The following is a 57,671-nucleotide window of genomic DNA, read 5'->3' as shown; positions in this document are numbered from 1 at the left end:
CATCGCGTGTATTGATATCATGGAGAGTAACCACGTACATTTTCTAACGGAAATAGCAGCCTCTATTTTTCCTGAATCGTCACTTTTGGAATTCTAACGGAAATGAGCGACCTTATTTGGTCTTGTTCTTCGGATTTGAGCTGTTAATGTGCATATAGAGGCCTGTATTTCCGTTAAAATTTCATTGTGGTGTTTTTTCGTGGAATAAGGTCTGTGACTTCCGTTAGAAATCCACCGCCGGTGAGTAAGTGCATAAACAACATCTAAAATAGTAGAAAAGATCGAGTAGCAAGAAATAAGTGTTTAAATGGCCGTTAAAATTGGGGGAATCGTGGAAAAGTGGATTTTTCGAGTAATTAGATACCATTTGAGCAGCTAGAGTAGGGGATAGAGTAAAAGTGGTGGATTTAGAGGACAAATTTGCAACTAACTGCGTAATACCCTCTCTATAGCAAGGAAAAGTTGAGATCACGCGTGTGAGTGAACAAAGAAGCCATGATCTCCTATGCTATCAATGGAGATTATGGCTTCTTTGTTGATAATATGAATATATTTTTTAAGCCTTGTTGGTTGAAGTACTCTCAGAGGGTGTCCAAAGTAATTCAATTTCTTCCAGCGTTTTCCCTTTTGTCTCGGGAACAACACGCCAAGTGAAGATGAATGTGACTAGGGACATCGCCCCGAATATCCAGAACGTAATCCCAGGTCCTATTGAACTTAGCATAGGCGGAAATGACTGAGACACGACATAATCGGCCGCCCAAAGTGCCATGGAAGCAATGGCAATGGCCTTACCGCGGATTCGGTTAGGGAAAATTTCAGACATAATGACCCATACGACTGGACCTAATGATATGGCAAAGGATGCTACATATAATAATATAAAGATTAGAATCCAAGGTCCTGAAGTATTCCCTGACTGAAAAGCTGCACCTATGACGATGAGACAAATCATCATCGATCCGGTACCGACTAACAGCAGTGCTTTACGCCCGACCTTATCAATGAGCCAGATGGCTAGAATCGTGAATAGGAAATTGACCAAACCGACAAATATCGTCTGAATGAGTGCCGAGTTCGTCCCAGCTCCTGTTGCTTTGAATATTTCCGGTGCATAATACATCACCGCGTTAATTCCTGTAATCTGCTGTAAGACTGCCAATGCTACACCGACAATGAGTGCGATACGTAGTCCTGGTTTGAACAATTGGCGAATCGATCCGCTTTCTTGATCGAACGACTTTTTAATATCGAGAACTTCTTTCTTGGCTAATTCTTCACCGTGAATACGAAGTAGAATAGGCAAAGCATCGGCTGCTCTTCCTTGCTTGATCAACCATCTTGGGCTTTCAGGAACAAAGAAGAGTAAGATTAGAAATAGGACGCCTGGAATAGCGCCAACTCCGAACATCCAACGCCAAGCTGTTGTGACTCCCCAAGCAGCATCTCCAGAATTAGAAATCCACAAGTTGACGAAATACGTGATGAAAATTCCGGTTACGACCGCAAGCTGATTCAATGCGACTAGACGGCCACGGAATTTAGCTGGGGCAATCTCAGCATTATAGAGTGGACACAGGGTTGACGTAATCCCTATTCCGAACCCACCAATCATACGAGCGATAATATAAAAGGAGAATGTATCTGCTATTCCAGAACCGATTGAACCGATAATAAATACAATAGCTGCGGTAATCAGTAATCTTTTTCTACCAAATTTATCGCTCAACACGCCAGAGAGTGCTGCTCCTACAATACAGCCAATAATGAGACTGGAAACGGCCCAACCTACTTGTAACTGACTTAATTCAAAATGTTCTTGCATAAAACCGATAGCACCTGACACGACTGCCGTGTCAAATCCGAATAATAATCCACCAAGAGCGGATACAATGGACACTAGGGTCACAAACTTCATACTTACTTTTTCGGGTTCTTTACTTATTATAGTATCCAACTTCATATCTCCTCTCGACACATCCACTTAAATTGCGTTTTTATTGTAACACGGATAATTGGGGTGTTGGACAACCATTACCTTCACTAATCTGTGTTATTCCCGCATTTAATTAATATCATGCACTTATGTTTTTGAGAGGAAGGAGAAGTAGCACTTTTATGACCTAAATAACAGAAAAAAGTCCATGACATAGGCATGGACTTCTCATGATTTATTCTGATCGCGATATTCACTAGCTGTAATCCCGGCAACTCTTTTGAACACACGACTGAAATAATTAGGGTCATTATAACCGACTTTGTAGCAGACTTCCTTCAGGCTAAGTTGCCCGGAATTCATTAGAGTCTTGGCTTTATCGATCCGCAAATGAGTCACATAATCAATAAATGTACTACCGGTTTGTTGTTTGAATATTTTACTGAAATAATGGGCGTTGAGGTGGACAACATCCGCGACATCTTCAAGAGATAGATCTTCTGCAAATCTTTCCTGAATGTAGCCAAGTGCCCTGTCGAGGACGCCCAGCGTTTGTTGCTCACGTTCTTCACGAATATGATGCAGCGCGGAGAGAACATAGGATCTGTGACTTGGTTCCGTGATGAAGGAATGGCGTACTGATTCGGAGAGCGGCTGTAGTTCTCCTTCCTTCAAATCTTCGAAATGGCATACATTTCCGTTATGATCGTCATAGGTGGATGCAAATACAGCTTCGAAGTAGGACTTTCGTAATCCGTCTTCTCCGCTCCCAATCGAGCCGATGCCAATGGATACTTCATATTTAAGCTGTTGTTCAATGAGTAGACCTAGCTTGGTTCCGTATTGTTTCATTGTCTCATTCCATAGAGTATCTTGAATATTCGGGTCTTTCCATAGGAAAATAGCCATATGACGATTAATGAGAGAACTTACAATACTACTGGCTCTAGCCGTCTTTGTGTAACTTCGGATGACATCGTATATTTTTTGCTTGTTCTGTGAATGAATATGTTCTGGAAAAGCCATGACTAGGGCACAGCCCTGTTCAAGGGGGAAGCGAAGCCATTCGGATAATTGTTCGGCATCTGTGTCCAAAGTCTGATCGATCATGAACATCAAGGCAAGTTCGTTCTCGACTAACGGTAAAAGATGGGATACTTGATGTCTGAGTTCTAACTCATCATTGCGTCTTTTTTTCTCCTGCTTCAATTCTGCAAGAAGTTCCTCCAACAAACTAACGACCTGTTCGCGTTTGGCTGGTTTAAGAAGATATTCCTTTACGCCAAGCGTAACCGCCTCCTTAGCATATGCAAAGTAATCGTAGGCGGTCACCAAGACGAACTTCGTATCGGGAAGTCGCTCTTTAATTTCGCGTATAGCGGTTAAACCTTGAATTCCGGGCATATTGATATCCATCATCACGATATGTGGACGATGCTCCTCCGCTCGTTCAATAGCTTCTCGTCCATTGTTGGCATGAATGACCTCAAATGTATCCGGCATCATGTGCTGAATAATCCATTCCAAGCCTTCGCGCTCCAGCGCCTCGTCATCCGCGATCAATAGTCGGTACATGTTGGTGTTCATTCTCCTTTCTTCTTTGGAATAAGGATGGTTATCGTCGTTCCTTCTCCAGGTGCGCTTTCAATATTCATAAGATTAGGTTGTCCATAAAATAATTGCATACGCTTGAACACATTACTTGTGCCAAGACCGGTGGAGTGTTCTTTCTCCGTTCCTGCTTCCATTCGTAGTATGGCTTGTCTTGTGTTCTCATCCATTCCACTTCCGTTATCTATTAATTTGATGAGTATGCCCTTTGGAATTCTCATAATTTCTAACCGGATGAGCCCGCCTTGTTCCATCCCTTGAACACCGTGTAAGAAGGCATTCTCAACCATAGGTTGAAGTGTCAGAGCAGGGATAGGCTCTTGTAGTGTGGACTCGTCAATTTCTAATTCGAATTGGATTCGATCCCTGAATCGTGCCTGTTGAATCGTGCAATATTCTTGAACGATGTTCAGTTCATCTTCCAGCGTTACAGGTTGATCGAGATTACGTAAATTATAACGTAGAAGATTAGACATAGAAATGATGAGATCGCTCGTCTTCTCAGCACCTTCTAGTAATGCTAACTTAGAGAGCACATTTAAGGTGTTGAAAAGAAAGTGCGGATTCATCTGGTTCTGTAACGCTTGCAACTCCAATTCTTTGAGCAGCTTCTCCTGTTCTATGTTTGCTTTATCCTTCTCCATTAATACGACTAGATCGTTAGTCATTTGTTGGAATGCTTCCGACAATATGCCAAGTTCATCGTTGGAACGTGAGGGTAGTGAATCAACTACCTTGAGATCACCAAGCGACACCTGCCTAGCTAGATTGACCAGCTTGCTGACAGGTCTAGTGATACTCTGGGAAATCCAGATCGCAAGTACAATGCTCATCAGTGTATTCACAACAAATATAGCTGAACTTAATTGATTCATTCGTGTATTCTCTTGTTGGACTTCCCGGTAAATGGGTTGATAGAAGGCGAGTTCTATATCAACAAGACGTTGTGCTTCCTCTCGAATAAATGCAGTTGTTTGCTCTGCATCGACGTAATGAGCGAATGCGATACTTGGCGTTTGAGCGTCAACTGCTGCAAGTACAGCTGCCGTCTGTTCAATGAGTGTTTCCAGCATATGCGAATATCCCATGAGAGTCGAAGGTGGAAGAGAGGGACTCGTGATCTCGGAGAGTTGGCTACGGATCTCTTCTAACTTGTTCTGCTCTTGATCTAAATTTGTTGCGCTGTTACTTTCAGTATGAATTAAATCTTGATAAAGTAATCTAAGCGTAAGATCCGCGGTTTGAGCGGATTGATTATACATCAGGATGCGATCCATCATAATACCGTAGCTTTGCTGAACGGTTTGACTACTTTGAAATAGAAAGAAGGTAACTGAATTGACGAGCAATACGAGTAGCGGAATAAACAACAGTAGTTTTTTGCGAATCGTCATGGGCACACCACCTCTTCGGAAACGGCAGATGTCCTTCGATCAAGTACAGTAATCGCTGTGAAATGCTGCTGTTGTAATGCTTTACCTTGGAAAAAATCATGGATGATCGATATGGCATCATAACCCATTCTGTTGGGTTGTTGTACAATCGTCGAGACGATCTGACACTGAGTAATAGCTTCCTTCGTTTCAGCTAAGTCGTCAAATGCGAATATGTTAATCCCCTTCCCCTGCACATTTCCTTGTACGGAGACACGTTGCACAGCTTCGAGGATACCGATTCCATCCAAAGAGCTGAGACCAACCATATATGTGACATCTGGATGATGTAAGAGGATATATTCTGCTTGTTCAGCTGCCTGCAGACGAGAAATGCTGGAAGACATCACTTCAGCAATCGAAAGGTTATCATATTGATCAATAACGGAGCGGAACCCTTGCAGACGTAATTGCTGATTATCAGCCGATTCGTCTCCAATTAATACACCAATGCTTATTTGTTCATCTAATGGTTGTTCATGAATGGATTGCATGATAAGCTCACCCATTCTTTTTCCAGCCTCTAAGTTATCCGTACCTACATAAGATAATCTTTGGCTACCAGGTTCATCCGTATCTATAGTAATTACAGGAACACCTTGATCTATAGCTTTATCAATTAATGTACGATATTGAGGGTTATTGATTCCTTGAATTACGACGGCATCTGCTTTAGCAGCAATGGCTTTCTCCAGTCGTTTAATTTGTTCATCTGGATTGATACGAAAGGGGCCCATATATTCGAGATTCATGCCGTATTGCTGTGTGGCTCTTCGTGCGCCATCTTCAATAGAGCGCCAATAGGGATTGTCCAACTCTTGTGCGATCAATACGACGTGACGAGAGATAGAATCACTCTCATCCGTAGATTGTAGAGGTTGGATCAATTCACGAATACGTAGCGTAGAGAACAGGAAACTTAGCATTAAACAAGCAAATATAACAAACAGGATTACAATGCTCAGATTCCATTTCCGGTTAGACATACTGCAACTCCTTAGATATGTACTTAGTATGCACATTATACTAGAAACATGAAGTAAACCCCAAACGAACCCAAAATGACTCCGAAATGAACCCGAAATGAATGAATATCATATTACGACACCCACCCGATTCCATCTTCTTGAGATCTTGATGTCATGTTGTAATTCAGTGGAATATGCATAGAGAGGCGATGTTAGAGTGACGATGATAGAGTGACGAATAATGCTACGAGCATGAAGGTGGGGAAGAAGGTGAATAGAAGGTAGTGAAGGTGAATATGAAAGTAGTGAAGGCGAGACAAGAATAGATGCATAAACTGCATTTAATTAGAAGGAAAAGTAGGGAATAAGGGAATTAGTTATCAAAAATACACTTAAAAGTGGCGAAAACGCTGAAAAGTGAGGATTGCAGTAATCTAGATGTACTCTATGCAACTAAAGTTAGTGTTAACGGGGATTGCAGTAATCTAGATGTACTCTATGCAACTAAAGTTAGTGTTAACGGGGATTGACCAAATCTAAGTGTACTTTTTGCAGCTAATAGTGAATGGTGGAAGTGGAAGGTGAAGGTGATTATTGGTGTTGGTGGTGGAGCTCATACCTGCTAGCGATACAATGCATTACTGGCATTGTAAACGTAAACTTCTTTATTATAAGGAAACTTTCACAAAGGACGGCATAGCCGTTTCAGCTTGTTTTTAAAGTTGCTAAGGGTGTGAGTGTGGGATGGAGAGCGGAGTATCCACCTTTAAAAACGTGTTCTGTCCGCCTAATAACATTCATGTGAACACGCTTTTAACAGCAGTGGAAGATCACACTCACGACCTCCCACGGTTTTAACAGCAGTGGAAGGTCCCACTCACGTCCTCCCACTCACGTCCTCCCACTCACGCCCTTCCATGTGCTTTACGATAATCTCGTGGAGAAAGATGCGAGATCTTTTTAAACGTTTTGCCGAAATGGGAGAAGTTATCGAAGCCACATTGCCAAGCAATTTCAGATATGGGAAGTTGGGTCTCTCGTAAAAGTCTCTGAGCTTCCTTAACTCGGGTTAAGCTTAAATAATTACTGTATGTAAACCCAGTCGTTTCTTTGAAAAGACGGCTTAAATAAAAAGGGCTAATATAGAAGCGGCTTGCAACTTCTGGCAGTGGAAGCGACTCAGCGATATGATCATTGAGATAGCGGGCAATGTCAGCTATCTTGCGTCGGATCGGTGTTTCGTCATCCAGTATAAGATGTTTATTATTCATCCGTTGCTGATGGGCATGAAGTAACAGCTCGACAATGCGATGTCGAAAGAGAAGAGAACTATTGGGTTGTATTGATGCTAACTCATGCTTAATCTGACCCATTGATTCCGTTAGATAGCTACTCTCGTGTAGCGGGAGCCGTAGTATGGGGGTGACCCACATAAATGGTTCTTCCAATATGGGTAGCCATTCTAGATAAAGTTGCTCTAGGACGTTGCGATTCAAGTATATGACAATACGTTCATGATCAGGAATGCCTACATCGGATGTTTTATGAACGGCATTGCGGTCTATAAACACAAGATCTCCAGCTATAATGTGATAGCTCCGATCTTTAATGAAATAGCTACGTTCGCCTGATAACAAGTAATATAACTCGTAATGATCATGAATATGGTCATTCTGCATCGTGAAATGACCTATTCTCCGATCATATTCAATGTCGATCTGATGATAAGGATCATGGAACATAATATGAAAAGGCTGGTTCACAGCGATCACCTCTATTTGAATTATAGCAAATAAAGCGGGGTATTAGAAGAAATGGACATATTTTGCGGAGAATATGGTTCTTATTTGCGGTATTGTTATTGTAATAAGAAGAGGAGGCGTTTGAATTGAGTCAGAAGAAACGTTATGTTCTAGTAGGTACAGGGGGAAGAGCAGAGTTTTTCTATGCAGCCTTAGCAAGGGATTATCGAGACACTTCTGAACTGATAGCCTTTTGTGATACGAATCAGACTCGTATGAACTATGCGAACCAATTGTTGCGAGAGAAGTATGATTATCCCGAGATTCCGACATATACAGCAGAACAGTTCGATCTGATGATTGATAGAGAGAAGCCAGACGTTGTTATTGTAACAAGTGTAGACCGTACACACCATACGTATATCATTCGCGCTATGGAGCTTGGTTGTGATGTCGTGACTGAGAAGCCGATGACCGTGGATGAAGAGAAGTGCCAAGAAATTCTAGACACGGTGAAACGGACGGGACGAGATATACGTGTGACGTTCAATTATCGCTATGCACCACATCATACGAAGCTAAAGGAATTAATAATGGACGGCGTAATCGGTCAAGTTCATTCCGTGCATTTCGAATGGCTACTAAATACGGAACATGGTGCAGACTATTTCCGTCGTTGGCATCGTGATAAAAGAAATAGTGGTGGGTTGCTCGTTCACAAGTCAACGCATCACTTCGATCTCGTGAACTTTTGGATCGGATCTCAACCCGAAACCGTGTTTGCTTTCGGAGATTTGATGTTCTATGGCAAGGAAAATGCGGAGAAGCGGGGAGAAACGCAGTTCTATGAGCGGGCTACCGGGAACCGGATTGCTAAGGAAGATCCATTTGCTCTGCACTTAGATGACAATGAACATTTAAAGGCCATGTATCTGGATGCCGAACATGAAGATGGATATCGCCGTGACCAAAGTGTATTCGGAGACGGAATTAGCATTGAGGATACGATGGGCGTGTTAGTTCAATATAAGAATAAAGCCATTCTAACGTATTCACTTGTTGCTTATCAGCCGTGGGAAGGATATCGAATTGTCTTTAATGGAAGCAAAGGACGTATTGAGGTGAATGTAGTTGAACAGTCATACGTGAATTCTGGAGGAGATAAAGCGTTAGAAGGTGCGTTAAAAGGCAAGTCGATCCACGTATTCCCTATGTTCAAGGAGCCTTATGAAGTTGAGGTCGAAGAGGCGGAGGGTGGTCACGGAGGTGGCGATCCTGTGTTACTGAATGATATATTTGGAAATCCAGAACCTGATAAGTTCAATCGTGCTGCGAATCATATCGATGGAGCGAGATCCATCTTAACTGGTATCGCGGCGAATAAGGCGATACGGACGGGGCTTCCTGTTCGTGTCGATAGTCTAGTTCAATTCTAAACAGCTGAAAATATATGGACAAGTAGGTAGCAGGTCAAGAGAGTCACTCACTCTTGGCCTGCTATTTGCGGTTCAGTTGTACTTGTTAATGTGTTCCATTTGGCGCGTAATCATCATACGAAGATTTATTTGCATCATAGAAAATGACATCGCCATCTTGCAAGATGAATTGAACACCATAAGGATCGGTAATGATTCGATCTCGCACTCCATCTGTACCATCAAAGCCTTCCATATCCCACCACTGGTTATTTAACGGTCCATGGATATATTGTAAATGGGATTTCTTTAAATCTGCATTTCGAATCGTTTCAATATTGAAATTGACAGAGATATAACCTTTACGTAAAAAGATCGGTGAAGCTTCATCTAGTCGATTCGATCTGCCATAAGCGGCCAAATCGGTTCCTTTGGCAACGACATAGACTGCAGCCGGTAAACTGTATTCTCCGTACCACTGTTGAATGGAAGCATTCGTTCTAGCTGGACTTGCACTTGCATTGTCGGGCCTGTTAAATGTGTTAATGAATGTACGTAATGGGGATGGAAGTATTTCAAATCCATATCCACCTACATACGTCTCTTCTTTTGCTCTTTTTTGGAATGCTGCTAAATACTGTGGCCTTGTGATCGACCAACCCGTATTCATATCATATATCGATCCGGCTGTGTTCACGATGTCAGCAACAGGAACATTGCGTAAGCGTTTATCAAGGATGATATTTCGACGATCTAAATCCGCAGCCGATCCGATCTTCACGAACTTTGCAGTGTCCGAATGGTAGTACAGATCAACTTCAATTCGTTTCGCAGGTGTTGAAGCATCGTTATCCTGGAAGTAAAAAGTCGGCGTGATCTGAATTGCATCCTTATCTTCAAACATGTTGCCCTTAGTCTTCAGATCGAATTTGAAATGATAGCCTGTCTTAACCGACATGGTCTTGAAAGCAGATACAGGATGACTTCCTCTGAGTATTGGAAGGACATACGGAGCATAGGAACCATTAGCACTTCCATCGATTCCTTTCGTTCCTACCCAGTAGGAAGTCCCTCTTGGTGTAGGGCTACCAACAGCTGTTCGAAACACCGTTTCCCAATTCGGATCAGCGATATCCGTTATACGAAAGTCATATAATCTGCCAATCACTTCTACAGGTACGGTATCCGTTGCTACATGGTTGATTAAGTTCAAATTCGCTTCCGATTCAGTCGTGAATCCGGATAAAGGTGAATTTTCAGCAAAGTATCTGAAGTAAACGGTATAGTCTCCCTCATCGACCCACACAGGTAGGAAGAACGTCGTTTCTAATTCTGAAACAGGTACAGTGATCCAAGTATCCTTCGGATGGAATATGGATTTGTCAGCTGTATAGACATCAAATTCAAAGCGGACCTGTTTGGTCTTAATATACTTTGCATAATCACGGTTTCCGTACCCGGGAATATTACGATGTTGCCCACTCGTAGGCATGTACACTTTCATATTGCGATCAAGTATAAAAGCCCTCCGGCTATAATTAGGCGTTGTCTTCTGGTTATGTGCTGCATCATCCGAAGCATTCGCATAAATGACGGTCGGCGTATGTACAGTCACCGTATTGATACCATTGATGGGGTAATTCAACTTCGCGGATCCATTAACCTGGCTATAATAAATCGTTCCTGAACTAGGTTGGTCCGCCTTGTTCGTCTTACTACTCGGTATCATATTCCCAGGACTATACAACACATTGTCACCGGTGATGGGTGCTGTTGGAATCGCCGTTGGGGTTGATCCATGTCCTCCCGTCCCTGACCCATTCATCAATGTCTGCGTATAGAAAGTAAATGTATCATTCTTCACCCGAACCTCACCAACGGCCATTTCTGCTGCGTCTTGAGGATTTTGATTTGGCATAGCTTCAACGGTTTCAGGAACCGATGCCGGTTCATATCCACTACTCTGTGCTGTAGCATAGTATGGCGCATTATATCCACTCGGTGATATTCGGATGCCATTCCCATTAAAGGCATAATTCATGAGTGTCGCTTCATCAATCTTATGAACTTCCACGTTGAGGATCGTCCAGAATGAATAGTCACGTACTACCGTAACTTGTTCTGAAGAAGGCGCTGGTGGTTCCTCCGGTGGTGCATCCGGATCTGGTGCTGGTAGGTCTGGTAATGGTGGCGCATCAGGATCCGGTTCTTCTGCAGGCATTGTAACGTTCACCGTATACGTACAGGTTCCAGTCATTTGTTGATACCCAAATTTATATAGATAATCTTTAGACCACACATTTCCATAGAGACTTTCTGATGTTGGTATGCCTAAGAGTACATTGAATTGTTCATTCCCACGTGAATCCGCTTTGATGACTGCACTCACATTGGGATTAAGATCAACGCCATTCATATTGGCTCCAGGCGATGGAGCTGTACAATCCACTGTATTGGGTTCAGGATCATCAGGTATGTCAGGTTCAACACCTTCATAGTAATAGTTGATATAGTATACTGAGAAAGTTCCATCATAAGGATTAAGTGCCGGAGGATCTCCGATGTCGATACTTCCACCCGAAGGAGTAGCGACTGTACTTTTCTTATACCCCTTATATACGTAATTTACAGTTCCTGATGTATGCGTGAAAGAGTAGTTTGTACCTACCAATAAAGCTCTTGTTTCATCCGTGAACCCAGCTATACCATTTAAAGATACGCCACTTGTTGTAAAATGCTTGATTACCGCTTTCCTTGCTTTGGGTTCAAGCTTGATTGTGATCAGTGTTGGGTAATAGTGTCTTTCTGCTCTAACACCGTTTGCGAATCCTCCACCTATTGAGGGATCTTCAGCTTTTTTGGCATTAAGTTCCCCCGTGACCTTTATGACTAAATTTACACTGCTAGTATTAATTCCTGTTACGCCACCAACTATCGTACTGGTATACCCAGTAGCTGATGTATCCTCAAAATCTCGCCAATATACACTCTTATAACGTGAAAAGTGAAAGACATCTTGCTGACTGACTTGCTGCCCATCAATGACAACCGATTGTGTAGCATCAAACTCGTCTATTGAGACGTCTAGTACTTTTCTCCCTGCAAAATCAAAGTTATAGGGATAATCCTGCGACATTGAATCACCAGGTCGAACTCCCCCACGCCAATCATCATCCCCACCTGTACCTTTCCAAACTTCATAGTACATGTTAGCTACAAAATAGTACGTATCCGTGTTATCACTGTAGTCTGGATAGGTCGGAATATTGGCCGCCCAAACCTTTGGAATGAGCGTGGAGAATACAGAAAAGACAATAACGAAAACTAATACTAATCGTATCCAGCGTTTCATATGCAAGAACTCCTTAGATTGGGTTTTTAATTAAAAACAGTCGATTATCATCAATTCTAAAACCAATATAAACAGCATTTTGAATTTTAAACTGCATATAATTTTTATCTCCAAAATCATTATAATCTCGTTGACTTGTTGTTTTATAGAATACAGCGCTATTCCCTTTTGCATCTTTTGTATCCATATATCGGATATGGTCTCGAAACCGCGTTACCTTTTGATCAATATAGAAGATGTTAAATGGAGTTCCCATATATGTGATCTTAAGCCCATAATCATTTCCATTTCTCATGAGAACTAAATCTTTAATCGTCGTTTCTCCGTACCCCTTGCCAATTTTCAAAGGTAACTGTGACTTGTCAGCAATTAGTACCTCTGAATAAGTATTTTTCCTTGTATCCATAAGAAACTCCGGTGCATTAGCAAATAGTTTTGCCACCGTATCTATACTCTGCACCTTCACACCTGCTTCTTCCGGAGTCGGAGCATCTTTAGAACCAATCCATACCCAATTTTCATCCCAATCCACGGTTTGTCCCAATGTTTCACTAACGAATCGTAGTGGTACATACGTGCGTTGTTTGTTAATTTTCATGCTTGTATCGAAAGTAACATTTTTACCGTCAACAATAGCGACACTAGAACCAATCGTTAATGTAACAGCTGTTTTATCATTTACAATCGAAACCTCTTTCCCACCATCCCATTTCACCTCTGCGCCCAAGGCTTCGCTGACAAAGCGGATCGGTACCATGACACGATTATTCTCTGAATATGGCTTCGCATCTGGAAAGGTAATCTTCCTTGCGTTGAGTAATACCTCAATATCCGGTTTAGTCACTTCTACACTTTCTGCTGCTATAGCAGGTAATGCATACGTACCCAAACTTCCTACGCTAACTAATAAACTAGTAACCATAATTATGAGTCCTTTTTTCATCATGTATTCCTCCTAAATAGTAGTAGTGTCTTAATAAAATAACTATAACCATTCTGAATATACTTAAAAAAGCACCACCTCACCAAGGATTCTCAAGGTAGGCGGTGCTTCCGCTGTGTCGTATTTGATTATGAAATAATGATAAACGATTTGGTATAATTAAACAATGATATATTCATAGCGGCAAGCTTCCTTTGTCCAATTGGATTTGGTAGAATATAGTTATCATTAGACTTGAGGAGGCACAGCATGACACAAGCGAATACGCGAAAGATTAAGTGGGGTATATTAGGTACAGGCTGGATTGCAGGTAAGTTTACCCAGGATTTAGTCCATGCGAGGAATGGTGAGTGTTTAGCCGTTGGATCCCGCACGCTAGATAGTGCCAAGAAATTTGCCGATCAACACGATATTCCCCGAGCCTATGGAAGTTATGAGGAATTAGCGAATGATCCCGATGTGGATGCAATATACGTGGCAACGCCACATCCTTTTCACAAAGACAGTGTGATGACTTGCTTACGCGCGGGAAAAGCCGTGTTATGTGAGAAGCCTTTCACAGTGAATAGTAGCGAGTTAGAAGAACTGGTAAGTTATGCGAAGGAACATAGACTGTTCCTAATGGAAGGCATGTGGACTCGCTTCCTACCTCCTATTATGAAGGTCAAAGAGTGGTTGAAGGATGGACGAATCGGTGATGTACAGCTGGTGAAAGGTGAGTTTGGATTCCGTATTGGCTGGGAACCGGAAGGAAGACTTCTTAACCCAGAGTTAGGTGGAGGAGCACTGTTGGATGTTGGGATTTATCCCGTTTCTTTCGCTTCTATGATATTCGGAGCAGAGCCGCAGTCGATACTAAGTACCGCACATATTGGCGAGACAGGTGTAGATGAGCAATTCTCTATTCTTTTATCCTATGGATCCGGTCGAACAGCATCGTTGAATGGAGGAATCCGGCTTGAACTCAACAATGAGGCATACATTCACGGAACGGAAGGAATGATCCATGTCCCATCTTTCTTTAATGCTCAGACGGTTTCACTTCATGTGGGTGGAGAAGAGGTCGAGCGGTTCACGGATGATCGTGAATGTGAAGGATTTACATTTGAGGCAGAAGAAGTAGGCAGATGTCTGATTGAAGGGCTTACAGAGAGTCCAGTTATGACACTGGATGAATCGCTAGGTATTATGAGAATACTTGATCAGGTACGTGGGCAATGGGGATTACGGTATCCATTTGAATTATAGAAAGAACCAAAGACTTGAAGTGATATAAATGGAGGATACAATACGATGAGCACTAACAAAGAAATTATTCAAACCAATGATGCACCGCAAGCCATTGGACCTTATTCACAAGCCGTTAAAGTTGGAGGTTTGCTCTTCACATCGGGACAGCTGGGGATCGATCCTAGCACGGGATTATTTCCAGAAACGGTTGAGGGACAGACAAAGCAATCTTTAAATAATGTCAAGGCGATTGTCGAAGCAGCAGGCGGAAGTATGAACCAAGTCGTGAAATCTACGGTTTTTCTAAAAGATATGAACGATTTCCAAGTTGTGAACGAAATATATAGCGGATTTTTTGCAGAGCCTTATCCTGCCCGCAGTGCCGTAGAGGTAGCGCGTTTACCGAAAGATGCTCTAGTAGAAATAGAAGTCATCGTTCAGCTGTAATAAGACAGTTTGAGGAAATACACTAGTAAAAAGGGATCATGGACGCTTCGCGTCTATGGTCTTATTTTTGCATCACCCTTAGAATACCAGTTGTGACTTTTTATACCGAATGAAAGGCTACTAATCTGTTATACTTACTCCCAATAATAGTTAGAAGGAGAATATATGAAGAAGACTAGCTCTAAATATAAGATTATTATATTCGCTGTCGTGTTGATTGCTCTGTTGGTATTGATAGCTGTACTTAATAAGTCGCAGAATTCTACAGCATTAGAGGACCTACCGAACTATACTGAAATTCGTGGAGAGATGAATCTAGACGGGATTGATTACAGCAAGCAACCACATTTGGGAAGTGGAACGACAGGGGTACAAGTCATAGAATTTTCTGATTTCAAATGTCCGGCTTGTATGATGTGGAATGCAACTCATTCAGAGAAATTTAAAGCAGAATTTGTGGACACGGATAAGATTGATTTATACTTCATGAATTTTGCCTTTCTTGATCGAGATTCCATATTGGCTGGAGCTGCTGGGGAAAGTATTTATCGACAAAATAATGACGCATTCTGGCGGTATAAAAGATTACTATTTGAGAGTCAGGGTGTAGAGAAGGACATCTGGGCTACGGAGAAATTCTTACTTCAATTTGTAAAAGATAACATCACGGATATAGACTATGATCAATTTAAAAGTGATCTAAAAAATCATACACATGCATTAGATGTGAAAGAAGATTACAAGATAGCTGCTTCATTAGGTGTCAATGGCACTCCTAAATTTATGGTGAACGGAAAGCTCCTTCCTAGTTCTTCTTATGAAGAATTAGTCGTAGCGATTGAAGCGGAGATAGCTAGCGTAAAGTAAGAGGCATGTCCATCAAATAGCATATGTGTGATATCGAAATGATGTCCAGAGGAACGGCACTTGCCTTAAGAAGTAGGTGTCTTTTTCCTTTCTAATTTAATGGTCATATGATCTTAACTTCAAATCGTAGTCGTACTTTTGCAACGATATTGTTATAGTTATCTAGGGATAAGTCCAGTGGATTAGATTCACGGGAGTGTAAGCGCGGTCATTTATATACGAAGGATCAGTCAATATACACTATGGGGATGAAAAGTAAGATGGGGAGATTCAGGGAATTCAATACGCTACGCAATCAAATATTTTTAGGTTTCTGTGTAGTTATGCTCGTTATTATTAGTGTTGCGGGGGTGTTTATCTTCGATAGAGTATCAACACTCCTTAAAGACAACACAGAGAAGCATATTCAGCAAACAGCCGTACAAGCCACCGGACGATTGGATGCATTAATTGCACAGATTGATAGCATGACTATGCAAGTAGCGACGAATTCATACGTTCAACAGCTGTTGATGAAAGAATTAGACGGGCAACCCGGCACGTTTAACGAACGTCAGTCCTTGCTACAAATCGTTGGAGGTTATCAAGCGTATACGACGAATGTAGAATCGTTGGAGCTATATACTTCGGATAATAAGTTATTGTTTCCAATGGGAGACAGTACGCTGACCAGTCGGGTGGACAAAGGTTATATTGAAGAGGCCAATCGTCAGAAGGGACGACTAGTTTGGATGGGAATTGATCCGAAAGATACGGAATACATTCTGGCTATCAGGCAGGTCAGTTTAATGGATCGTTGGTTCTCTAGAGGTGGTTATATACTTGTACGTATTCAACGTAGTTATTTTCAACTAGATGAACTGCAAATAGTTAATGAGGCAGGGGAGTCTATCCTGTTAGTGGACGATACTGGTCGGTTGCTTAATACAAATGGGATAACAGATGCTGATTTAGAACTTCTCTTGGATAGTGGGGATCAGACAGTGACAGTTGAGGGGAAAGACTATGTGATGGTCCAGCAACATTCAGACAAGACGAATTGGACGCTCATTATTTTAACACCTGTCCGATATATCACCGAAGGTATATCGATGCTACGGACTGTTCTGTTTGCATCAGGTGGTATAGGGGCATTGTTATTCTTAATTATGTCCTTTATATTATCTACGATGATTACACGTCCTATTATCCAGCTGATCAAAGCGATGCGTAAATCTCGATTTGGTGTACTTACACCCAATAATGAGTCCGTATACACGATGGAGCTAAGTGAATTGAATTATACGTATAATCAGATGGTCAATCATATGAATGAGCTAATACGTGTTGTGTATGAGAAAGAAATGCTCCAGAGTCGTACCGAGTTAAAAGCACTACAGGCGCAAATTAATCCACATTTTCTCTTCAATACACTAGAAGCATTTAATTGGTCGCTTCAGGAGAAGGGGGAGGAGGATTTAGCTGATCTAGTCGTGGCGATGTCCAAATTATTTCGCTATACCATTAGTAATCCGAATCATGACGAATGGGTCACGATCGGTGAAGAATTGGAGCAGGTCAGACGTTATTTGCTAATCATGCAGATGAGGCTTGGAGATCGTTTAAGTTGGCAGGTAGATGTATCATCAGAGTCTATGTCTGTCCCCATTCCGAAATTATTAATTCAGCCCATTGTAGAGAATGCCATTCTCTACGGAGTGGAGAGCAAGATTAATCCGGGCATGGTTACAGTCAGTGTAATGCCATCCGAAAGAGAAGGTTGGACAACGGTAACCGTTACAGATGACGGTACGGGCATGAATGAGGAAATACTTAATGGATTAAAGGATGCGTTGGCGGGTGGACCATCTATTTCTTCGAAGGGAACAGGTGTAGGACTCGTCAATGTGCAGCGGCGCCTGAATCTTTATTATGAAGGAGATCATGGGGCAGTGGAAGGATTACGCATAAGTAGTCGTGTATCAGTGGGAACCACCGTTGTTTTTGAAATACCCAATGAACAAGGAGGACGATGAATTTGATAAAGACAATTCTGATTGTGGATGATGAGCCTCGAACTCGAGAGGGAATTCGAATTACGCTTGAAGCTTACCTGACTGGACAACCTTATCGAGTAGAGACGGCATCGAACGGAGTAGAGGCTATGGAATGGCTGCGGCATAACGACGCGCATCTATTGATTACGGATGTTCGGATGCCAGAGATTAGTGGTCTAGATTTAATACATTCACTTCAAGATAAGCGCCATAAGCCATCGGTGATCGTTATTTCAGGTTATGCAGAATTCGAATATGCGCAGAAAGCGATTCAATTCGGTGCAATCAATTACCTACTTAAGCCATTAGATAAACAAGAGCTTCTGAGCGTCGTACAGCAGGCATTGCAAGTCGGCGTCGAGAAGAGGCGCAGAGAGAATATAGAGAAGCTAGTCGACAAGAAACTAATGGGGGTAGATAAATCGAACGAAGGCGAGAGTACGCCGGTTCGTGAGGCCATGGCGTATGTGGAAGAGCATCTGGAAGAGCCGATTACTCTGAGTGGACTTGCTATGTTGCTTCATTTGAATGCTAGCTACTTTAGCGTATTATTCAAAGAACAGACGGGAATGACATTCAGTGAATACCTATCGCGTAGTAGGATTCAACATGCAAAGATGCTACTTACACAGACCCGAATGCCCATTGGTGAGATTGCTTTAAAGGTAGGTTATCAGACCGATAAATATTTCATCAAAGTGTTTAAGTCACTGGAATTGATTAGCCCAAGCAGATATAGACAACGTATTGGGCAGCAAGATGAGATAGAATAAGGGGTTGAAGTGATGTCTAGAAAGAAGATAACTTCTAGTCTGCTACTTGTACTTGCCATGATGGTTGTATTGTCTGGGTGTAATGGGACAAGCGGCAATAAGGAAAAAGAGACGAACGGTGCATCGAAGGGTGGAACTGAACAGAAAGTCACTTTAAATATGATGCATTTGTGGCCAGCAGGAAGCTCAGCACAGCAGAATAAGCTTGTAAGTGACATTATCAATCAGTATCAGATTGACCATCCTAATATGATCATAAAGCAAGAGATTCTAGAAAATGAGCAATATAAGAACAAATTAAAAGTGTTATCCGCGTCTAATGAGCTACCAGATGTAGGAATAACATGGGCGGCAGGGTTTATGGAGCCTTATGTCAAGGCTGGCCTGTTCGCAGAACTGGATGATATTCTTGGCGGGGAACAACTAAAGGATAAATTTGTGAGCGGTATCACTGAAGCGTATACCGCGGATGGCAAGACATATGCACTTCCCATTGAACTGAATATCTCACCCATTTATTATAACAAAGCCATTTTTGCTAAATATAATCTTCAGGTTCCAACAACATACGATGAATTCAAGCAAGTTGTGAGAACGCTAACAGATCATGCTGTAGCTCCAATTGCCCTTGGGAACAAGGACCGCTGGACAGGATCATTATGGTATATGTATTTAGCAGATCGGATCGCAGGGAACGAAACTCTTAAGAAGGCGATTGACGGTTCAGGTTCATTCGATGATCCAGGTCTAATTCAAGCAGCTGTTGAAATTCAGACTCTAGTAGATATGAATGCTTTCAACAAAGGCTTTAATGGACTTTCCCATGATGAAGGTAAATCTGTATTCATGAATAGTAAGGCGGCTATGTATCTCATGGCAACATGGGAGCTACCGAACTACACGACCAATCCAGATATTCCGCAAGAATTCAAAGATAATATTGGATTCTTCAAGTTCCCAACCGTTAAAGGTGGAAAGGGGAATATTAACAGTTGGGTTGGTGGTCCTGGTGTAGGTCTATTCGTAGCTGAACAATCCAAGGTTAAAGATGAAGCCAAAGCTTTTGTTGAATACTTTGTTTCCAAGTGGGGGGAACAGTCTGTAACGGTTGCGGGAGCTATCCCAGCAACGAAGGTAGATACAACGCAGGGATCTTTACCGCAGTTGTATATTGATCTATTTAATGAATTGAACAGCGCTAGTAGTATTACATTATTTGTTGATGTGCAAATGAAATCGAATGCCGCTCAAGAACATTTGAATATGATCCAGGCATTATTCGGTAAGGTAGTTACTCCAGCAGAATTTGCGAAGCAACATATGGAGGCTATAGAGAAGGGAAATTAAATGGATGGTTATGACAAGAGATAACGGAATGTAACAGATTGTGAATTGACAACGAGCTATTCATTCTCTATAATGACGTTAATCTAATACACGGTATACGTTGAAGGAATTAGTAGCAAGCTGTCACTGTTATTCAGAAAGCTAGGGGTTGATGCAACCTAGCACAAACAGTCTTGCGAATTACACTCTGGAGTATCTTAGGTAATACTAAGCGGACTAGCAAACGATACTCTTGCTAAGAGTGGTATGAATAGAGGAGTCACACTATTTATGCAATTTGGGTGGTAACACGGTTATTCAATCGTCCCTATGTCTATTGTAGACATAGGGGCGATTTTTGCGTTATGGCGTTATTTAGAGGAAGTTCAAAAAGCTGACTTTTTGAACACGCACTATTAGGGGATAAATCAATATTGATATGAAAAGGGGCTGAATGAAAATGAGTAACATGAATATTATTGATGAGTTAGAATGGCGCGACGCGATTAATCAGCAGACAGATGCAGAAGGGTTACGCGAATTAGTCAGTGAGAAGAAGATTGCTTTGTACTGCGGTGTCGATCCGACGGGGGATAGCATGCATATTGGACATTTAATTCCATTCATGGTGTTGAAACGATTCCAAGCATACGGACATCTACCTGTTATCTTAATTGGTGGTGCGACTGGGACCATTGGTGATCCAAGTGGACGTTCATCCGAACGACAATTACAGACATTAGAGCAAGTACAAGACAATGTGAACGCCCTAACAGCGCAGATGAAGAAGTTATTCGTTACAGATAACGATGCACAACTGAAAATGGTAAACAACTATGACTGGACTCATAACATAAATGTGATCGACTTCTTACGTGATTATGGGAAGAATTTCAGTATCAATGCGATGTTGGCTAAAGATGTTGTATCCAGTCGCCTAGATAGTGGAATTTCATTTACCGAATTCGCATACCAAATTCTTCAGTCTATGGATTACCATCACCTATATGCAGAAGAAGGAGTTCAATTACAGATTGGTGGATCTGATCAGTGGGGGAATATCACAAGTGGCCTAGACTTAATTCGTAAAAAAGAAGGCTCAGAAGCGAAGGCATTCGGATTAACGATCCCATTAATGTTGAAAGCAGATGGTACGAAATTTGGTAAATCAGCAGGTGGCGCGATCTGGTTAGATCCTGATCAAACATCACCGTATGAATTCTACCAATTCTGGTTGAATACAGATGATCGTGATGTCGTTAAATACTTGAAATACTTCACATTCCTAACGCAAGACGTCATTCATGAATTAGAGAATAAAGTGAATACAGAACCAGGTAAACGTGAAGCACAACGAGTACTAGCTGAAGAGATGACCAAATTCGTTCATAGTGAAGAAGCTTTAGCACAAGCCATTAAAATCTCGGAAGCCTTATTTAGTGGAGACATTAAATCATTAACAGCGGATGAAATTGAGCAAGGATTTAAAGAAATGCCTACTTTCGAAGCGACTAAAGAAACAAAGAATATTGTGGATTGGTTAGTAGATCTAGGTATCGAACCATCCAAGCGTCAGGCAAGAGAAGATATTACGAATGGAGCGATCTCTATGAATGGTGAAAAAGTAGCAGATCTAAACACGGAAGTATCTGCAGAGAAATCATTCGACGGCCGGTTCATCATTATTCGTAAAGGTAAGAAGAAATACAGCCTAGTTAGATTAGTGGATTAATAAAGTCATTGATATTCATGAATGAGAATAGTGGAGTTGTTAATCAACAAGTGCTAAAGTTGGCGGCTACATTAGTCAAAAGAGGGTTCCTATTGGAAGTCGAAGGAGATTGTATCATTCTGAGTGCCGGTAATAGGCCTCAAATGGAATATATCCATGATCCAACATGATGGACTGTTTCTGAAGGTCATGAACATGACTTTTTGGAACAGTCCTATTTGTATTTGCTGAAGGGCCGGTTATCGAGTTAGTGAGTTGACGTATATATCATTGGAGGGTTGCGGGAACCATCAATAAAAATAGTTATTGACTACAGTAAAATAATGAGTTATTTTTAAACGAACGTTTGATTAAAACAATTGTTTTAAAAATGAAGATTATGAAAAGAGGTAAGAAAAATGAAAAAAGCAATATTGGCATATGTTAAAAGGCCCCAAACAATTCTAGCCATCGTCGTAGCTTTGATGGCGCAAATTATTTTTTGTGCATTTTGGATGACGGCATATGATGGAGTACTAGAACGAACCAATCATTTGAAAATTGCGATCGTCAATGAAGATGGTGAGTTCGGTCAAACGATTGTACAGCAATTACAAGGAAAACTACCATTTGAAACGATAACGACGACCCAAGAAGCTGCAATTCATGATCTGAAGCAACGAAATGTTCATTTAATCGTAACGATCCCCGATAATTTCGGAAAAAATCTACAAACGCCAGACACGAAAGCGAAAATCTCCTACACACTCAATGAATCTAACTCACAAGTAACAAAAGGTGCCATGCAAAGCGTTGTAACGACACTTACCAATGAATTAAATCACAATGCTGGACTCCAAGGAACGCAAATGGTACTGGAACAATTTCATTTGCCATCCGAGCAAGCATCACTAACGGCACAAGGCCTATTGAATAAGGTTGAATCTGATCAACAATCGATCTATCCTGTAAATGGCATGCACAATCAAATGGTTCCCATGATGCTCGTGTTGGCTTCCTATGTTGGCGCGATGTTGATGGTCATGAACATATATCAAGTATCATTGATGATCGGGTCTGAAATCTCGAAATGGCAGCATTTTATAGCTTGTGCACTACTTAACATTATTGGAGCTATCGTCGTATCGTTAGCAGGATCTTCTTTGATCTTGGCTCTGGGCGGGCAGATGGAAAGTGGATTTTCTTCCTTCTGGTTATTCCATTTCTTAACGATCTTAACGTTCATGTTCTTCGCCCAAATGTTCCTTCTCGTTCTTGGTATGGCAGGTATGTTGGCAAATATGGCAATGCTCTCCCTACAGCTCGTGACCTCCGGAACGATCGTACCAAGAGAGATGTTAAGTGACTTCTATCAATGGTCTGGCCAATTATTACCGGCGACATATGCGGTTGAAGGATTAATGAATTTAGGATTCGGCGGCATTAATACGCACAAGGATGTTTTGGCCCTTCTGATTACATTGTTATGTAGTTTCGGTGTTGGATTGATGGTAACGGTGCTTAGGAAACAAAAAGGTTCATCTGAGCTTGTCGAACACAATCTACTTGATTAAAATCAGTTTTAATCATATGTTTAAACAAAGGTTCCAGTTGAAGTAAAATTTTTCACCTAGGGTATGAACAGGAGTTGTTGAAACGAATGGAGCGAGATGTAAAAGTACGTATTTTACTTGCGGCTAAACAATTGTTCGCTGAGCAGGGATTCGAAGGAACGACGGTCAGACAGATATGTGAGAAAGCGAACGCCAATATATCTTTGGTCTCGTACCACTTTGGTGGGAAGGAAAAAGTATTGCAAAACATATTCGAAATGTTTTTCCCTGGAACAGAAGTAAACATAATGAAAGAAATGGATGAAGACCTTGATGATCCGTTAATAGCCATTCAATTTTTGGTGGATCAAATTATATCTTTCAGCTATGAAGATAAAGAATTAAGCTCCATTATCAATCAAGAGCTAGCGATGGAGTCACCACGTTCTAAGGCTATCCTCTCATATATACAACCTACGTGGTCCAAATTGGATGAAATTCTAATCAAAGGTAAGAAGGAGGGAGTATTTCATTTTGACTCATTAGAGCATACATCGCTTATTATTAAAGGGATATGTTTATCGTATAAAAAATATCACAAGCTAATCAGTGAGACGGATGCTGAGAATATAAAGGATTATAAATTGATGAAACAAACGGCAATACAGTTTGTTTTAAAGGGTTTACAAGTAAATGATAAGGAAGTCTAATGATATTTCCCACTATAGTTAAAATTAGCGGTACGTATCATCCGGTAACGAGACGTAGACTAGTTAAGGCAGCTCATTTCTCTAACGAGGAAGGAGCTGTTTTTTAGTTTGAAGAGGAGAAGGGAATGCTTATGCAATCGATTTTGAATGCAACAGAAGTTCGAGCTAATTTCGGAAATTTTATCGATGATGTTGTTCGAGAGAAGCCTCAGTTCGTGAAACGTAATCGGGATATTATAACTAGTTTTTCACTACAGCAAATGAAACAGTTATTAGAAATCTATGAGTTTACTATTGAGTTTGAAGAAGAAAAGGGAGTCTTTACAGGTTCTATAGAACAGGTTGAAGATATCGTTAGTGAGGCAGCATCACTCGAAGAACTACGTAATGACTTAGCAGAGCAACTGGTAGATTACGCAAGTGACTATTATGATTCATATAGTGAGTATCTTGCCGCCCCCAACCGCAAAGCTCATGCACCTTATATTCTTAGGGTACTACTTTATAATGATGTGAGTGAAATTGCTGAGTTGATTCATTGCTTTTAGAATAAACTTATCGATATGACCGTGGGGATTTCCCCTCGGTCTATTTGTGTTACACAGGCTGTAACCTACCTCACGTTTTAATGGGTTTAGAAGTTAGATGAGGAGATGAATTGGATATGAAAAAGAACAACATTGTAAATCAGCCAGCACAACAGTTAGCAGCTTCCTTAGTGAAAAGAGGGTTTCTATTAGAGTAGAAGGAGATCGTATCATTCTGAGCGCAGGCAATGGGCCACAAGATTTACAGGATTTGAAGCATTTGCTAGGACATGCTGGCGTTCCCGTATGCTACTCAGGTCATCAAATGCAAATACTGACCCCCGTGATGCCCGCGGAAATTATAACGATGATTGAAAGATTACCTGTGCAGTATGGTAGATCTTTTATCCCGAATCACTTTCATTCATGGAGAGCTTTTACGAAACGAAATCATGGTGTGCGATGGAATAGTCTATCTCTAGATCGTGGGATTGCATTACTTGTGAAATCGATGAGCGCTAGCGGAATCCTTGTTACTGGTGGTTGTGATGGACATAGACGGAATGTGCCTCAAGTGTATTTTGCCAATGGTTGGTCTGCGGCGTGGTTTCACCTACTTCAACATCAATATTTTAAATTTACAGGTCTCCATTATGAATGGAATGTCGTTGTAGGTGACGATGCTAGCCCAAGGCTTCAAGCTGCATTAGGTGATCATCAGAAATGGACAATCCTATGATCCACCACGGTTAAACAGAAGCCATGATCAACCTATAGAAGACTGGGCAATGCTCAATACATCTCAAAAATTTAAAGGGTACTCTAAATTAGCGTTAGCTTATAAAAGACAAAGTGTGGATGTAGCGAACAAAGCACAGTCTCCCAAGAGGGTAGGAATCTACTAAGCATAGCGGAATTTCAGAGAATGAAGCAGAATAGTGCTACTTTTATACTGGATTGTACGGACTACGGTGAGAAGTATATTTTATACACAGGAGATAAGATACGTATTTCAGGTTGTAAGGAGGAAATTCTAAGCAAACTTCTCAGTTCTGAACAATCATGGAGTCAACAAGAATTGCAAGACAAGTTAGAGTGGAGTGGACAGAAGGTTCGTACCTACATCAATCGATTAAGAGAATTCCTGAAGAATGAAAGCTTCATTCAAGAAGAGCTTATTGTTACAGATGGAGGGTATAAATGGAACTATTCGGATTACTGTTTTGTTTGCGGTCGGGATGATCTGGAGTATGTGATGTAGTGTAGATTTATGTCGAACCCATCATTTATAGTTAAATAAGGAAAGGTTGAGGTGAAGATATGTTTATTCAATGTACTAAGAAGTTAGCTGATGCTATGAAAATAAAGACAAATGATATTACGCCGATCAAGCGTGAGCCATTCTGTGAGTGGCATGCCAATCTATTTATGTTCGATCGAAGAAAAGGCGTTATTCTCATGAACAATCTGACGCGATACTGCATTGTGTTATATGGATTAAAGGCTGAACATATATCGTGGCAAATTGAAGAATACATACCAAGTGATCATCTCAATTTAGTAGAACTCAATAAATGGACAGGCCGTTTATTCTGCGGAACACTTGGCTATGCACATCCTATAGATATATTGAAGAAGGAAATGAGTAAGATCGAGGGCTTTGCATCCTATGAAGAGGAATAGCGAAGTTATACGACAAGAAGCAGACGTACTGTCTGCTTCAATGGAGGTCTTAAGAAATGAAAGTGCATAAGAGTGAGAATGCAAAGACGAAAAATAAACTAGCAATGCATGTGTTTTTATCACATAATGTATATTAATTAGAATTAACCATAGTTTTTAACTGCTTGCTTAATCGACGTACTTCGGCAACAGCTGTGTTTATGGAAGCTATTAGCGCGTGTTCATTCTCAAGGGTTGATAGAATCTCTTGAGTGGAAGCTGAATTTTCTTCAGATATATTGGCTACATTTTCAAGTTGAATTTGAATATTAGTAAAGTTATCCGTAGCAGATGCGATTTCATCCATACCCTTTGAAAGTTCTTGATTCGTTTCTTCGAAGGAATCTATTATCTCTTCAAAATAGGAGGAAATTTCAATTAATAGTTTCTGTCCTTCAACCGCTGCGAATTCACCGTGAATGGACGTTTCTTGAGCTTCCTTTGATTGAAGGAATAGCGCTGTGGTTACCTCTGATATATCCATGGCCATTCGCTCACTTTGCTCAGCTAACTTCCGAACTTCAGCAGCAACGACGGCAAAGCCTCTTCCGTGCTCTCCAGCACGAGCTGATTCAATGGCAGCATTGAGAGCTAATAAATTCGTCTGCCCAGCAATTTGTTTGATTCCCTCTAGTAAAGAGTTAACGGTTGATAGACTTGTTTGTAGGTCGGAAACAGTGACAGCAGTAGTACTTATGGCTGAACTAACCGTGTTTATATGGTCTGTAACGACTTGGATCTTATTCCATCCGTCACGAACTTTTAGGTTTAGATCGTCAGATTTAATTACAATTCCTTGAGATATGGCGATGGTTTGATTGGCTTGTTGTAGGGATTTATCCATAGATTGATTGACAAGACTGATGCTATTCGCTTCATTCTGTATACCAATAGCCATTTGTTGTACTGAATCTAAGATGACATGGCTTGAATCGAAAATGTTTGAAATATTCGTGTTGAAATGACTTATATTGCTATCTAAAGAATCGGTACCTTCTTCAATAGAATTAAACGTGTTTTTTAGTTTCTCTAATAGCTTTCGTGTTTCTATTTCCTTCTGCTGAGACTCATTAATCAGAGCTCTTCCCCAATGGGTTAGTAAGTATAACAGGACCAATAATAAATCCAACAGTACTAGCATGATTATGAAATCCTGTACGCCATAATTGACATCCCCCATTAACCTCGTTGGGCTTATGAGGTAGGTTATGATGATGGCCAGGTTTATGTATATCCCGTATGCGAGAATCAGTTCTTTCTTAAAATATAAAGCGATCATAGCTATGGTTGTAATAATAATATAGTGCTTAGATAAGGCATAACCGTGTAGGTAGAAAAGAGCTATGATGACTAAGCTTGGTAGTACAGCAAAAAAAAGTCCCTTGAGATATGTATTGATAGGTAGATAGAAATTAATCGTAGATAGCATAATAAGTGCAGCGCTTGCAATAATAAAAGTAATACTTTGGGAAAATCCTATCGCGAAGATAATAGGTGTGCAAGTAAGGAGGACGCACAAGATCGTTATTAGTAAATTAACTTTATGCACCCTGATTGTATTATAGGTGTCTTGATTCTTCATCGATGATCCTCCAGTGAATAATAGATTATATTTCATTTGAATATATATATATATGAAATTGCCATGTAATCAGAAAAATATGACTATGAATATTATTTATACCAAAGAATATTTAGTAGTATAGACCTATATAATGTAGTTTAGATCCATATGAAAATGTTGTCAAACCATTTAATGTATGTATATTCTCCAATGTTCACCCAGTCCGTAATGACCCAGAGTAGTCTCCTTTTCTAGGTACAATGACCGTGTCAAGAGGAAGACCAGCATTCAGATAACGCTAGTCTTGAATCGTGATATAGATTAGACGTACAACAAGCTCAATGTCTTCTATGTATTGAGTTCATTGTATTTCTGAAGTGGTAGCTCACAGGTACCAATGAAGATAGATAAATGGAATACAGAGCATTTCAGGTCAAGAATTACTTTCCCTTTTGAATTAGGCTATATCCAAGGAGGTGAGAAAATGAAACAGGCTGAAATCGTCATGGCGGTGCAAAAAATGCAGGAATATATTGATGAGCATATGTATGAAAGGATTACACTTAAGCAGCTCTCCAATGTAGCGGGATATTCTTCGTGGCATTCATCCAGAATTTTCAAAGATATCATTGGAAGAACGCCAATTGATTATATGCGTGCGTTAAGACTGACTAAAGCTGCTCTAGTTCTACGTGACGAGGAACACAAAATCATCGATGTTGCATTAGATTATGTCTTTGACTCTCACGAAGGGTTCACTCGTGCTTTTTCAAAAGAGTTTGGTTTATCGCCGAAGAAATATAGTCAAAACACGCCGCCCATTCAACTTTTTATGCCTGAAAGAGTTTTCGATACCTACCGGGCTTTTCATAAAGGAGAGATGAATATGAGCGAGAAAAAAGAAAGCAAAACAGTATTTGTGCAAATTATTGAACGGCCTGCCAGAAAGGTTCTTCTTAAGAGAGGAATCAAAGCAACTGAGTATTTTGCATACTGTGAAGAAGTAGACTGCGATGTATGGCCTATGCTAACTAGTGTTAAAGAAGCCATGTATGAACCTATTGGAATATGGTTACCCCAGCACCTGATCATAAAGGGAACTTCCCAATACGTGCAAGGCGTGGAGTTACCGCTTGATTACAACAATGAAGTTCCTAGTGGATACGATCTTATGGAGTTGCCTCCATGCAAGATGATGATTTTCCAAGGGGAGCCGTATAACGACGATGACTTTAAGGGTGAAATTGGAGAAGTCTGGAGGCATATTGAGAAATTCGATCCGACGATTTATGGATACCATTGGGCACCTGAAGTAGCGCCGAGATTTCAACTTGCTCCAATGGGGTATAGAGGGTATATTGAGGCACGACCTGTTGTTGCAGTGAATTAACTCGGGTGATGTGAGTGTTCTACTTGTAAGTAATAACTTGTTATTATAACGGCATAGGAACATGTGTTAAAGCAGTTAGTTGTACATCATTATGAATACTCATTGTTTGAATAACCCGAGGAATCCGTGTCAGTGCATGGAGGTCTCGGGTTTTCATGTTATAAAGTTAAAATGATTGTATAAGCATACAAAATGTTTCCTTATCATACGTTACCCATTATTTTAACTATTGGTATAGTGAGTTGTAAGTGCTTACATGAATCAGAAATGCTCATTTGTATCGAAATATTAGGGTAGAAAGGTGATTAGAACATGAGAGTTAAACAAAAGATTGTTTCTGTATTTTTAGCTGTGTTGTTGACGTTAAGTTCATTTTCATTCAACATGGGGACTGCTTTGGCTGAAGAGTTGAACAGTTCGTATATTGTGAATGGTGGTTTTGAATCGGACTTTTGGACCGATCAATCATGGAGTGTGGAAACGGAAAACTGGGATCAAGTGGATCCACAGCAATATGCATATGCCAAGGACCAATGGATCATACCGGAAGAAGGAGAGCACGCATTCAAATATTGGATCAAGGATACGGCTTCTGAAAACCAGGCGTTGACGGTGAAGCAAACGATTATGTCCCTCCCTGCGGGAAGCTATGAGCTCTCGGTCAAGTCAATGGGCGGCGCTGTAATTGATAATGAAGCGGGAAATGTTGAATTGTTTGCGGGAAGCGAGAAGACATCCGTCGCTACCACCACTGGCTATAATGCTTGGGGGACGGTCAGCATGAAATTTGTCTTAGAGCAGGATACATCTGATCTTGTGATCGGGGCGAACATAAGTGGCGCTCCAACGGCATATGGATATTTGGATCGCTTTGAGTTGAAACAAGTGAGTCCTGAAATAACACCTCCCGTAACACCACCGGTGACTCCACCAGTGGCCGCGGATATTTTTGTGAAGAAAGTTGAAGGACTTCAGCCTGACTTTATTAAGGGCGTGGATATCTCTAGTATTATTTCTTTAGAAAATAGCGGAGTCCAGTTTTATAATGAGAGCGGGGATGGGCAGGATATTTTTACAACCGTACATGAAGCTGGGGTTAATTACGTTCGGGTACGTATATGGAATGATCCTTTGGATACAGCAGGAAATGGTTATGGCGGTGGTAATAACGATCTGGCAACCGCGATTGAAATCGGTAAAAGAGCGACTGCTAATGGTATGAAGCTACTAGTGGACTTCCATTATTCCGACTTTTGGGCCGATCCGGCCAAGCAACATACGCCCAAGGCATGGGCAAATTTGAGTTTCGAAGATAAGAAGATCGCACTGTATAACTATACCAAAGAAAGTTTACAAGCCTTGCTTGCTAAGGGTATTGATATTGGTATGGTTCAGGTAGGGAATGAAACCAATGGACAATTCGTCGGTGAATCTGATTGGGGTAAGATGAGCCAATTGTTTAAAGAGGGAAGCAGAGCAATTCGAGAGATCGACCCCAATATTCTGATCGCTCTACATTTTACAAATCCGGAGTCGGTGGGTAGATATGCTGGCTATGCGCAAACCTTGCAGAATAATAATGTAGACTATGATGTGTTTGCAAGTTCTTATTATCCATTCTGGCACGGTACATTAAGTAATTTGACATCTGAGTTGAAGCAGGTTGCCGATAATTATGGAAAAAAGGTAATGGTAGCCGAAACTTCTTACGCTTATACCGCTGAAGATGGGGATGGGCACGAAAATACAGCTCCTCAGAGCTCGGGTCAAACCTTGGATTACCCCATCAGTGTTCAGGGTCAGGCCAACTCAGTTAGAGACGTGATCCAAGCAGTTGCGAATGTAGGTGAAGCGGGAATTGGTGTGTTTTATTGGGAGCCCGCATGGCTTCCGGTAGGTCGGAAAGACAACTTAGAGCAGAATAAAGGTATTTGGGAACAATACGGTTCCGGTTGGGCCGCAAGCTTTGCGAAGGAATATGATCCTAAAGATGCGGGAGTATGGTATGGCGGAAGTGCCGTTGACAACCAGGCTTTGTTCGATTTCAACGGACATCCACTTGCTTCGTTGAATGTATTCAAATATGTGAACACAGGGGCTGTTGCCTCCATTGCCATAGATGAAATTAAGGATGTCTTGGTGAGCGCGATTGCTGGTGAGCCGATCAATCTGCCAAGTGTCACAAGCGTCACTTACAATGATGGAAGTTCCGGATTAATATCGGTTGTCTGGGACCAAGCCGCGATTGATCAAGCCATTAGCCAGGGTGCCGGCAGCTACGTGATCGGCGGAACAGCAGCAGGCGGTCAGGCGGTAAAGGCTTTTCTAGAAATTAAAAAAGAGAACTTCATCGTCAATGCAAGCTTTGAGAATACCGATAGAAGTATGTGGAAGATCAGTTATGGAGATGGAAGTGAACCACATACAGACTATCAGAACAAAGTTTCGGATGCCAAGACAGGGAACTATTCTCTGCACTTCTACTCTGCGAATGCGGTGGACTTTAGAGTAGAGCAGACCATATCCGGGCTGAAATCGGGATATTATTATCTCTCCATGTTTATCCAAGGGGGAGATACTGCAAATCCCGAGATGAATCTTTTTGCCGTAACAGTCGGCAAGGAAGTGAAAATCAATACAGGAGTCAATGGATGGGCGCAATGGAATAATCCTGAGATCCTGAATATTCTAGTTACCGATGGAACCCTTACGATCGGAGCTGATATCAAAGCGGATGGCGGCGCATGGGGAACGATTGATGATTTCTATGTAAGCTTTGTCAAAGATGTTGAGGGGCAGGAGCCTGATCCAGAAACTCCAGAAACTCCAGAAACTCCAGAAACTCCGGGAACCCCGGTGAGTCCTAAGGGGGTAATTTCTCAGCCTAATTCGAATATTATTATTAATCGGACGACTCAGCCGGACGGAACGAAGAAAGACAAGGTTGAGTATACATCGGCCAATGCTCTTGAAGCCATCAATAAGCTCGTTGCAGGTGGACTAAATACAGTTCGATTAGTCTTCCCAGATTTAGAAGACAATGTATCTGAGGTGGAGATTAGAATATCTAAGGCCACCATGAAGACATTGGCTTCCGGCAAGGTGAATCTGGAAGTGTATACAGACAATGTAAGATTAATCCTTCCACTGCAAACCATAGCCTCGCTGGACGGGGAATACCAATTCAAGTTCACTCCCGTTAAGAATGCGAATGCGATCAAGTCTGTTGAGGAGCGGGCGAAGCAAGCGAAGGTCGTTCAAGCGGCTGCGGGCGCAGGGAATATTAAAGTCGTAGGCCGTCCAATGACCATCGAGACAGGTATAAAAGGTCATCCGGTAGACCTGATTCTGCCGCTGCCAAGTAACGTGATTCCAACGGATGCGGCTGAGCGGGAGGCATTCTTATCTCATTTGGTGATCTTTATTGAGCATAGTGACGGCGAGAAAGTGCTGGTACAACCTCAATTAGTGCAGTATTCGACCGATAAGCTTGGACTGAAGTTCAGCGTTACTCAATTTAGTACATTTACTGTACTAAATATGGAAAATTGGAAAGCGTTCGAGCATCAACCGTATATGCAAGGGTATCCTGACGGGACATTCAGACCAGATCAATCCATTACCAGAGCCGAAATGGCAACGGTCCTGTCACGGGTTGGAGCAGCGGGGGATTCAAATGTCCAGACCGTGGATTATAAGGATAAGATAGATTTCCGTTGGGCAACAACTGATATTCTTAAAGTGACATCAGAAGGATTGATGACAGGCTATAAGGATGGCACATTTGGACCGAGTCTGTCGATGACCAGAGCCGAGATGGCCGCGGTTGTGGTACGCTGGATGAATCTGACCGGAGAATCGTCTTCATCATTCCCGGATACGAAAGACCATTGGTCGGTTCATAATATTGCCTTAGTTCAAGAGGCAGGGTACATGACAGGGATGACAGATGGAAGCTTCCGACCGGATAAGTTATTAAGCCGGGCAGAAGTAGTAACTATCATCAATCGAGTATTGAAATGAGAGTCTTTATTCGGTAGCGTGGCTGTAGCCTGATCTGATGTGACCCAGAACTATTGGATATTGTAAGTTCTAATATGCGAGCTCCAGCTCACGTGAAAGTGGTAGCACAGGGTTTAATTACCCTGGTGCCACCATTCTTTATTTAATTCGGAAATAGGGATCATTATTATTCATAGAGTGATTTCACAGTGGTGCTATAATAGGGTAAGACTATTAGAGCAAAGAGGTGCAAGATATTGCAGAAGAAGAAAATGTACTACGCAGGACTTGTGATGGTTTCGGCCATATGGGGACTCAATTTTGGGTTCTCACGGCTGGCAATGGATGTCTTTGATCCGGTGCTTTTGGCATTTCTAAGGTTTTCGTTGGCTGTTCCATTCTTTTTCATATTGCTTAAATTGAAGGAGAAGAGTGTTGGATTACCGCTTGGTGTGTTGATTAAGTTAATGGGTATCGGTCTAATCGGTATAACGCTGCTTGAGATTATGGTGCTATACTCCATTCAGTATACGACGTTGGCTAATGCCTCACTGCTCAATGTAGCACCGTGGCCAATATTCGCAGCGTTATTCGCCCCATTCATTACGAAGGAGAAGGTGACAGCTCGACTTCTGATAGGGGGCGCTATTGCTATGGTTGGGGTTTATTTCATCATCAGTGGTGGTTCAGGGTTTGAATGGTCATCTAGGCATATGGTCGGAAATCTTATGGCGCTGGGCGTCAGCTTAATTGGAGCTCTATTCAATCTGTTATGTATGCCACTGATGAGAACGTATTCAGCTTTGCGTATAAGCACCTGGTATATTTTTTTTGGCACGCTATTCTTATTCCCACTCACCTTATCATCCTGGGGTAAAGTTGCATGGGCGAATTTAGGCGCTACCGAATATTTGGTAGTCGGTTACAACGTCATCTTCTGTACTGTTATTGCCTTTGTCGTATGGAACGCCTGTATGTACCAGGTAGGAACGGCTCGCTCTAACTTTTTTCGCTATATAGTGTCAGCTGTTGCTGTTCTGATGGGATATATGTTCTTTAAGGAAAGTGTGGATATGTGGCAGATCGTTGGGGCGGTATTTATGGTTGGTGGATTGATATGGATTACATTCGAACGCACTCCAAATGCTGTACAACTCTAGCTACACTGAGAACCATATAACGATGATGATTTTATGGATGAAATACTGAGATCTTAACCTGTCTCAATGATCTATAAAGGGGGATGAACATGATAAGATATCCGTTTTTAAAAGAAGGAGCAACAATAGGTGTAACAGCACCCTCGTCGGGCGTACAAGTGGAATTACATGATTTGCTTAAACTTTCCTGTAGTCGTATGAAGATGAAGGAATTCAACGTTATTTGTGGAGAAACGGTATGGACTCAACATAAAGCAAAGTCAGCGCCAGCCAAATTACGTGCTACTGAATTCAATGACATGATGCGTGATGATAACATCGATATGATTATTCCTCCTTGGGGTGGAGAATTATTAATTGAGATTCTTGAATACATTAATTTTGAAAATTTTAAGAGTAAGTGGATATTGGGTTATTCAGATATAAGCGTATTGTTGTTAGCCATCACCTTAAAAACAGGTATAGCCACTGCTCATGGGACGAACCTCATTGATTTAAGAGGAGAATACACGGATGAGACCACAGCGATGTGGCAATCTGTCTTATCAACTAAAACCGGTGAATCCATCCTCCAGCATTCTTCATTTAACTATCAGAAGGAATGGAACGTTGACTCTTCGCCATCTGTCTTTCACTTAACGGAACAAACTAGTTGGAAAGTGATTACAAATACGAATGTGAAAATACAAGGCCGTTTACTTGGTGGATGTATTGATGTGATAAGACATTTGATTGGCACCCCGTTTGGTGATGTGCAACATTTTCAGAATAGCTATATAAATAATGAACCTATCTTGTGGTATTTAGAGAATTGTGAGATGAACACAGTAGATTTACGCAGGTCATTAGTTCAAATGAAATTAGCAGGATGGTTCGATCATTGTACTGGTCTTATGTTTGGTAGAAGTAACGCCAATCAACCTGTCGACAACTATACAGTAGAGGATATTTACACAGAACTTTCCGAGGAATTACAGATACCTATCATCTTCGATATTGATTGCGGTCATGTTCCACCACAAATGACCTTCATAAATGGAGCGTATGCTGAATTAGAAGTAGAAGATGGTAAAGGGTCAGTAAAGCAGTATTTTAATCCATAACTACCTTATTCTCTATCTGACAAAGAGTAGTAGCGTTATGATAAACAACGCTTTTCATAACTTGAGAAAGGTATACTAAAATTACAAATAAGTAATAAGGTGGTCGTTCGAGTGGGTGAAAAAGTAATTGTACTTAAAAAGGCAATTCAATCAAAAGACGTTAATAAAAAGATTCAACAGCAGATTGATAAGAAGTCAAAAATGTATGAGAGTGATTTCAGACGATTCAAACAGTATGCAGAACAGCAAGACGCTGAATTATCATTTGAAGCACTTGAATTATATTTAATACATACAGTTGAAACAGGTCTAAAGATAAGTGCGTTCAATAGACGTTCAGCAAGCGTGAAACACTTCCTAGTAAACGTCTTAGGTCAAACTGAATCAGATGAACAGAAGAAGCGTATAGGGTTTCTACGTCAGATGTATAATGACTCTCAATACGTGGAGCAGAAACAAGTGGGCGGTCAAGTAGCGCAACCAAAGCAAGAGGTCATGGCTATGATTGAAAAACTTGATACAAGAGCCAAAGCAATTACCTTGTTCAATCTGATAACAGCGTGTAGACCTTCTGAAATGGTTACTATCCAAGTGAAACATATTGACCTAAAGAATCGTTCAGTAAAGGTTTATTTGAAGAAGCAGAAGGAATGGCATACAAAACGATTAACACTAGAGGTTGTCAATGTTCTAAAAGATTACTTCAATGTTTATGGCTTAGAATCAGAAAGTTACTTAGTTGGCAAAGTGGACAAACATAACAATTATACAAGCCAACAGGTTTCAGATATTGCGTATCGAAAGTCAATTCACATATGGTTAGGGTTTGCGCCTTATACGCTACGCAAGACACAGGTTTCAGCAATGCATGAAGCAGGAGCAGACCTAGCGACAATTGCTAAACAGAGTGGTCATAAGAACCTTGAAACTATCAATAAACACTATCTTTCAGTGAATGATAGAACTATTGATAAGTATCTTTGAATCGATGCTTATCCGACTGGAATTTATATTGTAATAAGGAAATGTTATATGAAAGAAGGAATGTGAATATGGCTAAATTAGATAAAAGACGTATTAATTTTGTATTAAACTTACCGATAGAGGTTAAAGCGAGGGTGCTTTATGAGTTTTTAGTTAAAGGTACTAGTACCAGAGAATGTGAAAGGAAAATTAAGGAGTTAAATGAAGAAGACGGTTGGCAAACATGGTCAGTAATTCATTTCTATGGATTTGATAAATATGATAAAAGGAAATATAAATATACACAGAAATTTATTATTGAAAATTTAGGTGATTTAGATGAAAGTGATATTGCGGATTTTCACTTGAATAAAGATGAATTTGTACCTGAACAAGACCTTGATGTAAGCATGAATGAAAATGATGGAAATGATGTTTTTAGAACTGTTAAAACAAGAGTAGGTCAAGGGAAATTAAGGAAAATTTTGTTGAGAAACTATAATGGATGTGCTTTGTGTGAAATTAAGGATAAGAATCTCTTAAGAACTAGTCATATTGTTGGGTGGAATGATGATAATACAACCAAACAAGATAGAGTGAACCCAGAAAATGCTATACTGCTATGTGGATTACACGATTTGATGTTCGAAAAAGGTATTATAAGTCTAGAGGATGACTATACAGTTCTGTATAAAGAAGGGTATGAATTTACTGAACAAAGTATATCAATGGATTTGAACTTCAACAAACCTCCAAGAGATTTACCTGCAGTAATATTTTTAGAAGTACATCGAAAAAAGTATGGATTTTAATTTAATACACTTCGATAAAATAATATTGTTAAATCAGGATTCGTTATTACGGTAAAATCATTATTTTACGTTTGGAGCTTAGAAGCAGGATAGGAAGGGGCTGTGAGGTTTTTAGATAGCCTGTGATCGACTTATTGACACTGTCCGTATCTAAGTTGAGTGTCTAACAAGTCTTGTGTGAATGTCACTGAAAGCTTAAAAGAGGATGCGAGATAATTGATAGGTAGCCCCCTAGTTTATAGCGATTAGGTGGTATGAGTTTGGATACATGGTGTACCTCATACACGCACACAAGGGAATGTATTTGTTATAACGACTATAATAGTGATTTCAAACTGAGCTTAGTGAAAGTAATCTATACAAATTACGGTATTAGGCATTAGCTCTGTTATACTTCATTTTTGTTTTTGTCCATTGAGCTAACGGGTAGGTTAGTGGAAGAAATAACAATTAGGTGTGACTGGGAAAGTTGGCGATGATATAAAAAAAGACACCGAAGTGTCTTATGTGCTTTCAAATCAAGCTCACCGATAAATTGGAATTTTATGCTCTCTTAATCCGATATCCAACAACCATTATCTCATTAACTCAGTGCATCTTGACAAGAGCCGTTAAGTTAATCGATATCTGAAAATATGTGATTAAATAATTCTAGCAGTTTTAAGAAATTCTATTTCCTTTTCGTATGTTTTATAAATATGCGAAATTTCGAATAAAGATATATTATGTGACTTGGCATAAACACGTTTTAATTCGTCATTCTTTACTTGAGACTGATATTGTGAAACACCACCGAACTCAGCTATAGGCTTATAATGCTGTTCACCTTGACACTCAATAAGACATTTAATGCTATTATCTGAACCGAGAACAGCAAAATCATAACGCAACAATTTCTTATGCCCTACACCATATAAGTCTGGAAACTCAACTTCAACTCTATATGCTACATTATATTCTCTCAGTATTTTTATAGTTCGCCATTGAAATGATGAAATGTTATGACAGTCACAATAAGCATCACAATAATATCCATCTTTCGCTCTATATCCGTATGCATCAATTTTTATCTCAAAATCTGATGATTTAAATTGATATTCTTTACCACACAGATAGCAACGACATTTATATAACTTGAATACTTTAAATTTGCCCCCATTCTTTTTTCGTTTATCAGATATTGCAGGTTGTTCCTCATAACCATCATCAATACACTCTAATATCTCTAATGATTCATGTATGGTATTGGAATAATCAATATCATAGCTTTTATCCTTTACTCTAGGGTACGAAGCTAGTCTCTTTTTAATACGCTCTTGCTTTATCGCGCAATCATCCCCGCAATCTCTCCATTTTTTTCTTAATAAAGTAGTTTCATCAAAATAATCTATTATTCCGCATTTACACTGGCATTTGTATTTCATGTAAGACTTATTTCTTTGTATCGAGCTATCAAAAACATCTACAGATTCAAAATTACGCACAATACTTCTTTCCCCATTTATAAACTTTTGCTTTTTTTGTTCTAGGTCTGCAATTCGTTCTTTAGCAACTTCTTCTTGATATGCTTCAAAACCACCGATTATAGTAAAACATCCCTGTTTCTTTCCAATAGGCAATACGCTGTCCATGTATTTCAAGCCTCCCCCATTTATAATATAGACACTAACGATCTATCGAATACTTATGTATTATATAACTTCCATTTACCATAGTTCTCTTGTAATGCATTAATTTACTTTGCCCATTATCCATCTTAACACATTGATTACTTCATCTCCCTAAATTCTAATTTCTCTGTCTATTCACCTGTATAATAATATATGTTTGTGAGAAATAACACATAAACTAACGGGTGCTTTATTTCAATATGGGGTGAAGCCTTATTCTTATTCAACTAACGGGCAGGATAATGTAATATTCCATCATGCAACCGGCGAAATATTCGGTTGCATGTTCAGTTCTTGGGTAAATTAGCTCAATAAATTCTATAGATAAGATTATCTATGGTGTAATATGTAAATATATTTTAAAAATACTAAAGCTTTATGAAATGGTGGACTAAACGAATGGAACGTACAATTCAATTAATGGAAACCCATTTAAATATCGATCTTGGAAATCCGCCCTTTTTAAAATTAGATAACGGGTTGCAAATTCCATACTCTTCGATTAAGGGGATAACAACAGGTAGACCCATACCAAATGCTTTCAAGCTTTATGGTGCTTCTTTTGGAGGAACAAGAAATGGATTATTTAGATTCAATGGAGGTTATCATCTCTACTTTTTTTATAATGAGGTTGATACCCTTCATTTTGACTTGAATAATTTTCTTGTTGGTAAATTTAAAATATCAAAGTTAATCATTGATGTTAAAAACCCTGAAGAAATAAGTAAAACTATCTCCGAAAGATTGACGTGATAGTTCAATACCGAAAGGTCTACCGCACTGGCTTTTTTCAACTAACGGGCAGGATAGTTGAAACGTTCCTCGAAAAAATATTTATTTGTCATATGGAAACATAAAAATTGTAGACTTTATTGGAGTGAATTTATATGGAAAATGAAAATCGTTCGATAGCATACTTAAAAATGCATGAAAATCTTACGACAGATTTGGAATCAGATGAAGATTATTTAAGATGGTCAAAAAAATGTCTCAACGAAGCGAATGCGTATTTTGAAGTATCATTTAGATGTATGGATATGATTCATAATGATTGTAGGAATGCTGTTTTAACAAATGTTTCATTTGCATGTGAACTATATTTAAAATATTTGCTTTTAATTCAGAGTATTGATTGTAGACAAGAACATAATCTCTATAAATTATTTAAGAAATTACCTGAGAAAATAAAAGAAGAGTTAAAGAAAAAGCACCCTTGTGGAAATATTTCAATAGATAAGTTCGAACTAGCACTTGATGAAATTGGTCAAGCATTTATAATTTTCCGTTACATGTATGAACGAGGGATTATGGCATTTAATTTGCAGTTTTTGATGGAATTATTATTTACGCTTCATAGCTTAATTAATAATAATAAGGGTGAGTGATTTTTATTTATCCTTTTTGTAGTAAAGGAGCTATAACTAAGCTGTTGAATATTATATTGTTTTTCTAATAGAAGCTATTCAAGCTGATTAAGCTAACGGGACACGTTAGCTCAATAAAACTCTCTACGTTGGGCGTTTTTATTAAGGTTGAAAATCAACATTAAGATTTAACATAGCCTAGGCATTAGTAGATATTGTTCTTTACTAGTGCCTTATTTCTTTATTGTTGTATAATTAACCTGAAATTAGAAACAGTGATTGTTGGTGTTATTCGTATTTAGTAGGAGGTGACAGATTTGAGTAGTAGAGAATTTGATGAAAAAGACTATTGGAGAGCTGTCATTCTCTATGGACTTAATACAGCTACATATAAAATTGCTCTTGGACAAGCTCTAATCAACTTCTCAACAATTGACAAGGATTTTGTGACTATGGATATGTTAGCAGAATCCTTTTTTGATTTATATCATGAACGCTTGAAGAACAATATGCCCCAAATGAGTATTAAAGGCAGAAGAACAGCTATGGAGCGTATTGTTGACTTATATAACTTAGGTAGACTAGATAGAGATGAAGCTATCAACAAAGTTAAGCTAGAAGCTTTCAATGATGTCATCCCAAGGTTTCATACTGTTAATGGCATTAATCTGCCAATTTCATTCTATGAGGCGGGTAAAGATGGGTTGATAATTAAAGACTCTCTATTTGAGGTGTTCAAGGGCAAAGAGAGTGATTCACTAACAGAGGAATTACAATCAAGGTGGGACTTGTTAGAATCAGCTTTTGAGATGAGACATTCAGAGGCTAGTATGAGCAATGATATAAGACGTATCTACCTAGAGAGTGGCTATGATAGAAAGAGTATCACACATACGATTCCTGTACTTAATGGCTATCAGAGCGGTGTGTGTTTCTATTGTGGAGAACAAATTGAAGGTAAGATTCATGTCGATCATGTGATACCAAGGCAAGTGATCTTTCATGATGAGATTTGGAATCTAGTGGATTGTCAACACTAAACTAGACAGCTTTTTTATGGTGTTCTATCTTGTAATCAATAGGGCTCTTGTAGCCAAGAGTCCCGTGAATACGAATGTGGTTGAACCAGTGTACATAGTCATATAGTTCTCTCGTTAGATCATCCAGACTATCAAAATGACGTCGCTTCACAAACTCTGTCTTGAAGAGTTTGAACGTTGCTTCTGCAACTGCATTGTCGTAGGGACAACCTTTCATACTCAAAGATCGTTTGATCTTAAACGTATCTAAGGCATCGTCTATCAGCTTGTTTTTAAACTCATTCCCACGGTCTGTATGAAAGAGCTGAATCCGATTGAGGTTGGTTTTAATCAATGCGAAGGCACGGTAGACGAGCCTAGCATCTTTGTTTGGACCTGCACTATAACCTATGATTTCACGATTGAAGAGATCCACAAATACACATACGTAATTCCACTTTTGGTTGACTCTTACGTAGGTTAGATCACTCACGACAACAGACAATTCCTTCTCCTGAACAAACTGTCTATTTAATACATTAGCTTGTTTTGAGTCATTACAGCCCGTTGTGTGTGGTCTGTATTGAGCTACAGTATACGAAGAAACGAGACCCTGTACTTTCATGATTCGCCCAATTCTTCGTCTGGATACCGTTAACTCTAGCTTTTCTAATTCTACTTTGATCTTACGTGTTCCATAGTTTTGCCGACTTGCTTGGAATATATTGACGATAACAGAGGAAATCTCATCTTCTGAAGACGGCTCACTCGCTTCATAATAGTATGTGCTTCTTGGGAGTTGAAGGACTTTACACATGGCTGATATCGAGTATTTGTGTTGATTATTCCGAATCACATTTACTTTCGTCCTAGTATCAGCGCAGCTTGCTTTAGTATGTCATTTTCCATAAGTAGCTGTTTGTTTTCTTTTCGAAGTTTAATAAGTTCTGCATCTTCTTTCGACAAGTTGTCCTTTTCCTTGAAGGAGCCTGTTTTCTCGCTTTGCATGATCCATTTATCTAATGAAGATGGTGTCAATTCATATTCCTTAATAATCTCTTTTCTAGGCTTTCCGTTCTGGTATAACTGAACCATCTGTTCCTTAAATTCAGTTGTAAATGTTCGTCTTTCTTTTTTCATCACGGTCGATTGCTCCTCAAATGTAATGTCTGTAGTTTACTAGACCACAATTTTTCTGTCCAGATGAGTGTAACCGATCCACTAGTGTTTTCTCATGAATTTTGCAATCTCCAAAAGAGTGATTACTTGCCAAGCATGGTTTATGTGGAGAAACTGATTGCAAGAAACGAACACTTTATTTCAAGCAAACATCCCATATCAAACAAGCTAGTTGAGAAGCTTGGTAAGACACCAATAGCAAGGAGAAAGTACATATTGAAAGTATATGAGGATGTAAAGACTGTTCTTGGTGGTGCTACATGGGAAGGTATTCGTGGCTATAATCCGATGACAGATACATTCTATAAAACATTTATAAGGAGCTTGAAGCTATGATTGTTTATAACAAGTTAGTGCGTGATAAGATACCTCAGATTATTGAAGCAAGCGGGAAAATGTGTGAAGTGAAGATATTGGATGATGTAGCTTATGAACAAGCGTTAAAGGACAAGCTAGTTGAGGAAATGAATGAAGTTCATGGAGCTAAGAGTGATGATGAACTGATAGAAGAACTAGCAGATTTATACGAGGTGTTGACTTCATTAGTGACTGCTAAAGGTGTAAGTGAAGAACAGTTCCTTGAGATAGTTAAAGCTAAGAACGAAAAGCGTGGTGGTTTTAGGGACAAGGTCTTTCTAGAATCAGTAAGAGAGTAGCAGTAAATCAACTACAAACAGGAGTGAAGGGAGTGTGACGTTTATGCAAAATGTACTTTCTATACCAGCATCTTCGACTTTTCATTTAATAAGTAAATATCAAATACATGGCTATCCACATCCGCGTACTTATGATTATTCGCACTTAGTAACATTCAGAAAAAGTGGTGGAGAAATGGAAGATTTATATAAAGTCGAAGATAAAGTTATTCTAAATATGGAAGACGAATTTATATACGATAAAATCCAGCACTTTGATAATAGTGTTCAAAATAGAATTAAACAGTATATTTTTGAAAGAAAAAGTGATTTTAAATTTGAAAAACCTAACTTTATGTTTTGGATATTAAAGAAAGAAGAATCTCTATTATACAAACCCAAACCAACACAATCATATAATGGACATGTTTATTTTAGGCATGAAGAGTTAATTAGTGGTAAGAAACTTGTTAATATAGCATCTCATGAGAAAGATAGCAATTTTGTTGACTATATATCCGAATTTGACCAGCAACTTAATGATATAATTAAGGATGAAATAACAGTCACAGAGAAAGAACAAATCATTAAATCAAGAATAGGTCAATCAAAGTTTAAGAAGGCTCTTCTAGATATTGAAAAGAAGTGCAGATTATGTAGTGTCACAGATGAACGTTTCTTAGTTGCAAGTCACATTAAACCTTGGAGTCAATCTAATAATCGAGAACGGTTAGATGCTAATAATGGGTTGCTTCTATGTCCAAATCATGATGCGTTGTTTGATAAGGGGTACATTAGTTTTGATAATGATGGCACTATTTTGATTTCAAATAGTTTAGATGAAATGACAAAGGTTTTTCTTAATATCAAAGAAACTATAAATATTATAATAAGTGAGAGTCAATGTGAGTACATGAAATGGCATAGGAATAATGTTTTTGAAACATAAAAATAAAATCATTCTTTTACTGTTGAGCTAAGAAACAGGCTAGGAGCGGGCTGAAAGGTTTTGGATAGCCTGTGAGCAACTTGATGACACTGTCCGTATCTAAGTTGGCTGCCTAATAAGTCTTGTGTGAATGTCACTGAAAGCTTAAAAGAGGATGCGAGATAATTGATAGGTAGCCCCCTAGTTTATAGCAAATAAGTAGCAAGTTATTGTTTAGCAGCTAGACCTCATACATACACGAAAAGTGAAGTTTGTGACATTACGATATAAAAATCATATGTAGTAGCAATTTATGTATGAATAAAATTATTTGATAGTAATTATAGTTAGGCATCAATATCAGGGTACTTAATAAATATAGAGGTGATGTAATGGGTAACAGAAATAAGAAGAAAAGAGCAAGAACACAGGGTCAGCCTTCTGGAGTAAATGAGCATAAACGAGAGGGGAAAAAGTTAGTTGCGCCTTTCATGCAAATAGAGAAACTTAAGCCTGTGTCATGGATGAATGATAGATTACCAGAATATATTTGGATAGCGTTGATTTTCTCACAACATGATAGAGAAGAAGCGATAAGCACAATAAAACAAATTGGTAAGTTCTTTTTTGATTTGAAAGAAGAAGTTCGACCATCTGACATATCATTATCGGAACTAGCAAAGATGAATAGCAGTCTATTAGATAAATTTATAGATTTTTTATGTAATAAATTGTATTTGAAAGATATTCTTAAGCCACTTGGAGTGTTTCACGATTTTCCAGCTAAAGACAGTTGGCAAAGGCAGATTACTCCACTAGAATATTCTGCTAAAGAATGGAATATTATTCAAATTGCAGTGGCTAGTTCCTTAAGTCATAATTCTCAAGAAGCTACCGATATTCGATGGGCTAGAGTATTTTATTATATAGTTACAAAGAAACTTGTACCTCCTACACAAGAGTGGTTTAAGGAGATTTTTGAGTATCCTTATTTTGGTGATATGAGTACTGTCAGACCAACAATAAGAAGTACTGAGATGGTATTGAATATGAGTTCTGATGGAGTTGGTGAGCAATCTAGTTGGTCTAAATCTTTTTGGCAACAAGGTTTAGAATATACACCATGCTGGGAATTGAAGAAAAATGTCGATATAGAAAGAAGTCCATTAAGTGATAAATTAATTGAAGTACATGAATTATTGAAGAAACACTTTATTGAAAGTAATGTATCAACGAAGATAGATGAAAAACATGACGGGGTATTTGGTCTAGCTTTATATTGCATAGAAATTTTAGAAGAAATGGTAAGTTCCAACAATAACTCTTCTATACTGAGTAGAATTGGATTAAGAACTATCTCAGAATGTTACATTACATTGGCTTATTTATGTCATCAGAACAAGGAAGACTTATGGAAGTCTTATCGTAATTATGGTTCAGGTCAAGCTAAACTCTCTTTCTTGAAAATAGATGAACTAAATGAAAAGCCACAGTATTTAGATATTGATGAATTAAGAGATATAGTCAATGAAGACCAGTGGGAAGAATTTGTTAACATTGACTTAGGTCATTGGGATAGTACTAACTTAAGGAAGATGAGTGAAGTGGCAGATGTTAAAGATATTTACAATGCATACTATGATTGGACATCTGGTTTTGCACATGGACATTGGGCAGCAGTAAGGAATAGTGTATATGTTACTTGTGGGAATCCGATGCATCGATTACATCGAATACCTACGAAAGAAAAAAATCAGTTTAATGATGTAACAAATGATGCAATTGATATCTGTAATAAGATTCTAGATTTAGTCGATAAAGAGTTTACAGGATTTGAAGCAAGACTCTAAAGAAAATACTACTTCACATCCCGCTACCACTACTTTATAATGAAAAATATTGAACATCATTGGGAAGTAGTAGTTGTCTAATAATTGTGTAAAAAACATAGATATATCAAGGGTTTTGACAATTCACGCTGCATCCGTAGCTGCAATGTTCTTGACTACTGAAGTGGTATTTGCTTACGATAGACGCTAAAAAATTTTAGTTAGTCAATATAAGAGTAGAGTTTATTCTCTCATAGGTAAGGTTGGCATAATTATTCTTTTCCTAAAACCTGCTTCCAAATTCAAGGAAGTGGGTTTTTATATTATTATATAAATATGGTGATTATAGGGATATTACGTTTTAGGAGGAATAACATTGATAGAAAAAGAAATGCAAATATTAGTTAATAAATTTCATAAAGAAATGTTAAATATTTATGAAAATGCAAAAAAAGATAGGCTATAATGCTTCTAGATTTAGAAAAATGGTTGCTAATGAAGGTGGACTTAGGGCAGCAAAGAAATTTATTGCTAGTAATACTCCATCAGATGGATTTACAAGTCTTTTGGAATTAGGAAGACTAGATTTAACAGTAGAGGCATTAATTCTTAGAGAAGAGTACCAAATATTGTTTAGCGAGAACGAACGGAATATAGTAATTGATAGACTCAAAGTGTGTGGTTACCAAATAAATATACCTTTTATTGATACACCAGAACTACAGCAAGAAATGGTGAGTGAAGAAACTAAAGAAGAGGATGATCTTACAACAGTTGTTACACAAGAATTTGATTTTGGATTATTTGAAAATGAACTTGGTAACAAAGGTTATCATATTGGGAGGGTAACAAAATACTACATACTGACTGTCAAGGTTAAACCTCTTGGGAACAATAACGATTCTAATTATAAATATTTAATATACATAATGGAAGATGATAAGCTTGTAAAACAGAGTGAAATTACAAGTAATAAAAAAAATATTCTGACCAAAGCAAAATTAATAGGGATTGAAATGTTACATTTAATAAATCCTCAAGTGTCAATAGAAGATGTAACTTTAATCCATTATAAACAAGATAGAAAAGACATTGAAGCACCATGGGATAAGGATATCAGTGAAATATTGAAGGGATTATTTGAGGAGCATTCAAATCGAAAAGATATTCAATTATTAAATACAATGATTGAAGACATTGATTCTGAACTATTTGAAGAAGGTGCTGTTAGCTACTATTATGGTAAACGATATGAACGAAGACCTGAGAATAGAGCAAACGCTATAAGAATCCATGGACTGAACTGTATGGGATGTGGTTTTAGCTTTGAAGAAGTATATGGTGAAAGAGGAAAGGATTTTATTGAAATCCATCATATCAATCCATTAAGTCTATTAGAAAAAGCTACAGATATTAATCCTAAAGAAGATTTAGTTCCTTTATGTTCAAATTGTCATCGTATGGTACATAGGAAAAAAGATACAGTATTGAGCATTGAAGAGTTGAAAAGAACTATATTAGGGAAATTTAAATTTGGAAAATATGAAGATTAGAAGTATGACTGCTAATCTTTTGGGTCGGTCAATAATTTTGTGTATTCTTTTAATAGGCTCCTCTCCCGAGGGAGGAAAATACCAGAAATCATTGAAGCAATTAGTAAGTGATGTGAACTTAGAGTCAACTAACAGGGATTGAATATAGAATAGCTTGAAAGGGCAATTGATTAAATAATTAAAAACGTGTTGTATATAATGAAAGGATATTTTTAATAAGTGTGAATGAATAACAAAGACCAAGAGATAGTATGATCTTGGTCTTTGTTTATAAGTCCAGTACTACGTATAAATTTCGTTGGTTCGTTTTTTTGTATTGATGAACTAATAAATGGTGTGTTGAACAGTTGAAATTCTCCATTTCACCCGCTACAATTGATATACAAAGATAACGCAATAATTGAATAGTAATTTACTCTATTGAAGCGGGTAGCGGTGGTGGGATTTACGATGGGTTAAGTTAGAATAAAGACTCTTATCCCTCGTATCCCATGGGATATTCTTGAGAAAATCTCAGTACGTATCGTGAATGAAGTGGATAATGTTAACAGAATTGTGTATGACATTACATCTAAGCCACCAGCTACGATTGAGTGGGAATAGGCTGAGTATTTCTAGGGATATAAAATTCTCTTGAATCTTGTCATATCAAGGTTTTGTGGCGTTTTTAAGTAATAATACTGCTACACCACATACAACTATTGAACATTCAAAATGACTCTCTTTTTTACCCGAATTATGGGTAGGAAAGGTTTTTTTATGTCTAAAATGATTGATGATTTTAGATTCAATCAGGAAGTTTTGGGAAGGAAGCCTAAATATATCGAGAGTTGTATGTATCGCCTGAAGATGTTCAAGGACTACTTAGAGACTTTAGATGTGTATGAAGTGGAAGAAGTTACACCAATCCACATTAAAAAGTTTATTAAAGAGTGACAGAACTTAGGAAGAGAGAACAATAGGACGATAAACAACACTCTTTCAACTATGAGAGTTTTTTTAATTATTTGGTCGAAGACGAATTTATAGAGGAACTTGAAAATCCGATGAGAAGAATTAGGAACTTGAAAGAGAATAAGACAGTGATTGTTACTTTCAATGATGAAGAAGTCTCACGAATTATAAATAGTGTTAAAGAGGAAACCTATTCAAATTAAGGGGACAAGCTGATTTTGATATTCCTTTTTAATACAGGTGTAAGGGTATCAGAGCTTTGAGATATAAAGCAGAACGACATTTCACCTCGTCATATTCTGATCCATGGAAAAGGCTCAAAACAGCGCCTAGTTTATATTAGTCGCATTATGAGGAATTACATGAGACTTTACGAGAAAGCTAGACATGAACGGTTTTAAAAATAAACATCCTGATGAGATTGAGGATTATTACTTTTTAGACCAATCAGCAATGAGGCTATCACGTTCTCGAATTAATAAGATACTCAAGGAGCAATGTATTAAAGCAAAAGTGAGAGAAGAAGTTCGTTGTTCTCCTCATGACTGTAGGCATTACTTCGCTCAAAAGCAACTGAAAAATGGAATTGATGTTTACAGCCTGAGTCGTTTGCTAGGGCATTATGATACACAAATAACGTCAAAGTATCTTAGAGGGTTGGAACAAGATGACATTCTGAAAATTGGACGTGTTCACAGTCCTTTGAGAAATGTTCATGTGAGACGCCACGAGAAACAAAAATGAAAAATAAAAGTCCCCAGCTACCAACTGGAGACTCAAAACTTAATCAATTTCATAACTGAATAAAGAAATACTTATCAGCTTCTTGTCTGTTTTAACATTTTTTAAAAATAGTCTCAAGAGGTCTAGGTTCCTATTGTCTTTTTTAGGAACAGGTGAGGGAAGCTTGCCCACTAACTTCTCAAAATGGTCAGGGTTCAGCGTTCCCAATGCAAATAAAACGTTATTTCACTCTGAGTATAATCTCAGCCTTTTCCTTGTTCATGGTGAGTGATTGTAGGTGATTGCGACCATTAACAGTGTAGGCTGATTTCTAGATCTCTAAGGAGGCTGGAACACATAACGACAACAAGACATTTAGGGCGGAAATTAAATGAGTTATGTGGTGCTGAGAAGCGATAGCTGAACAAGGAGATACAAGAAACTCAAACTCTGAGCGAACGTTCAGTATATCAAGTTATTCTTTATTTTCATTGATAATTGTTTTTTATCTTTGGAAGTAGGGAATAACTATGTCCAATTGCTCTCCTCATTCACTCACATTCAGTAATTTGATAAGCCGAAAGTCAACCACTAATTATGTACCTATATCTATTAATCAGTCCAACCTTCGAATAAAATTGCCTCTAGATTTTCACTCGGGTTATTTGGATTTGGAATAAATATTTCAGTTTTTTTCAGTTTTCCACTAGCGAAATGTGTAGAAAAATCAGGTTGTTCTTCAAGTGCCATGTAATCATTAGTTAGCATAACTACAAATATTCTTGTTGCGTCAGTAGGAATATCATCTCGTGTAATATAGTCACTAAATACTTTATGTGGGTGTTCTAATTCATACATTCCTCGAACTCGAAGGTTTGATAGTTTTAGGGGGTCAATTCCCTTGGCACGAGCCAATTCCTTAGAATCAGTCAATGTAGCGTTTGTACTTGCTACTGCTTCTCTAATCTCGTCAATTAGACTTAAATAGGTAGAGCGGTCAGCTACCATTGTATTCCCGTAAGCAAACCAAAGTGAAAGTAGTTTGTTGTTTTGAGTGTTTAAATTCCCAGTAACGTAAATAACTTCTTTTCTATACCACTTTTCCTCGTTAATCTCTCTAGGTAAGTTCTGACTATCGGGATAGATGTAATCCTTTGGATAAGAACTGTTTAACGCTAGAGAAGAATAGCTCTGATTATTTAGTTTTTTTGGCTCAACACCAACTCCACCTTTAACAATAAAATCGGGGAAGTTAGAGGAGTTACCTGTCCAACTAAGATATTCATTGTACTTGATCATTTTTTCGTGTTCGTACTGGTATTGACTAGCACCCGTGCAAAACATATCCTTCACGAAATATTCAAGGCTATCTCCAGCTGCATTTGCTGAACCGTTTGACCGGAAAATTGGTGTGAGAATACTTGAATTCCTATCGAGAATGTTCTTTAAAGCCACTAAAATATTTGATGTAGGTGATTGTGTCATTTCATTTCTCCTTCTGTTTATTTTCTCTATTTTCTCATAGATATATAGACTGGCCAAACACAAACTATTATGGTAAGATACTATGTATTGAAAAGGAGTGATTTCTTATGGTAGTTGCTGAAAGAGAAAAAAGAACTTTTGTGTCTTCGCTTACTTTCATGCCTGAAGAAGTACAAAATGTTTTGTTGGAGAAAATTCTTGAAGAAAACGAACTTGTTCAAACTAATATCACTGAACAAGATAGATTAGAAGAAAAAGAAATACTAAAAAATCTTCATTTCGCCGAAGGAGAAACGAAGATTGTTTCGTTGTTCTCGGGTGCGGGCGGCTTAGATTTGGGAGTAGAACTTTCAAGTATGGTTGTTCAATTTGGAAAAGAAAAAGCATACAGAGCTTTTGAAAATAAAGAAGAATATTTGAAATTGCGTAGTAAAGTAAAATGCAATTTTGTTTATTCAAATGATATGTTTACATCAGCAAATATGACTTACGTTAATAACTTTGCTCCGACTGTTACTAAAGTTGCAAAGGACATTCGTAAAGTAGCAGAATTTCCGAGCTGTAATCTTATGCTCGGCGGATTTCCATGTCCCGGTTTTAGCAGTTCCGGTCCTCGATTACTCGATGATCCACGGAACTTTCTATACGTCCATTACATTCGTGCTTTAGTGCACAGTACACCCGAGTTTTTTGTTGCTGAAAATGTAAAAGGTCTTATGACAATGGCTAGAGGACAAGTTCTTAGCCAAATGATAGAGGACTTTAAAGCTGCGGGTTATTATGTTACTGCCCATTTAGTAAATTCTCGCGATTATGGTGTTCCACAACTTCGTGAACGAGTATTTATTGTCGGAATCCGCAATGATATTCGTGAAAAATATGGTTTTGAATACGAAGTTCCCGAAGCAACACATGGAGAAGGGAAACTTCCATATGTCACTTTAAAAGATACGATTAGCGATTTGCCTTTGGATCCTAAAGATGTTTACGAAGGTTCGTTTTCAAGTATGTATATGAGCCGTAATCGTAAAAAGAACTGGGACGAGCAAAGCTTTACTATTCAAGCGAGTGGTAGGCAAGCTCCCATGCACCCTCACGGCGAACCTATGAAAAAAAATGGAAAAGATTCTTGGGAGTTTCAAGGTAATTTTAATCGTCGTTTATCAGTTCGCGAAGTTGCCCGTATTCAATCTTTTCCTAACTGGTTCGAGTTTTCAAATGGTAATAAGGAAAACGTTACGAATAACCATAAGCTTAATGAACAATACAAACAAATTGGCAATGCAGTGCCAGTCTTACTAGCTGAAAAAATGGTTCGTCCAATTATTAAGTTCTTATATGAAAAAATTATTTAAGTAAGAATTAATAAGATATTCATCAATGCTCATTCCAGTTTATTGGGATGAGTTTTTTTGAAACTGTAATATGAAGATAATAGTTTAAAGAACAACAATACGCAATTTGAACAGAGTTCTTTTTATGGTCTTAATAGCTATACTATCTATCAATCTGTGAGAAACAGACTCAACTTTATTACTCCATTATAGCCACTTTAAACCCTCTTACAGACTCTCTCAGAGCCTCAAAACCCTTTCTAGTGAATCTTCTAACACAGGGGGTAACATTATTCCTATATAACCACTTAAAATATGAGGATGCAAAACGATTACATCCTGAATGATGGTCCAGAGAAATTCGAGATTGGTCGCTAGACGATTTAAACGGGGCTGAATTTGAACGTCTGCTTGCACTTTATTTTCGTGGTAAAGGATATGTGGTTAAAGAAGTTGGCATTGGTGGGAAGGATGGTGGCGTTGATCTGGTCATTATCGATAAGCGAGGAGAGAAAACGGCTGTTCAAGCTAAATGCTATGCTGACCATAACAAGGTGAATGTGCAGACTGTTCGCGAACTAGTAGGAGCTAAACGTAATCATGATTGCATTCTTGCTTTGTTAGTAACAACCTGAGACTTGACGGGGCCTGCTAAGACTGAGGCAGAGAATTTTAAAGTGGATTATTGGCACGGCGGCTTAGTTGAGCAAAAGCTTCAATCCTGGGGTAAATGGCAACCAACCAATAAGAGAGTGAAGTCAGTTACGTCTAAGTAGGACGAGAGTGATTTAGTCTGCGGTTATGATATATGGTCAGATGAATTATTAAAGCTCCACTATATTAGACTATCTATGATTTATTGAAAAATGGAAGTTATAGGAAAAGTTTATGTCAGATATTATTGTGAAGGCGATTCCTTTGTCAAGATAAATGCCGTGTACATGGACTTGAGTGCTACAGCTGAGCCATTACTAAAAGAGGAGGATTCTCTCATATATTCAAGCTTGGTAAGTAGTTTTCCTTGGCGATTTATATACCCAAACTTACCGACAGGATCTGATTTCGTTGTAATACCTACTAAAGTGATTCCTTCTTTGAATTTAGATGCTCTATTATATTTCTGATAAGCAATGACCAATTGCCCCTTTGTATTGATAAACCCCACTTTTCCTTGGCTATTATAAACTGCAGCTAGACCCTCGCTGAAATCGTTCACGTTGCTATACCGAAAAGGAATAATGATCGTCCCATATTTATCAATAAAGCCCCATTTTCCTTTAGCATTTTGTACGGGCGCTAAACCTTCGGAAAAATCACCACCGGCTTGATAACGAAGAGGAATAGTGACTTTGCCTGTTGTATCGATATATCCATAAAAGCCTTTGCTGCTGATTTGAACAAGAGCTAACCCTTCGGAAAATCCGCGGGCATAGGTGTATTGATATGGAATGGCCAACTGCCCGTTTGTATTGATGTAGCCGATTTTATCGAAGTTTTGTGGAGCATATGCGATAGCCAGGCCATTTGTGAAATAATAATCAGAACTATAATCTTCGGTGAAATGGGTAACGACCTTCCCTGTCCTATCAATAAATGTTTGTTCACTAGAATTGGCCATTGTTACATGGGCTATGCCTTCGGAGAAATACCCAGCTGAAGTAAACTGACAGGGAATAGCTAAGTCGCCTTTGGTGTTAATGTAGCCAAGGAGATTCGTCTTTGTATTAATGACGAGTGCCCGCTGCTCGTGGAAGTCGCCTCCGGTGATAGGTTCAATATCTTCAGGCAGAGTAAATGCTATATCCCCCTTGGTGTTATAATACACAAGCGTGCCATCCGACCGCTCTGCCAATAACAAGCCATTATGGAAATGACCATCACTTCCAGGTCGAGCAATCATATAGTCTACAGGTGTGTTGGAGACTTGGATTTGTGTCGTGTTTGAAGCTGCCCATCCAGTGTCCAACATTGTGGTGGAAGTAAACAGAACTAATAAGGCTAATCCAAATTTCTTTAACATGTTCAAGCTCCTTTATAAATGAATTCTTATTATTATAGACGTATAAATGGTGGAATGGTTATGTATCGATTACATTTGCATTTCGAGCGGAGAGAGCGTGTGTTAGACTAAGGACGAAGGAACTGCGCTAGAGTGTTGAAGCACCACAATTACATATGAACGGAGCACCTATAATATGTTTAAGAAACTATTATCCATGTTTACAGCTTCCCCAGCTAAGAAGAAGAAACCGAAACCAACGGCAAGTAAATCTAAAGTAGCTCCCAGCAAGCCAAGGCCAAAAGTGCAACCGACTCGAATTGGTGAATTGGGTGAACATAAAATCAACATTCAGCTCGATCAGCTTCCTAAGGGATGCATGTATTTAAGTGACTTAATGGTTGTGAATGCCAAGTCTCGTACGGGTTATTCACAGATTGATCATGTTGTGATCACACCTAGAGGTCTGTTTGTGATTGAGACTAAGAACTATAATGGTGAGATTAAGGGCAAGCGTAATGAAAAATCATGGACAGTTAATAATCGGTTCAGAATGTACAATCCATTCATGCAGAACTACGGTCATATTCAGGCTATTAAAAGTTATCTACCGAGTTATAAGGATGTTAGGTACATCTCACTAGTATCCTTTACGATGCGTTGCCGTTTTAGTGTTGACCCTGACCTGAGAAAGATCCAATCGGATGACCTGATTGTATATGATGTCGAGTTGTCTGAATATATTGGGCGAAAAATGATTCGAATTCAAGCGGAGCAGCCAGAGAAGATATTATCTGAACCGGATATTCAGAAGATCTATGATTCTCTGTTAGAGGCGAACATTACAGATCTAAGTGTTAGAGCTGAGCATGTCGAGAAAGCTAGTGGAGTGAATAAATCTAAGTAAGACAGGATATGATTGCAACACGCTATAATAAAGGACGCTCTACTGTTGGACAAGCTCCCGCTTCAGTTACACAAGAAGTTTTAGACAAAATCCACACCTATATGGTGAGAATATAAACTCCCCCATATGCTAATTCTAGTATGTAAACAATCGAAAGCATCGTATCTTATAAGGAATGATTGTAGTTAGTTGTAAAAAGTGTTATTCTTTCAACGGTAAACTCAAAATTCATGCTCCTCAATGCATCTAATAATAGTCACAAATTTAGTTATAAAGAAAGGTCATACTATGATAAAAGTTGATAACTTATCCTTCTCATTTCCGCAAAAAGAACTATATAACAACATTTCATTTACGCTTGAAGAGGGACAGCATTGCGCTTTTATAGGAACAAGTGGCAGTGGGAAAAGTACACTGATCGATATACTGATGGATCCAGAAAGACATATGTTCGAAGGCAAGCTAGAGATGGACCCAACTTGCACAATCGGGTATGTAAGTCAGTTCTCACAACTAGACAAAACGAAAGAAACAACAGTGTTCGAATATATAGGGGAAGAATTTATTAAGATACAAAATGAAATAAATGCTATTTACACTGAAATGGAAACATCAGCGGATATTGATTCGTTACTAGAAAAGTCTCAATTGGCTTTAGATGCATTTGCTTCAATGGATGGGGATAATTTTGAGAGCAACATTAATAAGAAACTAAATCTAGCAAACCTCATGAAGCTAAAAGATCATAGGGTATCTGACCTGAGTGGTGGGGAATTCAAACTTATTCAAGTGATGAAGGAAATGCTGAGTAGTCCAGACTTAATGATTATGGACGAACCCGATGTATTTTTAGATTTTGAAAACCTAAATGCGCTTAAGAATCTCATTAATTCTCATAAAGGAATGCTGCTAGTCGTTACGCACAACAGATATCTATTGAATCATTGTTTCAACAAAATGTTGCACCTTGAGAACATGGAGATCCAAGAGTTTGATGGGCGATATATTGAGTATAACTTCTCATTACTTCAGACGAAGATTGAGTTACAAGAACTCACAGTCGCTGAGGGTGAAGAAATTGAGAGAAATGAGATCATCATCGATAATCTTAGAGCTATCGCAACGTATAATTCAGAAGCATCTAGAGGGAGAGCGCTCAAAGCTAGAGTTAAATTCCAAGAAAGATTGGAAGCACGTAAAATTAAGGCACCATTCGTAGATATTAAGCAACCGAATATCAGTTTAGGTATTGATCATGAAATTGAAAATGATGACACCATAGTTATAAATGTTAATAATTATAGTGTTGCCTTTGATGAGTTGCTTCTAGAGAATGTTAACTTTGAGATGAAATCTACGGATAAAGTAGCCCTTATCGGTCCAAACGGTACAGGGAAAACGACGTTACTCCGAGAAATATTTAATAATAATCATGAATCCATTGAAATAAATGCTGATGCTAAAGTAGCATATTTATCTCAGTTTCAAGGCGAAATGCTAAAGGATTCTAATACAATACTCGAAGAATTCATCGATGCTGGGTTTAACACTTATGAAGAGGTTAGATCATATGTTGCGCATTATGGTTTTGAAGGAGAAATCGTTGATCAAAAGATAGCATCTTTATCTGGTGGAGAAAAAAATATGCTTCAATTGGCCAAAGTTTCTGCCAGTAAAGCAAACGTATTGCTCCTTGATGAACCGACAAGTCATTTGGACACCTATACACAAATAGCACTGGAAAAAGCCATTGAAGACTATAAAGGTGCGATTCTCATGATTTCTCATGATTTCTATTCTGTCGTAAATGGTATGGATTATGTGTTAATCATTGACGATAAGACGATTAGAAAAATGACTATGAAAAAATTTAAACAGATGATTTATGCTCGTCATTTTGATAGAGACTATTTAGAAATGGAACAAAATAAAAAATCACTTGAAACGAAAATAGAATTGGCATTAAAAGATACTAATTTTGAACATGCAAAAGTATTGGTTGATGAGCTAGAAGAGCTGATTAAGTTGCTTTAAATCATAACCCTCTGATTGAAATGATTACAAGTATCGATTTATTGTACTGGGAATTAGGGCTACTTGAATATTATCACGCGATTGCACCACTCTAACCGTTTCTTGCACCACTGAATATCATAAAATGCACCACCAAAAACCATAAATCACACCAGATCGATATGTGAACCTGACGGAATCATGAATTCCGTCAGGTTCTTTCTGCATTCTGACTCTTGTTAAATCAAAGTAAACTAATTAAACATTAAGGTGTTTTATTATTTTGTATAAGTTTACTTTACTTTTATAAAAAGTGAGTTTATAATTTGATTCAAGAGGTGATGGTCATGAAGAAAGATTTTGGTGATTCGATATCCAATAAGGTTTATGAATATCGTGTACTTGCCAGAATGTCTCAGCAAGAATTAGCAGAGAAAGTCGGGGTATCCAAACAAACCATCTTCGTAATGGAAAAAGGAAATTATGTTCCGACTCTGCTGTTAGCTTTTCGAATTGCCGATTTTTTTAAAGTTGAAGTAAACGATATTTTTACTTATGAGAAAGGAAATGATGAAAAATGAAAACGATGTCTATCTCAGATTTCTCTAACGAAATTTTTTACCCTTTAAAGTCCTGGGCTGAACAATCTCCGGGAAATTGGAATATTCTCCTTGGAGTTGGTTTATTACTGCTTATCGGTAGTATGATTATGCTCTATGCATTTTATAAGATGATTGGGCGAGAAGACGAACGTACAAACACAATCTTTTTGAAAAGCAGTTT

General features: G+C 38.8%; 49 protein-coding genes, 1 pseudogene and 1 other annotated feature (1 of these 51 only partly in view). Of the genes and pseudogenes, 38 read left to right on the top strand and 12 right to left on the bottom strand.

The window, feature by feature from the left end:
* Positions 1–556: 556 nt before the first annotated feature.
* The 4 genes from AC1TO8_RS16705 to AC1TO8_RS16690 all read right to left on the bottom strand — a co-directional run bounded on the left by AC1TO8_RS16705 (position 557) and on the right by AC1TO8_RS16690 (position 5,966).
* On the bottom strand, positions 557–1,957 hold the full coding sequence (locus AC1TO8_RS16705; RefSeq protein ID WP_482056765.1) for a sugar porter family MFS transporter: 1,401 nt from the start codon (positions 1,955–1,957) through the stop codon (positions 557–559).
* A gap of 207 nt (positions 1,958–2,164) precedes the next feature.
* Positions 2,165–3,511, bottom strand: coding sequence for a response regulator transcription factor (locus AC1TO8_RS16700; protein ID WP_482056821.1), 1,347 nt, complete (start codon positions 3,509–3,511; stop codon positions 2,165–2,167).
* Between the two features lie 8 nt (positions 3,512–3,519).
* Positions 3,520–4,941, bottom strand: coding sequence for a sensor histidine kinase (locus tag AC1TO8_RS16695; protein ID WP_482056764.1), 1,422 nt, complete (start codon positions 4,939–4,941; stop codon positions 3,520–3,522).
* On the bottom strand, positions 4,938–5,966 hold the full coding sequence (locus AC1TO8_RS16690) for a substrate-binding domain-containing protein (protein WP_482056763.1): 1,029 nt from the start codon (positions 5,964–5,966) through the stop codon (positions 4,938–4,940). Before AC1TO8_RS16690 ends, AC1TO8_RS16695 begins: the two co-directional genes overlap by 4 nt.
* A gap of 380 nt (positions 5,967–6,346) precedes the next feature.
* Here AC1TO8_RS16690 and AC1TO8_RS16685 point away from each other — a divergent pair, with 380 nt between their 5' ends.
* Positions 6,347–6,478: a hypothetical protein gene (locus AC1TO8_RS16685; RefSeq protein ID WP_482056762.1), complete on the top strand. Its 132-nt coding sequence runs from the start codon at positions 6,347–6,349 to the stop codon at positions 6,476–6,478.
* Between the two features lie 375 nt (positions 6,479–6,853).
* Here the strand turns inward: AC1TO8_RS16685 and AC1TO8_RS16680 are convergent, their stop codons facing one another.
* On the bottom strand, positions 6,854–7,711 hold the full coding sequence (locus AC1TO8_RS16680; RefSeq protein WP_482056761.1) for a helix-turn-helix domain-containing protein: 858 nt from the start codon (positions 7,709–7,711) through the stop codon (positions 6,854–6,856).
* Between the two features lie 125 nt (positions 7,712–7,836).
* Here AC1TO8_RS16680 and AC1TO8_RS16675 point away from each other — a divergent pair, with 125 nt between their 5' ends.
* Complete coding sequence (locus tag AC1TO8_RS16675; protein ID WP_482056760.1) at positions 7,837–9,126, top strand: Gfo/Idh/MocA family oxidoreductase; 1,290 nt, start codon at positions 7,837–7,839, stop codon at positions 9,124–9,126.
* A gap of 85 nt (positions 9,127–9,211) precedes the next feature.
* Here the strand turns inward: AC1TO8_RS16675 and AC1TO8_RS16670 are convergent, their stop codons facing one another.
* Both AC1TO8_RS16670 and AC1TO8_RS16665 read right to left on the bottom strand, forming a co-directional pair.
* Positions 9,212–12,457 carry a DUF5704 domain-containing protein gene (locus AC1TO8_RS16670; protein WP_482056759.1) on the bottom strand — a complete coding sequence of 1,082 codons (3,246 nt, stop codon included), beginning with the start codon at positions 12,455–12,457 and terminating at the stop codon, positions 9,212–9,214.
* A gap of 13 nt (positions 12,458–12,470) precedes the next feature.
* On the bottom strand, positions 12,471–13,403 hold the full coding sequence (locus AC1TO8_RS16665) for a copper amine oxidase N-terminal domain-containing protein (RefSeq protein ID WP_482056758.1): 933 nt from the start codon (positions 13,401–13,403) through the stop codon (positions 12,471–12,473).
* A 246-nt stretch (positions 13,404–13,649) separates the two neighbouring features.
* Between AC1TO8_RS16665 and AC1TO8_RS16660 the strand changes: the two genes are divergently transcribed.
* From AC1TO8_RS16660 to AC1TO8_RS16600, 13 genes are all read left to right on the top strand, one after another.
* Complete coding sequence (locus AC1TO8_RS16660) at positions 13,650–14,648, top strand: Gfo/Idh/MocA family protein (protein ID WP_482056757.1); 999 nt, start codon at positions 13,650–13,652, stop codon at positions 14,646–14,648.
* Positions 14,649–14,693: 45 nt separating this feature from the next.
* Entirely contained in the window at positions 14,694–15,077 is a 384-nt protein-coding gene (locus tag AC1TO8_RS16655; protein ID WP_482056756.1) for a RidA family protein, read from the top strand.
* Between the two features lie 165 nt (positions 15,078–15,242).
* Entirely contained in the window at positions 15,243–15,944 is a 702-nt protein-coding gene (locus AC1TO8_RS16650; protein ID WP_482056755.1) for a DsbA family protein, read from the top strand.
* A gap of 260 nt (positions 15,945–16,204) precedes the next feature.
* Positions 16,205–17,959 carry a cache domain-containing sensor histidine kinase gene (locus AC1TO8_RS16645; protein WP_482056754.1) on the top strand — a complete coding sequence of 585 codons (1,755 nt, stop codon included), beginning with the start codon at positions 16,205–16,207 and terminating at the stop codon, positions 17,957–17,959.
* Positions 17,956–18,753 carry a response regulator gene (locus AC1TO8_RS16640; protein ID WP_482056753.1) on the top strand — a complete coding sequence of 266 codons (798 nt, stop codon included), beginning with the start codon at positions 17,956–17,958 and terminating at the stop codon, positions 18,751–18,753. The genes AC1TO8_RS16645 and AC1TO8_RS16640 overlap by 4 nt, the downstream gene beginning before the upstream one ends.
* Positions 18,754–18,765: 12 nt before the next feature.
* Positions 18,766–20,100, top strand: coding sequence for an extracellular solute-binding protein (locus AC1TO8_RS16635; RefSeq protein WP_482056752.1), 1,335 nt, complete (start codon positions 18,766–18,768; stop codon positions 20,098–20,100).
* Positions 20,101–20,191: 91 nt separating this feature from the next.
* Positions 20,192–20,412: a binding site (T-box leader), on the top strand.
* A gap of 136 nt (positions 20,413–20,548) precedes the next feature.
* Entirely contained in the window at positions 20,549–21,811 is a 1,263-nt protein-coding gene (gene tyrS, locus AC1TO8_RS16630; RefSeq protein WP_482056820.1) for a tyrosine--tRNA ligase, read from the top strand.
* Positions 21,812–22,209: 398 nt separating this feature from the next.
* Positions 22,210–23,364 carry a YhgE/Pip domain-containing protein gene (locus AC1TO8_RS16625; protein WP_482056751.1) on the top strand — a complete coding sequence of 385 codons (1,155 nt, stop codon included), beginning with the start codon at positions 22,210–22,212 and terminating at the stop codon, positions 23,362–23,364.
* A gap of 86 nt (positions 23,365–23,450) precedes the next feature.
* On the top strand, positions 23,451–24,053 hold the full coding sequence (locus AC1TO8_RS16620; RefSeq protein ID WP_482056750.1) for a TetR/AcrR family transcriptional regulator: 603 nt from the start codon (positions 23,451–23,453) through the stop codon (positions 24,051–24,053).
* A gap of 131 nt (positions 24,054–24,184) precedes the next feature.
* Complete coding sequence (locus AC1TO8_RS16615) at positions 24,185–24,601, top strand: hypothetical protein (protein WP_482056749.1); 417 nt, start codon at positions 24,185–24,187, stop codon at positions 24,599–24,601.
* 250 nt (positions 24,602–24,851) lie between these two features.
* A complete protein-coding gene (locus AC1TO8_RS16610) occupies positions 24,852–25,319 on the top strand; it encodes a hypothetical protein (protein ID WP_482056748.1) in 468 nt (155 codons plus the stop codon).
* Positions 25,320–25,505: 186 nt separating this feature from the next.
* Positions 25,506–25,841 (top strand): hypothetical protein, encoded by a 336-nt coding sequence (locus AC1TO8_RS16605; protein WP_482056747.1) that lies wholly within the window; start codon positions 25,506–25,508, stop codon positions 25,839–25,841.
* A gap of 59 nt (positions 25,842–25,900) precedes the next feature.
* A complete protein-coding gene (locus AC1TO8_RS16600; RefSeq protein WP_482056746.1) occupies positions 25,901–26,263 on the top strand; it encodes a DUF6933 domain-containing protein in 363 nt (120 codons plus the stop codon).
* 133 nt (positions 26,264–26,396) lie between these two features.
* On the opposite strand, the gene AC1TO8_RS16595 is transcribed toward AC1TO8_RS16600, so the two are convergent.
* Positions 26,397–27,884, bottom strand: coding sequence for a methyl-accepting chemotaxis protein (locus AC1TO8_RS16595; protein WP_482056745.1), 1,488 nt, complete (start codon positions 27,882–27,884; stop codon positions 26,397–26,399).
* Between the two features lie 466 nt (positions 27,885–28,350).
* Here AC1TO8_RS16595 and AC1TO8_RS16590 point away from each other — a divergent pair, with 466 nt between their 5' ends.
* The 6 genes from AC1TO8_RS16590 to AC1TO8_RS16565 all read left to right on the top strand — a co-directional run bounded on the left by AC1TO8_RS16590 (position 28,351) and on the right by AC1TO8_RS16565 (position 37,296).
* Entirely contained in the window at positions 28,351–29,256 is a 906-nt protein-coding gene (locus tag AC1TO8_RS16590; RefSeq protein WP_482056744.1) for a helix-turn-helix domain-containing protein, read from the top strand.
* 312 nt (positions 29,257–29,568) lie between these two features.
* Positions 29,569–33,279 carry a glycosyl hydrolase 53 family protein gene (locus tag AC1TO8_RS16585; RefSeq protein WP_482056743.1) on the top strand — a complete coding sequence of 1,237 codons (3,711 nt, stop codon included), beginning with the start codon at positions 29,569–29,571 and terminating at the stop codon, positions 33,277–33,279.
* 236 nt (positions 33,280–33,515) lie between these two features.
* Positions 33,516–34,418, top strand: coding sequence for a DMT family transporter (locus tag AC1TO8_RS16580; RefSeq protein ID WP_482056742.1), 903 nt, complete (start codon positions 33,516–33,518; stop codon positions 34,416–34,418).
* An 89-nt stretch (positions 34,419–34,507) separates the two neighbouring features.
* Positions 34,508–35,521, top strand: a complete 1,014-nt coding sequence (locus AC1TO8_RS16575; protein WP_482056741.1) for a S66 family peptidase — start codon at positions 34,508–34,510, stop codon at positions 35,519–35,521.
* Between the two features lie 111 nt (positions 35,522–35,632).
* Positions 35,633–36,505: a tyrosine-type recombinase/integrase gene (locus tag AC1TO8_RS16570; RefSeq protein ID WP_482056740.1), complete on the top strand. Its 873-nt coding sequence runs from the start codon at positions 35,633–35,635 to the stop codon at positions 36,503–36,505.
* Positions 36,506–36,573: 68 nt separating this feature from the next.
* Positions 36,574–37,296, top strand: a complete 723-nt coding sequence (locus tag AC1TO8_RS16565; RefSeq protein ID WP_482056739.1) for an HNH endonuclease — start codon at positions 36,574–36,576, stop codon at positions 37,294–37,296.
* 641 nt (positions 37,297–37,937) lie between these two features.
* Here the strand turns inward: AC1TO8_RS16565 and AC1TO8_RS16560 are convergent.
* A complete protein-coding gene (locus tag AC1TO8_RS16560; protein ID WP_482056738.1) occupies positions 37,938–38,927 on the bottom strand; it encodes a hypothetical protein in 990 nt (329 codons plus the stop codon).
* Positions 38,928–39,365: 438 nt separating this feature from the next.
* Between AC1TO8_RS16560 and AC1TO8_RS16555 the strand changes: the two genes are divergently transcribed.
* From AC1TO8_RS16555 to AC1TO8_RS16545, 3 genes are all read left to right on the top strand, one after another.
* Positions 39,366–39,719 carry a hypothetical protein gene (locus AC1TO8_RS16555; RefSeq protein ID WP_068535889.1) on the top strand — a complete coding sequence of 118 codons (354 nt, stop codon included), beginning with the start codon at positions 39,366–39,368 and terminating at the stop codon, positions 39,717–39,719.
* Between the two features lie 134 nt (positions 39,720–39,853).
* Positions 39,854–40,351 carry a HEPN domain-containing protein gene (locus tag AC1TO8_RS16550; RefSeq protein WP_482056737.1) on the top strand — a complete coding sequence of 166 codons (498 nt, stop codon included), beginning with the start codon at positions 39,854–39,856 and terminating at the stop codon, positions 40,349–40,351.
* Positions 40,352–40,647: 296 nt separating this feature from the next.
* Positions 40,648–41,370, top strand: a complete 723-nt coding sequence (locus tag AC1TO8_RS16545) for an HNH endonuclease family protein (RefSeq protein WP_482056736.1) — start codon at positions 40,648–40,650, stop codon at positions 41,368–41,370.
* Between the two features lies 1 nt (position 41,371).
* Here the strand turns inward: AC1TO8_RS16545 and AC1TO8_RS16540 are convergent.
* Positions 41,372–42,489 (bottom strand): IS3 family transposase gene (locus AC1TO8_RS16540; protein ID WP_482056819.1). Its coding sequence is split into 2 segments (ribosomal slippage): positions 41,372–42,243 and positions 42,243–42,489, totalling 1,119 coding nucleotides; the frame shifts between segments, so codons are not numbered across the junction.
* 63 nt (positions 42,490–42,552) lie between these two features.
* On the opposite strand from AC1TO8_RS16540, the gene AC1TO8_RS16535 reads away from it, so the two are divergent.
* The 8 genes and pseudogenes from AC1TO8_RS16535 to AC1TO8_RS16500 all read left to right on the top strand — a co-directional run bounded on the left by AC1TO8_RS16535 (position 42,553) and on the right by AC1TO8_RS16500 (position 49,171).
* The gene (locus AC1TO8_RS16535; RefSeq protein ID WP_482056735.1) at positions 42,553–42,864 is read left to right on the top strand and encodes a hypothetical protein; all 312 of its coding nucleotides are present in this window, start codon (positions 42,553–42,555) and stop codon (positions 42,862–42,864) included.
* Positions 42,861–43,184 carry a pyrophosphohydrolase domain-containing protein gene (locus tag AC1TO8_RS16530; protein ID WP_482056734.1) on the top strand — a complete coding sequence of 108 codons (324 nt, stop codon included), beginning with the start codon at positions 42,861–42,863 and terminating at the stop codon, positions 43,182–43,184. Before AC1TO8_RS16535 ends, AC1TO8_RS16530 begins: the two co-directional genes overlap by 4 nt.
* 43 nt (positions 43,185–43,227) lie before the next feature.
* The gene (locus AC1TO8_RS16525; RefSeq protein ID WP_482056733.1) at positions 43,228–44,112 is read left to right on the top strand and encodes an HNH endonuclease; all 885 of its coding nucleotides are present in this window, start codon (positions 43,228–43,230) and stop codon (positions 44,110–44,112) included.
* A gap of 371 nt (positions 44,113–44,483) precedes the next feature.
* Positions 44,484–45,941 carry a DUF5677 domain-containing protein gene (locus tag AC1TO8_RS16520; RefSeq protein WP_482056732.1) on the top strand — a complete coding sequence of 486 codons (1,458 nt, stop codon included), beginning with the start codon at positions 44,484–44,486 and terminating at the stop codon, positions 45,939–45,941.
* 416 nt (positions 45,942–46,357) lie between these two features.
* Positions 46,358–47,473 (top strand): HNH endonuclease, encoded by a 1,116-nt coding sequence (locus AC1TO8_RS16515; RefSeq protein ID WP_482056731.1) that lies wholly within the window; start codon positions 46,358–46,360, stop codon positions 47,471–47,473.
* A gap of 483 nt (positions 47,474–47,956) precedes the next feature.
* Positions 47,957–48,076: pseudogene (locus tag AC1TO8_RS16510) on the top strand (GMP synthase (glutamine-hydrolyzing)); the annotation flags it as partial.
* A 156-nt stretch (positions 48,077–48,232) separates the two neighbouring features.
* Entirely contained in the window at positions 48,233–48,409 is a 177-nt protein-coding gene (locus AC1TO8_RS16505; RefSeq protein WP_482056730.1) for a hypothetical protein, read from the top strand.
* A gap of 405 nt (positions 48,410–48,814) precedes the next feature.
* A complete protein-coding gene (locus AC1TO8_RS16500) occupies positions 48,815–49,171 on the top strand; it encodes a tyrosine-type recombinase/integrase (RefSeq protein ID WP_482056729.1) in 357 nt (118 codons plus the stop codon).
* Between the two features lie 591 nt (positions 49,172–49,762).
* On the opposite strand, the gene AC1TO8_RS16495 is transcribed toward AC1TO8_RS16500, so the two are convergent.
* Positions 49,763–50,635, bottom strand: a complete 873-nt coding sequence (locus tag AC1TO8_RS16495; RefSeq protein ID WP_482056728.1) for an NgoPII family restriction endonuclease — start codon at positions 50,633–50,635, stop codon at positions 49,763–49,765.
* A gap of 107 nt (positions 50,636–50,742) precedes the next feature.
* Between AC1TO8_RS16495 and AC1TO8_RS16490 the strand changes: the two genes are divergently transcribed.
* Together AC1TO8_RS16490 and AC1TO8_RS16485 are read left to right on the top strand one after the other, a co-directional pair.
* On the top strand, positions 50,743–51,990 hold the full coding sequence (locus tag AC1TO8_RS16490; protein WP_482056727.1) for a DNA cytosine methyltransferase: 1,248 nt from the start codon (positions 50,743–50,745) through the stop codon (positions 51,988–51,990).
* A 338-nt stretch (positions 51,991–52,328) separates the two neighbouring features.
* Positions 52,329–52,604 (top strand): restriction endonuclease, encoded by a 276-nt coding sequence (locus AC1TO8_RS16485; protein ID WP_482056818.1) that lies wholly within the window; start codon positions 52,329–52,331, stop codon positions 52,602–52,604.
* A 263-nt stretch (positions 52,605–52,867) separates the two neighbouring features.
* Here the strand turns inward: AC1TO8_RS16485 and AC1TO8_RS16480 are convergent, their stop codons facing one another.
* The gene (locus AC1TO8_RS16480) at positions 52,868–53,989 is read right to left on the bottom strand and encodes a WG repeat-containing protein (RefSeq protein WP_482056726.1); all 1,122 of its coding nucleotides are present in this window, start codon (positions 53,987–53,989) and stop codon (positions 52,868–52,870) included.
* 175 nt (positions 53,990–54,164) lie between these two features.
* Here AC1TO8_RS16480 and AC1TO8_RS16475 point away from each other — a divergent pair, with 175 nt between their 5' ends.
* The 4 genes from AC1TO8_RS16475 to AC1TO8_RS16460 all read left to right on the top strand — a co-directional run.
* A complete protein-coding gene (locus tag AC1TO8_RS16475) occupies positions 54,165–54,875 on the top strand; it encodes a nuclease-related domain-containing protein (protein ID WP_482056725.1) in 711 nt (236 codons plus the stop codon).
* A gap of 288 nt (positions 54,876–55,163) precedes the next feature.
* A complete protein-coding gene (locus AC1TO8_RS16470; RefSeq protein ID WP_482056724.1) occupies positions 55,164–56,909 on the top strand; it encodes an ABC-F family ATP-binding cassette domain-containing protein in 1,746 nt (581 codons plus the stop codon).
* A gap of 326 nt (positions 56,910–57,235) precedes the next feature.
* The gene (locus AC1TO8_RS16465) at positions 57,236–57,469 is read left to right on the top strand and encodes a helix-turn-helix transcriptional regulator (protein ID WP_482056723.1); all 234 of its coding nucleotides are present in this window, start codon (positions 57,236–57,238) and stop codon (positions 57,467–57,469) included.
* A protein-coding gene (locus AC1TO8_RS16460; RefSeq protein ID WP_482056722.1) for a DUF2178 domain-containing protein crosses the window boundary here: on the top strand, positions 57,466–57,671 show its 5' portion. 145 nt of this gene lie beyond the right edge of the window; the window shows 206 of its 351 coding nt (coding positions 1–206); the start codon lies at positions 57,466–57,468; its stop codon lies beyond the right edge, outside the window. The genes AC1TO8_RS16465 and AC1TO8_RS16460 overlap by 4 nt, the downstream gene beginning before the upstream one ends.

Source organism: Paenibacillus sp. Y859, assembly GCF_056786405.1.
The sequence above is the reverse complement of the archived record's forward strand: the minus strand, read 5'-3'. Positions and strand labels throughout refer to the sequence as shown.

Excerpts from the sequence above, each read along its gene's own strand:
- AC1TO8_RS16700 (WP_482056821.1), bottom strand. The coding sequence starts at position 3,511 with ATGTACCGACTATTGATCGCGGATGACGAGGCGCTGGAGCGCGAAGGC.
- AC1TO8_RS16695 (WP_482056764.1), bottom strand. The coding sequence starts at position 4,941 with ATGACGATTCGCAAAAAACTACTGTTGTTTATTCCGCTACTCGTATTG.
- AC1TO8_RS16690 (WP_482056763.1), bottom strand. The coding sequence starts at position 5,966 with ATGTCTAACCGGAAATGGAATCTGAGCATTGTAATCCTGTTTGTTATA.
- AC1TO8_RS16670 (WP_482056759.1), bottom strand. The coding sequence starts at position 12,457 with ATGAAACGCTGGATACGATTAGTATTAGTTTTCGTTATTGTCTTTTCT.
- AC1TO8_RS16665 (WP_482056758.1), bottom strand. The coding sequence starts at position 13,403 with ATGATGAAAAAAGGACTCATAATTATGGTTACTAGTTTATTAGTTAGC.
- AC1TO8_RS16660 (WP_482056757.1), top strand. The coding sequence starts at position 13,650 with ATGACACAAGCGAATACGCGAAAGATTAAGTGGGGTATATTAGGTACA.
- AC1TO8_RS16655 (WP_482056756.1), top strand. The coding sequence starts at position 14,694 with ATGAGCACTAACAAAGAAATTATTCAAACCAATGATGCACCGCAAGCC.
- AC1TO8_RS16650 (WP_482056755.1), top strand. The coding sequence starts at position 15,243 with ATGAAGAAGACTAGCTCTAAATATAAGATTATTATATTCGCTGTCGTG.
- AC1TO8_RS16645 (WP_482056754.1), top strand. The coding sequence starts at position 16,205 with ATGGGGAGATTCAGGGAATTCAATACGCTACGCAATCAAATATTTTTA.
- AC1TO8_RS16640 (WP_482056753.1), top strand. The coding sequence starts at position 17,956 with ATGAATTTGATAAAGACAATTCTGATTGTGGATGATGAGCCTCGAACT.
- AC1TO8_RS16635 (WP_482056752.1), top strand. The coding sequence starts at position 18,766 with ATGTCTAGAAAGAAGATAACTTCTAGTCTGCTACTTGTACTTGCCATG.
- tyrS (WP_482056820.1), top strand. The coding sequence starts at position 20,549 with ATGAATATTATTGATGAGTTAGAATGGCGCGACGCGATTAATCAGCAG.
- AC1TO8_RS16625 (WP_482056751.1), top strand. The coding sequence starts at position 22,210 with ATGAAAAAAGCAATATTGGCATATGTTAAAAGGCCCCAAACAATTCTA.
- AC1TO8_RS16620 (WP_482056750.1), top strand. The coding sequence starts at position 23,451 with ATGGAGCGAGATGTAAAAGTACGTATTTTACTTGCGGCTAAACAATTG.
- AC1TO8_RS16615 (WP_482056749.1), top strand. The coding sequence starts at position 24,185 with ATGCAATCGATTTTGAATGCAACAGAAGTTCGAGCTAATTTCGGAAAT.
- AC1TO8_RS16605 (WP_482056747.1), top strand. The coding sequence starts at position 25,506 with ATGAAGCAGAATAGTGCTACTTTTATACTGGATTGTACGGACTACGGT.
- AC1TO8_RS16600 (WP_482056746.1), top strand. The coding sequence starts at position 25,901 with ATGTTTATTCAATGTACTAAGAAGTTAGCTGATGCTATGAAAATAAAG.
- AC1TO8_RS16595 (WP_482056745.1), bottom strand. The coding sequence starts at position 27,884 with ATGAAGAATCAAGACACCTATAATACAATCAGGGTGCATAAAGTTAAT.
- AC1TO8_RS16590 (WP_482056744.1), top strand. The coding sequence starts at position 28,351 with ATGAAACAGGCTGAAATCGTCATGGCGGTGCAAAAAATGCAGGAATAT.
- AC1TO8_RS16585 (WP_482056743.1), top strand. The coding sequence starts at position 29,569 with ATGAGAGTTAAACAAAAGATTGTTTCTGTATTTTTAGCTGTGTTGTTG.
- AC1TO8_RS16575 (WP_482056741.1), top strand. The coding sequence starts at position 34,508 with ATGATAAGATATCCGTTTTTAAAAGAAGGAGCAACAATAGGTGTAACA.
- AC1TO8_RS16565 (WP_482056739.1), top strand. The coding sequence starts at position 36,574 with ATGGCTAAATTAGATAAAAGACGTATTAATTTTGTATTAAACTTACCG.
- AC1TO8_RS16560 (WP_482056738.1), bottom strand. The coding sequence starts at position 38,927 with ATGGACAGCGTATTGCCTATTGGAAAGAAACAGGGATGTTTTACTATA.
- AC1TO8_RS16555 (WP_068535889.1), top strand. The coding sequence starts at position 39,366 with ATGGAACGTACAATTCAATTAATGGAAACCCATTTAAATATCGATCTT.
- AC1TO8_RS16550 (WP_482056737.1), top strand. The coding sequence starts at position 39,854 with ATGGAAAATGAAAATCGTTCGATAGCATACTTAAAAATGCATGAAAAT.
- AC1TO8_RS16535 (WP_482056735.1), top strand. The coding sequence starts at position 42,553 with ATGAGTGTAACCGATCCACTAGTGTTTTCTCATGAATTTTGCAATCTC.
- AC1TO8_RS16530 (WP_482056734.1), top strand. The coding sequence starts at position 42,861 with ATGATTGTTTATAACAAGTTAGTGCGTGATAAGATACCTCAGATTATT.
- AC1TO8_RS16525 (WP_482056733.1), top strand. The coding sequence starts at position 43,228 with ATGCAAAATGTACTTTCTATACCAGCATCTTCGACTTTTCATTTAATA.
- AC1TO8_RS16520 (WP_482056732.1), top strand. The coding sequence starts at position 44,484 with ATGGGTAACAGAAATAAGAAGAAAAGAGCAAGAACACAGGGTCAGCCT.
- AC1TO8_RS16515 (WP_482056731.1), top strand. The coding sequence starts at position 46,358 with ATGAAAATGCAAAAAAAGATAGGCTATAATGCTTCTAGATTTAGAAAA.
- AC1TO8_RS16505 (WP_482056730.1), top strand. The coding sequence starts at position 48,233 with ATGTCTAAAATGATTGATGATTTTAGATTCAATCAGGAAGTTTTGGGA.
- AC1TO8_RS16500 (WP_482056729.1), top strand. The coding sequence starts at position 48,815 with ATGAACGGTTTTAAAAATAAACATCCTGATGAGATTGAGGATTATTAC.
- AC1TO8_RS16495 (WP_482056728.1), bottom strand. The coding sequence starts at position 50,635 with ATGACACAATCACCTACATCAAATATTTTAGTGGCTTTAAAGAACATT.
- AC1TO8_RS16490 (WP_482056727.1), top strand. The coding sequence starts at position 50,743 with ATGGTAGTTGCTGAAAGAGAAAAAAGAACTTTTGTGTCTTCGCTTACT.
- AC1TO8_RS16480 (WP_482056726.1), bottom strand. The coding sequence starts at position 53,989 with ATGTTAAAGAAATTTGGATTAGCCTTATTAGTTCTGTTTACTTCCACC.
- AC1TO8_RS16475 (WP_482056725.1), top strand. The coding sequence starts at position 54,165 with ATGTTTAAGAAACTATTATCCATGTTTACAGCTTCCCCAGCTAAGAAG.
- AC1TO8_RS16470 (WP_482056724.1), top strand. The coding sequence starts at position 55,164 with ATGATAAAAGTTGATAACTTATCCTTCTCATTTCCGCAAAAAGAACTA.
- AC1TO8_RS16465 (WP_482056723.1), top strand. The coding sequence starts at position 57,236 with ATGAAGAAAGATTTTGGTGATTCGATATCCAATAAGGTTTATGAATAT.